The organism is Streptomyces deccanensis (assembly GCF_022385335.1).
Classification (GTDB): domain Bacteria; phylum Actinomycetota; class Actinomycetes; order Streptomycetales; family Streptomycetaceae; genus Streptomyces; species Streptomyces deccanensis.
Genome location: NZ_CP092431.1, coordinates 8,877,244 through 8,934,914, shown reverse-complemented (window position 1 = coordinate 8,934,914; position 57,671 = coordinate 8,877,244). Strand labels below are relative to the sequence as shown.

Here is a 57,671-nt window from a genome sequence, read left to right as displayed (position 1 = left end):
TCCCAGGCCGGCGATCTCCGCGAGGGCCCACCCGAGGTCCTCCACCGAGGCGGGATCGAGGGTGTGCGTGCATCCCAGGGCCTCCGCCGTCCGACGGCGATCGGGGTTGGGGTCGACGCCGACGAGGGGGTCGCAGCCGGTCACGGCAGCTGCCATGACAGCGCTCAGCCCGACCGTGCCGAGCCCGAAGACGACGATGCTCTGTCCGGCCTGTGGGCGCAGGACCCGGAAGACGGTCCCGGCGCCGGTCAGCAGCCCGCAGCCGAGCGGACCGAGCAGGTCGAGGGGCGGGCCGTCCGACCCGGCCGGGACTTTGACGGCGTTGCGGACGCTCGCGACGGCATGCGTGGCGAACGAGGACTGGCCGAACCAACTGCCGTGCACGGGCCGTCCCTTGAGCGTCATGGTCGTGGTGCCGTCCGGCCGGGTGCCGGTGTAGTTCAGGGCGGCGGACAGGACGCAGTAGGCGGGATGGCCCGCCCTGCACTGCGGGCAGGACCGGCACGCGTCGAAGCTCAGCACCACTTGGTCGCCGACGGCCAGAGTGCTCACCTGCGCGCCCACCGCTGCCACGGTCCCGGCGCCTTCGTGCCCGAGGACGTAGGGGGTCGGCAGCGGAACGGTGCCGGCGGCGGCCGTCCAGTCCGTGTGGCACACGCCCACCCCGGCCATCCGGACGAGGATCTCGTCCGCAGCCAACGGGCCGAGCTCCACCGACTCCAGCGAGAAGGGCGCACCGGGCGCGTGCTGCAGGGCGACTGTCGCCTCAACGGCGTCCTGGGACACGGGAGTTCACCGCCCCGTCTTCCGGTCCTTGGCGGCGACCATCTCCCGGTAGAGCGGGAAGACCGGCTTGGCCAGGGGCAGCAGACCTAGCAGCTTGCTCACCGGCCCCCGGGCACGGACCTCCCCCGTGGCGAGACCGACGGCCGCGTTGTACTCGCCGCGCCAGAAGCGGTCGCCGTTGTCGGCGGACATGGTCAGCCGTACGTCCGGGCGAACGTCCGTCGCCCCCTCGATGACGTCGATCCCCTCCGGCAGCATCCGGACCGTGAGGATGGCCGTCGGACGGAAGTAGTCGATGCGGAAGGTGAGATGGGAGGACCGCAGCCGGGGGCCCACGTCAGGGTGGGAGTCCGCCTCGCGGAAGACTCCACCGAGATACCGGTAGACGTCGGACGCGTCGTCGAAGTACGCCATCATTCACCCCTCGTGAGGTAGCGCTCGAATGCCTGGCCGGCGTCCGGCACGAGTGGCCAGTGGACCGCTGACCTGCGGTACTCGGCGAGCGTCAGCCAGCCGCTCCAGGAGATCTCCCGCGCGTCCGGCACCACGGCGCCGGTCAGCACCGCCTCGTGGATCCCGAACCAGTACGGGCCGACGGCGCCCGCGCAGATGAACTTGAACAGGTGCCGCACCGAGGCGTGGACACCGAGTTCCTCGCGCAGCTCACGGCTCGCGGCGTGCGCGTAGCTCTCCCCGGGCCTGACCGCTCCGGCGATCAGCGGCGCGTACTCGCCGGCGAACCACGGCGCGTGCGGCGACCGCCGGTTGACCAGGACCCGCCCCTGGTCGTCCCGGCACACCACACCGGCCACCCGGTGCAGCCAGCCCTCGCGCACGGCGTCGACACGCCGCACGACCCGCAGCACCCGGTCGTCGATGTCGACCTGCTCCACCTGCTCCACCTGCTCCACCTGCACCTGCTCGCACGCATCGGACACCAGCGACCTCACCACTGCCGGATCCCGGGCACGGCAAGGTCCGTCAGCCGCATGAGGGCTTCTCTGGCGACGGGATGGAACGGGGCGGCCGCCAGCACGGTCAGTGCTTCCCTGCGGCGCTCCAGCACCATCCGCCTGACCATGCCCGGCGCTCCCGTCGCGGCGATCAACGCCCGTGCCTCCGCGAGTCCCTGCTCGCTCAGGGAGGGGTCGCCGACCAGCGCGCGCAAGCGTTCCGCCGCCGCGGGCCGGGCATGGCGCAGGGCCAGCGCCAGCACCACCGTGTGCTTGCCCTCCCGCAGATCACACCCGTCCGTGCCCCGTCCGGTGCCGTCCACGACCACGTCCTCCAGGTCGTCGTACATCTGGAAGGCCTCGCCCAGCGGCCGCGCGTAGGCGGCACAGGCGTCGAGGTGCTTCTGATCCGCGCCCGCGAGGGCGGCGCCGATCTGCAGCGGGCGCTCCACGGTGTACTTGGTGGTCTTGTAGTGGATGACGCGCAGCGCGTTCTCCACGCTGCCGCAGTCGTCACCCGAGGCGAGCAGATCGAGGTACTGGCCCAGGACCAACTCGCCGCGCATGCGGTCCAGCAGGCCCCGTACGACCGCTTGTTCCGCCTCGCCGCCCAGGCCTCCCAGCAGTTCGGCCGACCAGACCTCGCACAGGTCGCCGAGCAGGACGGCCGCGCTGTCCCCGAACCAGGCGGCCCGCTCCCGGGGCGCGTGCGTCGCGAAGGCGCGGTGTGCGGTCGGGCGGTCGTGCCGGCGCTCCGACCCGTCGATCAGATCGTCGTGCACGAGGGCGAAGGTGTGGAACAACTCCAGCCCCGCGGCCGCCCGCAGCACCGTCGAGTCGATCGGGGCGTTCGCCACGGAACTCCAGCCGAGGCAGCAGTAGAGCGGTCGTACCCGCTTGCCGCCGCCCCCGAGAAAGTCCCGGAGCACGTCGAACATCTTGCCCAGCAGGGGGCCGTCCGGGCCGCTTTCTTTCTGCCGGAGGAATGCGAAGAGCGCGTCTTCCACGGTGAGTCGGAGTGCGGCCATGTCGAACTGATACGAAGCCGTTGCCGGCGCGACCATGTGACCTCCTGAGTCATCGCGGAATTGAATGTCCGCGGGGTGGTGGCGCAAAACGGGACGGGCCACGAATCGGATAATCGGCAGGCGCACGCCGGTGCGGCATTCCACGCCGCAGGCGGCCGGTGGGTCCATCGAGCGCCCCGTTGACTCGGGGCATGAATACGGGGAGAAACGAGGCATGGAGGGCGAGGGTGCTCGTGGGAGGCTTGTGGTGGAGGTCAGGGATGTGCGTCACTCGTATCGTCGGCGCACGGTCCTACGGGGCGTCGACCTCCACTTGCGCGGTGGAGTCCTCGCGGGAATCGTCGGGGAGAACGGCGCGGGAAAGACCACGTTGCTGAAGATTCTCGCCGGTGAGATTCGGCCCGAGTACGGCACTGTCCACCGCAGCGGCCGTTTCGGTTACTGCCCTCAGCACGCGGTCCTGAATGACGCGCTGACCGTCCGGCAACACCTGCGTCTCTTCGAAAAGGCATTTCGCCTCACCCATCTCCGCCATGCCGAAGAGATCATGAGTGTCCTGGGGTTGACGGCCCATGTCGACGAAAGGGCCGGCGAACTCAGCGGAGGAACCCGGCAGAAACTCAATCTCACCCTGGCCCTCATGCATGACCCCCGAGTGCTGCTGCTGGACGAGCCGTATCAGGGCTTCGACTGGGACACCTATCGCAGGTTCTGGGAGCTCGCCGCGCAGTTGCGGGACACCGGTCGTTCGATCCTCGTCGTCTCTCACCTCGCCTACGACACCGACCGCCTGGACGAGGTGTGGACGCTGAGCGACGGGCTACTGCGGCCGGGGCCGGTGAACGCCCCATGAGGGGACACGTGGCCCTGTTCTGCACCGTCACCCGCTACGCGCTGATCGAACACGCCCGCAACCGGTTCGCCTTGGTCCTGGTCGCCGTCTTCCTGCCGCTGTGGACGTCCCTGACGTATCTGGCGATGCCCGACACGCCCTCGCCGGTGCGGCTGCGGGCCACTGGGCAGTGGCTGACGCCTCCGGGCAACGAACTGACCGCGATCAGCGGGGCGCTCAACGCCGTCACCCTGATCGCCGGGTTCATGATGTTCGCGGCGACCTTCGAGCGCAGCGCTTTCGACCGGCGCCTGGCCTCAGCCGGCTACCCCTGGCCGCACCTCGTCCTCGCCAAGGTGGCCGCTCTCGCCCTGTCCGCGGTAATTGTCTCGGCCTATGCCACCGCGGTCACGTTCCTGCCCCTGTCGCCCAGGCAACCCCTGGCGCTCTTCACCGCACTGTTCTGCGCCGCCCTGACGTACGGCGCCCTGGGCGTGGGGTTCGGCTCCGTGCTCACCCGGGAGGTCGAGGGCATGTTCGCCATCGTGATGACCAGCATCATCGATCTCGCGCTGCAGAACCCCGTCATGAGTTCCGGGGCCGACAGTGGGCTGGTCCGCCTGCTGCCTTCGTACGGAGCCATGCAGACCGCCACCGCCGCGGGCTTCTCCACCACGTTTCCGCTCTGGGACCTGGGGGTTCAACTGACCTGGTTCGCGGGCGCGACCCTCGCCGTCCTGCTCGTCTTCCGCCACCGCGTCCGCGCCGTGCCCCCGGCCGACCCCGGTGGCGAGTTGTCGCCCCCATACCCGTCACGCCTATGACGGGTCACGACAAGGCGGAAGGCGAGTGAGGGCGCCAGGAACCCGTCGTAGGCGGCGGTGGCGTCGCCGGCCACCGCGACGTCGAAGCGGGGCCGTCGAACTTGCCCAGGGAATGACTGATCACGTGACCACGCGTTCCCGAAGGGCTCCGGCTGCGGTCGCCACCACCACGGAGGACGGGATCGACGCCCGCTTCACCGGCCGCTCGGTCACCTTCCGCCCGGGCTCGTCGTCCGCCCAGGTGTCGTCAGTCGAGGTCGGGGAGGGGGCGCCGGGCGACCTCGTGGGCGTCGTCCGCCGGTAGGCCCAGCATGCGCAGGACCATCTCGGCGAGGCTCACCGCGGCCTCGTCGCCGTCCACCTCGGGGCGGGCGAAACGCAGCTCCACCAGGGACAGCAGGGTTCCGCCCAGCGCGGACAGGGCGACCGTCGGGTCGAGGGTGGTGAAACGGCCGGAGGCCATGCCGACCTGGAGATCGCGCAGCGCCCGGCGGGCCAGTCCGTTGTCCGAGTAGATGTGCCCGAGGCCGCGGCGGCGCAGGACCTGCATCAGCTCCGGGTGGGAGTCGGCCATCCGGGCGCTGAGTCGGAAGCCGGCCGCGAGAAGCTCCGCCGGGTCGTCGATTCCGGCCAGGCGCTCGTCGAAGTTCTGGCCGAACTCCTCCAGGGCGTCCACCACAGCCGCCTCGAACAGCGCCGTTTTGGACTCGAAGTGGTTGTAGAAGGAGCCGAAGCCGACGTCGGCGCGCTCGGCGATCGCCTGGATGCTGGCGCTCGTGTCCCCGGTCTCGGCGAGTATCTGCCGGGCCGCTCGTACGAGAGCCCCGCGGGTCTCCGCGCGACGCCGCTCGAACCGGTTGCTGGGCGGGGCTGACGTAGGCATGCGCAGAGTCTAACCGCCGGGGCGATGACGGTCGCAGACCTGATGACTTCATCATTTCCAGCCGCGAACACCTTGACGACGAAACCATCACAGTTGATGATTTCCTCAATACGGCAATGTTGCTCGGAGGGCACCATGTCTGAAAACCGCGTCAACGAGGCCGACGTCATCACGGCCCACCAGGACCTCCACAGCGCGCAGGGCGCCCTGCGCGGCGAACACCCCGGCCGCTCCCGCAACCCGGTGATCAAGGTGGCGGACCTGGCCTGGCTGGAGTTCGAGAAGCCCGACCTGGACCGGGCGGAGGTCTTCGCCCGGGACTTCGGCTTCGGCGTCTCCGCCCGCACCGAGCGGGAGCTGTGGCTGCGCGGCACCTTCGCGGGCTCCCCCTGCATGGTGATCCGGCGCGGTCGTACGTCCCGCTTCATCGGTCCGGCCTTCCGCGCCGCCGAGCGGGCCGACCTGGACCGGCTGGCCCGCGCCACGGGCAGGGACATACGGGACGCCGACGTTCCCGGAGGCGGCAAGGGCGTCGACCTGCTCGACCCCTCCGGCTTCCCCGTGCGGGTCGTGCACTGCGGCGAGCAGCTCCCCGCCCTGCCGGAACAGCAGCCGCTGCTCCTCAACTTCGGCACGGATCACCGTCGTACGAACGCCACGCAGCGTCCGCCGCGCGAGCCCTCCCGCATCCAGAGGCTGGGCCATCTGGTTCTGGAGACCCGCGTGTTCGCCCGCGCCCTGGACTGGTACCTGGACACCCTCGGCATGATCGTGTCCGACTTCCTGTTCCTGGACGGACAGCGCGACCGGGGCCCGACGATGGCGTTCATCCGCTGCGACCTGGGCAGCGTACCGGCCGACCACCACACCCTCGCGATGCACCTGGGCCCGGGCACGGGATACGTCCACTCCGCCTACCAGGTCACCGACCTGGACTCCATCGCCGCCGGCGGCGAGTACCTCAAGGAGCGCGGATACAAGCGCAGTTGGGGCGTCGGCCGGCACATCCACGGCAGCCAGCTCTTCGACTACTGGCGCGACCCGGACCGCTTCATGCTGGAGCACTTCGCCGACGGCGACCTGTTCACCTGCGACGTCGAACCCGGCTGGGCCGCGATGTCCACCAGCGGCCTTGCCCAGCGGGGGCCGCCGGCCACCCGGGACTTCCTGGGCGCGAGCCCGTCCCCGCAGCGGGTCCGCGACGTCATCGAGGCCCTGCGCGGCGACAACGAGATGGACCCGGCACGACTGTTCGGCCTGCTCAAGGCCGCCAACTCCTGACCCCCACCCGCACATCCCCCTCACAAAGGCACTGACATGAGCACCAATGTCCTGCGCACCGCCGACGGCTGGTGGGTCGTCCTGGGCGACCGGGCCGTCCCGGTCGACACCAAGGCCGTGACCACCGCCGAGCTGCTGGCCGACCGGCCGGCTGTCCGCGAGGCCGCCGTCTCCGGTGAACCGGGCACGCCCGTGGCCGAACTGGTCGCGCTCTCGCCGGTCACCACGCCCTGCCGGGTGGTCGCCCAGATGGTCAACTACCGCAGCCACGCCCGGGATTCGGGCTTCACGGGCGACATCCCGCCCGCCTTCTTCCGCAAGGCGTCCGGCTCGGTCAGCGGCCCCGGCGACGCCGTCGTCCGCCCCGCGCACGTGAAGTTCCTCGACTACGAGATCGAGTTGGGCCTCGTCATGGGCGCGTCCCTGCCCGTCGGCACGGTCGTCGAGGAGCGGGACCTGCCGTCGTACGTCGCCGGGCTCGTGATCACCAACGACGTCAGCGCCCGGGAGGTGCAGCTGACCAAGACGCAGTTCTACGAGAGCAAGTCGTACCCCACCTTCACCCCGACCGGGCCGTACCTGGCCCTGCTGGAGCCGGAGGACTTCGCCCATCTCCTCGACCTGCGGCTGAAGCTGAGCGTCAACGGCGAGCTGCGCCAGGACCGCACCCTCGCCGACATGATCGTCCGCCCGGCGCAGGCCCTGACCCTGCTGGCCCGCTTCCAGACCCTCGACCCCGGCGACCTGCTGCTCACCGGAACCCCCGGCGGCACGGCCCTGAAGGCCCCGCCCAAGGCGGTGGAGAAGATCGGCGCGCTGCTGCCGCCCGCCGTGAAGTGGAAGGCGTTCTTCAAGAGCCAGGCGAAGAACCCGCGCTACCTGCATGCGGGTGACGTGATCAGGGCGACGATCGCGACCCCGGACGGCCGGATCGACCTCGGCGAGCAGCGCACGCCCGTCACGGACGCGAAGTAAAGCCCGAGGTGAGCCGCACATGACCATCGATGAAGCCGCACGTGTGCCCGTCGTGATCGTCGGCGCCGGACCGGTGGGCGTGACCGCCGCCCTCCTCCTGGCCCGACACGGAATCCGCAGTCTCGTCCTCGAACGCCACCAGGACGTCTACCCGCTCCCACGCGCCGTCGCCACCGACGACGAGGTGCGCCGGATCCTCCAGGCCGCGGGCGTCGGCGAGGAGTTCACCGCGATCGCCCGCCCGGCGAACGGCCTGCGGCTGCTGGACGCCCGGCACCGGGTGATGGCCGAGTTCCGCCGCACCGGGCACGGCCTGCACGGCTATCCGCAGACCAGCATGTTCGACCAGCCCGAGCTGGAACGCGTACTGCGCGACGCGCTGGCCCGGCGCCCCGAGTGCGAGCTCCGGGGTGGCGTCGAGGTCATCGGCATCGGCCCCGACACCACCGGCCCCGTACGGGTCACCTACCGCGACGGCGACGGTGAGCACGAGGTGTGGGCCGACGCGGTGCTCGGCTGCGACGGCGCGGGCAGCCTCACCCGCGAAGCCATCGGAGCCGTATGGGAAGACCTGCGCTTCGAGGAACACTGGACCGTCATCGACGTCCGCACGACGGCCGATGTCCGTTGCTGGGAGGGCGTCGACCAGGTCTGCGACCCTGACCGGCCGGCCACCTTCATGCGGGTGGGCGAGGACCGCTACCGCTGGGAGTTCCGGCTGCGCGAGGGGGCGGAGCAGCCGGTCCGCGAGCTGGTCGCCCCGTGGCTGCCACCCTCGTACGACGGGGACTTCGAGGTCGTTCGCGAGACGCAGTACACCTTCCGGGCGCGGGTCGCCGACCGATGGTGCCGCGGACGGGTCTTCCTGCTCGGCGACGCCGCCCACCTCACCCCGCCGTTCGTCGGGCAGGGCCTGTGCTCGGGCCTGCGCGACGCCTACAACCTCACCTGGAAGCTCGCCCGCGTCCTCCAACAGGGCGCTCCGGCAGGGCTGTTGGACACCTACGAGAGCGAACGCAAGCCACACGCCCGGCATGTCATCCGGCTCGCGGTCGCCATGGGCTGGGCCATGACCGGCGGCCAGGACGGCGCCGCCGCCCTCCGCCGCAGGGTGCTGGCCGCGGCCTGCCGTATACCTGGCCTGACCGAGCTGGCAGGCCGCGACCTCAGCCCGCCGCTGACCGCCGGACCGCTCGTGCGACGCGGGGTCCGCCGAGGCCTGGCGGCCACGCACTGTCCGCAGCCATGGGTGAACGTCGACGGACGGCGTACCCGTCTCGACGAGCTGCTCGGCGACTCCTTCACCGTCCTGACCGCCACCGAACCCAGCCCCTCACTGACCGCGCTCGCCCACAGCCTCGGCATACGCGCGCTCTGCGTGACCGACCTCGGCGACGACGGCACCCTCGTCGCCTGGCTGCGCGCCGGACGCGCGGACGCCGTACTGCTGCGGCCCGACCGTGTCGTCATGGACGTCGTCCCGGCGGGGGGACGCGGCTTCACGTCGACCGCCGACTGGGCGGCCCTGCTGCACACCACACGAAGCCCTGTTCCTGCCGAACGGCCGTCCCTGAAAAGCCTGTTGAGGAGTACGCCGCGATGAGCACGCCCTTCTTCACACCCGATCCGCAGACGGCGGCCGCCAGTCGCATCGCGGAGTTCGCCCGGCTCCAGGGCATCGACCCGGACGATTACGCCGCCCTGCACCAGTGGTCGGTCACCGACCTGGAGGGCTTCTGGGGCGCGGTGTGGGAGTACTTCGACATCGACGCCGACACCCCCTACGAGCAGGTGCTGGCCGAGGAGAGGATGCCGGGCGCCCGCTGGTTCCCCGGCGCCACCCTCAATTACGCCCACCACGCCCTGCGCAACCTGGCCGACGAGGACGTGGCGATCATCGCCCTCGACGAGACCGGCACCGGGTACGAGGTGACGGGGGAGCGGCTGCGCGCGCTGGTCGCCTCCGTCGCCGCCACCCTGCGCGAGCTGGGCGTCGTCAAGGGCGACCGGGTCGTGGGCTATCTGCCCAACACCCCCCACGCGATCGTCGCGTTCCTGGCCGCAGCGAGCCTGGGCGCCGTGTGGTCGGTGTGCGGGCAGGACTACGCCCCCGAGGCCGCCGCCGACCGGTTCGCCCAGCTCGAACCCACCGTGCTGATCGCCGCCGACGGCTACCTCTTCAACGGCACCACCCACGACCGCCGCGACGCCACCGTCGAACTCGGCCGCTCCCTGCCGACGCTGAAGGCCACCCTGCTGGTGGACCACGTGAGCCTGCCCTGGCCGTCGCAGGCGTACCCGTCGCTGGTCGTCCCATGGGAGGACGCCGCCAACCGCACCGAGGAACTCACCTGCACGCCCGTGCCGTTCGACCACGCGCTGTGGGTGGTGTTCTCCTCCGGCACCACCGGCCTGCCCAAGGGCATCGTCCACGGCCATGGGGGCGTCCTGCTGGAGCACCTCAAGACCCTCGGCCTGCACTCCGACCTCGGCCCCGGCGACCGCCTCCTGTGGTACACGACCACGCACTGGATGATGTGGAACCTGGTCGCCTCTACCCTGCTGACCGGCGCGACGACGTGCACGTACGACGGCAGCCCGGCGCCCTTCGCCACGCTCGACGTCCTGTGGGAACTGGCCGCCCGCCACCGGATCACCGTCTTCGGCACCAGCCCCCAATACCTGCTGGGCATGGCCAAGTTCGGCATCGACCCGTCCGGCCATGACCTGTCGTCGGTCCGCGTGGTCGGCTGCACGGGATCCGCCCTGCCGGCGTCCGCCTACCCGTGGGTCCGCGACCATGTGGGGGAACGGGTGCTGCTGGCCTCCATCAGCGGCGGCACGGACGTGGTGTCGGGCTTCGCGGGCAGCGCGCCCAACACCCCGGTCTGGGCCGGGGAGTTGTCGGCACCGCACCTGGGGGTGGCGCTGGCCGCCTACGACGCCGAGGGCCTGCCGGTGGTGGACCGGGTCGGCGAGCTGGTCGTCACCCGACCCATGCCGTCGATGCCGCTGTCCTTCTGGAACGACCCCGACGGCAGCCGCTACCGCGACGCCTACTTCTCTCACTGTCCCGGCGTCTGGCGGCACGGCGACTGGATCACCCTCACGGGCCACGGCTCGGTGATCGTCCACGGCCGCTCCGACAGCACGCTCAACCGCAACGGCGTCCGGCTCGGCAGCGCCGACATCCACGACGTCGTCGAACGCCTCCCCGAGATCACCGAGGCCCTGGTCATCGGCGCGGAGGAACCCGACGGCGGCTACTGGATGCCGCTGTTCGTGGCCCCCGCGGCAGGGGTGACGCTGGACGACGCCCTGCGCGAGAGGATCAAGGAGGCCATCCGCACCGGCGCCTCGCCCCGCCACGTCCCCGACGAGATCCTCGAAGTCCCCGGCATCCCGCACACCCGCACCGGCAAGAAACTGGAGGTCCCGGTCAAGCGCCTGCTCCAGGGCGCCCCGGTCGAGCAGGTCGTGAATCCGGCCGCTGTGGACGCCCCCGAACTCATCGCCTACTACGCCGACTTGGGCGAGGAGCGCCGCAAGGGCAGGAGCACCGCATGAGAACAGTGCTCGCCGTCGCCCTGTCCCTCGTCTTCCTTCCCCTGGGCCTGGCGAAGATCGCCGCGGTGCCGTCGATGCGCCAGGCGGCAGCCCACCTCGGCATGTCACCGGGCCTCTACCGCGTCGTCGGCGCACTGGAGGTGGCCGGGGCCGCCGGTCTGCTGCTGGGACGGGTGTCGCTCCCGCTCGGCGTGGCCGCCGCGACGGGACTGGCGTTGCTGATGGCCGCGGCGGCGGTGGTCCACCTGCGCCACGGCGACCCGCCGCCCCGGGCGCTCCCAGCGGCCGTACTGGCCCTGATCGCCGTGACGTACGCGGCAATGGCGGTGGCCGCCGGCTGACGTACGTCCTGTACGGGCCGGACAGGGCAGCCCTTTGTGAGGGTGGCGGCTGCCCTTCCCCGGCTCCCCGCGGGCCGCCGTCGCAGACCGGCCTCCCCTTCCCCTCGGGGCCGGTGTGGCCCGCGTCGGCGTCCGCCTGCGAGACGACCGGCTCGACAGGCCCCGGACGTAAGGCCGAGGGCGTCGAACCAGGCGTCGGGGTAGCGGGCGTGGTCGTCGATGGAGTGGGCGAGGTCGGGCTTGCCGGAGTCGCCCCTGCCGATGAGGTCCGGGGCCAGCAGGCGCCGGCCGGCGGGCGGCGCGGCCACACCCGCCAAGATGTTCCGCCCTACAGCGCCATGTGACATAGTACTGGCGTGACCGAGCGACTGACCTGCGACGTCGTGGTTGTCGGAGCGGGAATGGTGGGCGCGGCCTGCGCCCTGTACGCGGCCCGGGCGGGTCTGGACGTCGCCGTGGTGGACCGTGGCCCGGTGGCCGGCGGCACCACCGGTGCCGGTGAGGGGAACATCCTGGTCTCCGACAAGGAGCCCGGCCCCGAGCTCGAACTCGCCCTGCTGTCCGTCGCCTTGTGGGCGGAGCTGGCCGCCGAGCCGGGCCTGGGGACGGCGTTCGAGTACGAGCCCAAGGGTGGGGTCGTCGTGGCGTCCGCGCCGGAAGGTCTGGCCGCGCTGGAGCGGTTCGCCGCCGGGCAACGTGCCGCCGGCGTCGAGGCGATCACCGTCCCCGCCGGTCAACTCACCGACCTCGAACCGCACTTGGCCCCCGGCCTCGCGGGCGGCATCCACTACCCCCAGGACGCCCAGGTCATGCCCACCCTGGCCGCCGCCCATCTCGTACGGGCCTCCGGGGCCCGGCTGTTCACCGGCCGGACCGTGACGGAGGTGCTGCGCACCCGGACCGGTGCCGTACGCGGCGTGCGGACCGACCGGGGCGACGTCCACGCCCCGGCGGTGGTGAACGCCGCCGGGACCTGGGGCGGTCACCTGGCCGCGCTCGCCGGAGTCGGCCTCCCGGTCCTCCCCCGCCGCGGCTTCGTGCTCGTCACGGAACCACTGCCGCCGATGGTGCGGCACAAGGTGTACGCCGCCGACTACGTGGCCGACGTGGCCAGCGACTCGGCGGCGCTCCAGACCTCCCCCGTGGTCGAGGGCACGGCCGCGGGACCCGTGCTGATCGGCGCGAGCCGCGAACGGGTCGGCTTCGACCGGTCGTTCTCGCTCCCCGTCGTACGGGCGCTGGCGGCGGGCGCGACCCGGTTGTTCCCGTTCCTGGAGGAGGTGCGCGCGATGCGGACGTACGTCGGCTTCCGGCCGTACATGCCGGACCATCTGCCCGCGATCGGGCCGGACCCCCGGGTGCCGGGCCTGTTCCACGCCTGCGGGCACGAGGGCGCCGGGATCGGACTCGCCACCGGTACCGGACAGCTGATCGCCCAGGTGCTCGCCGGAGGGACGCCCGTTCTGGATCTCGCGCCGTTCCGCCCGGACCGGTTCGCGGAGTGCGAGGGGGACGCGGCATGAATCCGCTGGAGTTGGCGCGTGCGGAGCCGGGGCCGGCTTTCACCGTCACCCTCGACGGGCGTGAGCTGGAGGCGCTGCCGGGGCAGACGGTCGCGGCCACGCTCTGGGCCGCCGGGGTGACGTCCTGGCGCACCACCCGGGGCGCGGGGCGACCACGCGGGATCTTCTGCGGCATCGGTGTCTGCTTCGACTGCCTCGTCACCGTCAACGACCGCCCCAATCAACGGGCTTGCCTGGTCCCGGTCCGACCGGGCGACGCGATCCGCACCCAGGAGGGCACCGGCCATGAGCACTGAACCCGGGCCGCCCCGTCTGACGATCGTCGGCGCCGGCCCCGCGGGGCTCGCCGCCGCGCTGGCGGCGGCCCGACGAGGCGTACGGGTCACCGTGGTCGATGCCGCGCGGGCAGCGGGCGGCCAGTTCTACCGGCAGCCCTCGGCCGGGCTCGGCGCGCGGCGCCCGCAGGCCCTGCACCATCAGTGGCGCACCTGGCGGCGACTGCGCGACGGCCTCGCGCACGAGGTCGCCGCCGGACGCGTCACCCACCTCCCGGACCACCATGTGTGGTGCGTGGAGCGGCACGTGGACGGCCCCGCGCGCTTCACCGTCCACGCGCTGCTCGGGCCCGACCGGGAGAAGCCCGTCGAGGTGCGCGCGGACGCCGTCCTGCTCGCGACCGGCGGCTACGAGAAGGTGCTGCCCTTCCCCGGCTGGACCCTGCCGGGCGTGGTCACCGCCGGGGGCGCACAGGCCATGCTGAAGGGCACGCTCGCGGTGTCGGCCCGTACGGCGGTCGTCGCCGGGACCGGCCCGCTGCTGCTGCCGGTGGCGACGGGGCTCGCGGCGGCGGGCGTCACGGTCGCCGCGCTGGTGGAGTCCGCGCGTCCCGGGGCCCTGGTGCGGCGGGCCGGGGCGCTGACCCGCCGGGCGGACAAGCTCGCCGAAGGGGCCTGGTACGCGGCGGAGTTGCTGCGCCACCGGGTACGGACCCTCGTACGCCACACCGTCGTCGAGGCGCACGGAGAGGACCGGCTGGAGGCCGTGACCGTCGCCGAACTCGACACGGAGGGGCGGGTCCGGCCCGGCACCGGGCGGCGTATCCCCTGCGACACGCTCGCCGTCGGCCACGGCCTGCTGCCGCACACCGATCTCGCCGAGGCGCTCGGCTGCCGGATCGACTCCACCGGAGCGCGCGCGTGGGGGGACGAGAAGCAGCGCACCGATGTGGCGGGCGTATGGGTGGACGAGGAGCAGCGCACCGATGTGCCGGGCGTCTGGGCGGCGGGCGAGACCACCGGGGTCGGCGGCGCGGCCCTCTCCCTCGCCGAGGGCCACATCGCCGGCCGGTCCGTCGCCGCCCGTCTGCGCGGCCGGGTGCCGGACCCGGACGAGTGGGCGCGGGCCGCCAAGTCCCGTGCGGAACTGCGGCAGTTCTTCGGTGTCCTCGACGCCGTGTACGTCCCACCGGCGCACTGGACCGAGCAGGTCACGGACGACACGGTCGTCTGCCGGTGCGAGGAGGTCACCGCCGGAGCCGTCCGCGAGGCCGTCGGGGAGCTGGGCGCCGGGGACCTCCGGACCGTCAAGCTCCTCACCCGTGCCGGGATGGGCTGGTGCCAGGGCCGGATGTGCGGGCCGGCGGTCGCGGGCATCACCGGATGCGACCAGGCCGTGGCCCGGCGTCCGTTCGCCCAGCCGGTCCCCCTCGGCGTGCTGGCGCGGGCGGGCGGGACCGGAGAGGGCCCCGACATCGACGCCGACGCAGACGCCGACGCGCCACCCTGAGCCCCGCACCCACACATCCGGACCCACACCCACATCCACAACTCGCACCCAAACCACCAGTGATATGTCACACCTCATGGAGAGGGCGTCCCACACATGGCCACCACCGAGAACCGTCCCTGGCGCGGCGTCCTCGTCGCCACCGCGCTCCCCCTGCGCGACGATCTCTCCGTCGACCACGACGCGTACGCCGAGCACTGCGCCTGGCTCGTCGAGAACGGCTGCGACGGTGTCGTACCGAACGGCTCGCTCGGCGAGTACCAGGTGCTGACGCCCGAGGAGCGCGCCGCGGTCGTCGAGACCGCCGTGGCCGCGATCGGTGGCGCGCGGGTGATGCCGGGGGTCGCGGCCTACGGTTCGGCCGAGTCCCGGCGCTGGGCCGAGCAGGCGCGGGACGCGGGCTGTGCGGCGGTGATGCTGCTGCCGCCGAACGCGTACCGCGCCGACGAACGGTCCGTGCTGGCGCACTACGCCGAGGTGGCGAAGGCGGGCGTCCCGGTCGTGGCGTACAACAACCCGATCGACACCAAGGTAGACCTCGTCCCCGAACTGCTCGCCAAGCTGCACGGCGAGGGGTACATCCGGGCCGTGAAGGAGTTCTCCGGCGATGTCCGCCGGGCCTACCAGCTCGCCGAACTCGCCCCGGAGCTGGACCTGTTGATCGGCGCGGACGACGTCCTGCTGGAGCTGGCGCTGGCGGGCGCGAAGGGCTGGGTGGCGGGCTATCCGAACGCGCTGCCCGCCGCGACGGTGGAGCTGTACCACGCGGCGGTGGACGGTGACCTCACCACCGCCAAGCACCTCTACGCGCAACTGCACCCGCTGCTGCGCTGGGACTCCAAGGTCGAGTTCGTGCAGGCGATCAAGTTGTCGATGGACATCGTGGGCCGGCACGGAGGACGCTGCCGTCCGCCGCGTGTGGACCTGCTGCCGGAGCAGGAGGCCGTGATCCGGGCGGCCACCGAGAAGGCCGTCGCGGCGGGGCTCGCGTAACCCACAGCAGAGAGGTAGGGCCGGTCATGCGCAGCAAGCTCGTCCTGCACGCCGTCGACTCGCACACCGAGGGGATGCCCACCCGGGTGATCACCGGCGGGATCGGCACGATCCCGGGCGCGACGATGAACGAACGCCGGCTGTGGTTCCGTGAACACCGCGACGACGTCAAGCAGTTGCTGATGAACGAGCCGCGCGGGCACGCGGCGATGAGCGGCGCGATCCTCCAGCCGCCGACCCGCCCCGACTGCGACTGGGGCGTGGTCTACATCGAGGTCTCCGGCTATCTGCCGATGTGCGGCCACGGCACGATCGGGGTGGCGACCGTGCTCGTGGAGACCGGCATGGTCGAGGTGGTCGAACCGGTCACCACCATCCGCCTAGACACCCCGGCGGGCCTCGTCGTGGCCGAGGTGGCGGTGCAGGACGGCGCGGCGAAGGCCGTCACCCTGCGGAACGTGCCGTCGTTCTCCGTCGGCCTCGACCGCAAAGCCACGCTGGCCGACGGCCGGACGGTGACCTACGACCTCGCGTACGGCGGGAACTTCTACGCGATCCTGCCGCTGGAGCAGTTCGGGCTGCCCTTCGACCGCGACCGCAAGGACGACATCCTGCGGGCGGGCCTCGACCTGATGGAGGCCATCAACGCGGAGGGGGAGCCCGTGCATCCGGAGGACCCGTCGATCCACGGCGTCCACCACGTCCACCTTTACGCCCCCGGGGCCACCGCCCGGCACTCGCGGCACGCGATGGCCATCCACCCCGGCTGGTTCGACCGGTCCCCCTGCGGGACAGGCACCAGCGCGCGCATGGCCCAGCTCCACGCGCGCGGTGAACTCCCGCTGCACACCGAGTTCGTGAACGAGTCCTTCATCGGCACCCGCTTCACCGGCAGACTGCTCGGCGAGACCGAGGTGGCCGGCGTCCCGGCCGTGCTCCCCAGCTTCACCGGCCGCGCCTGGATCACCGGCACGGCACAGTACCTGCTCGACCCGTCCGACCCGTTTCCCTCCGGGTTCGTCCTCTAGGAGTGGCCCGATGGCCCTGTCAGCCCCTGCCGCCGGCCCCGCCCTGCCCGTGCTCGGCGGCAAGAAGAGCAGCTACCGCGAGCGGGTCGCCGACGCGTTGCGGGCCGCGCTGATCGCCGGTGAGCTGCGGCCGGGCGAGGTGTACTCCGCGCCCGCGCTCGCCGGCCGCTTCGGTGTCTCGGCGACGCCGGTGCGCGAGGCCATGCTGGATCTGGCCAAGGAGGGACTGGTCGACACCGTGCCCAACAAGGGGTTCCGGGTCACCGCCGTCACGGAGAAGCAGCTCGACGAGTACACCCATGTCCGCTCGCTCATCGAGATCCCGACCACGGTCGGCCTGGCCCGGTCCGCCGACCCGGTCTCCCTGGAGGCGCTGCGGCCCGCCGCCCGGGAGATCGTCGCCGCCGCGGCCGCCGGTGACCTCATCGCGTACGTCGAGGCCGACACCCGCTTCCATCTCGGTCTGCTCGCCCTCGCGGGCAATACGCACCTCGTGGAGGTCGTCGGTGACCTGCGCAAACGCGCCCGTCTCTACGGTCTGACCGCCCTCGCCGAGTCGGGCCGGCTGCCGGCCTCGGCACAGGAGCACCTGGAACTCCTGGACGCGCTGCTCGCCCGCGACGAGGAGGCCGTACGCGCGGTGATGACCCGCCACCTCGGTCATGTGCGCGGAATGTGGGCCGCGCACGACTGATCGTCCACGCCGCGCATGGGACGGAGCGACGGGGGCATCTCTGACAGGTGTGATCGGAGCGACGCGCGCTCCGCCTGACGTTGAAAGTATGATCGGCCAATGTCTGACATGACCGAAACCACGCCCGGCTGGCTGCCGTCCGACGAGCTCGAGTCGGCGCGCGCCCGGATGCCGATCCTGTACGTCGAGGCGGTGCCCGTGCGCGTCGACGACAGCGGCGAAGTCACCAGCATCGGGCTGCTGCTGCGCATCGGCCCGGACGGGACGGTCAGCCGCAATCTGGTCTCCGGCCGCGTGATGCACCACGAGCGGGTGCGCGACGCGCTTCTGCGGCACCTGGAGAAGGACCTCGGGCCGGTGGCGCTGCCCCGCGTCCCGTCCGCGCTCCAGCCCTTCACCGTCGCGGAGTACTTCCCGACCCAGGGCATCACCCCGTTCCACGACCCGCGTCAGCACGCGGTGTCCCTCGCCTACATCGTCCCCGTGGCCGGCGACTGCCGTCCCCGCCAGGACGCGCTCGACCTGGTGTGGTTCAGCCCCCAGGAAGCGGCGTCGGCCTCCGTGCAGAGCGAGATGCCGGGCGGCCAGGGAGTCCTGCTGAAGCAGGCCCTGGCGCATGTGGGCTGTCTGTCCTAGCGGGGCGGGACGGAGCGGCCGGGCTCAGGTTTTCCGGGTGAGGTACGTGTCGTGCGCGTTCCCGCTGAGCCTCGCCGCGGCGGGGGCCGCCAGTTCGGTCGCCGTGGCGCGGGCCACGGCCGCGCGGCCCGCTTCTCCGAGGGCGTCGGCAAGGCGGGCCTGCCCGAGCCAGTTGTAGGGGCTGTGGGGGCTCAGGCCGGCGCGTTCGCCGAGCAGGCGACGGGCCAGGCCGTCCCGGCGTGCGCGGAGGGCCGCCTCCAGCAGGGTCCGCTGGACCGCGTCCCGCTGGGCGTGGCTGCCACCGAAGGTGTGCAGCCGGCGGCGGATCGGCCACAGCAGGTCCACCACCGTCGCGTAGTCCGCACGGGCGAACGCCACCAGCGCCTCGCAGACGGGCAGTCCGATCTCGGCGGTCATCACGCGGTTGGTGTGGGGCCGCCCGCCTTCCCGGGCCGTCCGCAGCCAGCGCCGCCGGTCGGCCACGAACGCGTCCGCCGTGTCCAGCCGCCCCGCGCCCGCGAAGGCCATGACGGCGTGCACGTCGTTGAAGGCGTAGAACGGCGGGTCCTCGCGTGCGGCCCACGCGTCCGCCAGGGCCCGCCAACGGGCCTGCTGGTCCGAGCCGTCCAGGAGGAACCGCCACAACAGCGAGGCGGCGTCGAGGAGTTCCATGACGAACCCGGACGACTCCTCGTGGTGCAGTACGGCGTCGTAGATCCGCAGGGCCGTGGCGGTGTCGCCCGCCTCCAGCGCGTAGAGGGCGTAGTGCCACCAGCTGTGCACGGTCAGCAGGCTGCCGCTCGCCCAGTCGTCGAGGCGCGCGTCGAGGAAGCCGAGCCCCTCGGCGAACCGGCCCTGCATCTCGTGTACATGGACGACGGCGTGGATGGCCCAGATGTCACGGGGGTTCCGCTCGACGGCGGCGCGGGCCACCTCCTGGGCCCGGTCGTAGTGACCCGACTCCTCCAGGCCGAACGCGTACATGCCCAGCAGCGGCCCGCGGTGGGGGTCGTCCGGGTCCCACGCCGGGAGGGCTCCGCCGATGCGGTCCCGCAGCCGTGTGGCGTCCCCGGTGAAGAAGTCGAGCTGATGGCCCACCGCCAGGGCGAGCGGATCACGCGGGCACTCCACGACCAGATCCTCCAGGATCCGGCCGGCCCGCCCCAGATCGCCGCCGAGCCAGGCCTCCGCCGCCGCCATGTGCATGCGCTCCCGCCGGGGCAGCGCCGCATGGTCCAGCCCCGCGCTGAAGGCCAGGAACCCACGGCCCGCCTCCTCGGCGTCCCGCGCCTCGGTACCCAGCACCCCCAGATACGCCGCGAACGCCTGGGCCAGCGGCGACCGCGGACACGCGGCCACGGCGTCCGCGACGGCGGTCGGGAACTCCGGTCGGAAGAACAACAGCCCCTCCACGGCCCGGTCCAGGTGCGCCGCTCCCTCGGCGGTGCACTCGTACAGGCGGTTGCCGTACCGGTCGGTCACCATGGCAGCTCATCTCCGGCGCGTGTCGGGTGTCGTAGGCCGGCCCCGGGTCGTCGGCCATGACGCCGCGGACCGGCCCGAGTCCCCATCCAACCGACCGCCCCACGGCCAAGTCCACCGATCACCCCCGACGCGCCCCCCGGTCACCACCGCGCGCAGCAGCCACGTCCCGCGCGCCGGCGCCTCCCTCCGCCGACCGGGGTCCGGTACGTTTCCAGCAGTGCGCCGACCTCGGCGACGGGGCCACGGACCGGTGACCTGGCCCCCTGCTCTGCTCTGTTCTGCTCCATTCCGCTCCGCTCCGGAAGGACAGCCATGCATCCGAGACACTCGACTCCGTCCGACGCCTCCGACTCCTCCGACTTTTCAAGCGCCTCAAGCTTTTCGGATCCCTGCCACTCCCCTGATTCCGTCGGCGCATTACGTCGGCGGAGCCTGCTGGGGGCTCTCGGCGCCGTCGCCGTGACCGGGGCCCTTTCGCACCCGGCCGCGGCCGCCGGTTCCGCGCGCGCCGGCTCCGCCCGGTCCGCCGCCTACGTCCTGCGGTCGCGGCAGGCCTGGGGCGCGGACGAGAGCCTGCGCTTCGGTCCGGACGGCAGGGAGACCTGGCCTGCCGACTACCACCCGGTGCAGACGCTGTCCGTGCACCACACCGGCAGCGCGAACGGCGAGGCCGACCCCGCGGCCCGGGTCCGCGCGATCTACCGTGACCAGGCGGTCGGTCAGGGCTGGGGCGACATCGGCTACCACTATCTGATCGACGCGGCCGGACTGGTCTACGAGGGACGCTGGTCCGGCAGCGACGGGGACCCCGCACACGACGCGGCGGGACGGCTGGTCACCGCCGCTCACATCGTCACGTACAACACCGGGAACGTCGGGATCGCCCTGCTGGGGACGTTCACCACCAGCGCGCCCACGTCCGCCGCGCGTGGCGCGCTCGTCCAACTGCTGGCGGAACTCGCCACCCGGCACGCCATCGACCCCCTCCAGGGGAACGTGGCCTACGTCAACCCGGTCAACGGCGCCGTCTGGAACGGCCCCGCCATCTCCGGCCACCGCGACTGGGCGGCCACCGCCTGTCCCGGCGGCGTACTGCACGCCCAACTACCGGCGATCCGCGCGGACGTGGCGGCCCTGACGAGGTGACGCGGCGGGCCTGACGGGGTGACGCGGCCGTCGTGCTCGCACGAGCGCGTCGGCTCGACGGGGGACACGGCGGCCGCGCCCCACACGCACCGGTACGCCGTCGGCGCGCAACCGGTACGCCGTCGGCGCGCTGCCCATACGCCGTCGAGACGCCACCGGTACGCCTGTACGCCGTCGGCACGCCACCGGCGCCACGCCCCCGGGCAACGGTCGAAGAGACGCTCACCGCACGGTGATCACCGCCTTTCCCCGGGCGTGGCCCCGCTCCACGTGGCGTACGCCCTCGGCCGTGTCCGCCAGGGGGTAGGTCCGGTCGACGACCGGGGTGAGTGCGCCGGTGCCGATGAGCGCGGTGACGGCGAGCAGGTCGTCGTGGGTCGGTCCGGACGGGGGCGAGGGCAGGATGGGGCGGAGCCGCTGACGGGTGAACAGGTCGGCCGCGCCCAGTCGCGCCATGGAGCCCATCGCCCCGAACACCCGGCCGGGCGAGCCACCGCCGTTGGCCACCAGGGTCCCCGCCGGCGTGAGCGCCCGGCGCAGTCGCCCCAGCGGGTGGTTGCCCACGTTGTCCAGGATGACGTCGTACCGCGTGGGCCCGCCGGTGAAGTCCTCGCGGGCGTAGTCGACGGCGTGCGCGGCGCCCAGTGAGCGCACGAGATCGAGGTTGCGCGCGCTGCACACACCGGTCACCTCGGCCCCCAGGGCCACGGCGATCTGTACGGCGAACGTGCCGACGCCCCCGCCCGCGCCGTTGACCAGCACCCGCTGCCCGGCCCGCACCCGCCCGACGGTCCGGATGCCGCGCAGGGCGGTCACCGCCCCCAACGGCACGGCCGCGGCCTGCTCGAACGTGAGGTGCGCGGGCTTGCGCACCAGCAGATCCGCGGTGGTGCGCGCGAATTCGGCGAAGGAGCCCGAACAGAAGCCCATGACCTCGTCACCGGGCCGGAGCCCCCGCACCGTGGCGCCGACGGCCTCGACCTCGCCTGCCGCGTCGGTCCCGGCCACCCGGGCCTTCGGCCGGGTCAGCCCCACGACCCCCGACAGCCGCGCCACGTAGGGGTCGCCGCGCATCATGTGCCAGTCGTACGGGTTGAGCGCGGCGGCGCGGATCCGTACCAGCACGTCGTCGGCTCCGATCTCCGGACGGTCGATGTCCGCCAGCCGCAGGATGTCCGGCGGCCCGAACCGCTCCTGAACGATCGCCTTCATCGGTCTCCCCCTTGCTCCCCCGGGCAGGTGTACGGCGTACACCTTCTTCAAGGCAAGCTAGGTGTACGCCGTACACCCGTCAAGGGTTCAGGCGGTCGTACGACGGATCAGGGCGCGCCGAGGAGCCGTTCCAGGCCGTCCAGCGTCAGGTCCAGGGCGAACTCGAACTCGAACTGGTCGTCACAGCCGGAGCCCACGATCGAATCACGGTCGTGGGCGACCGCCATGGCCAGCGCGGTGATGTGGGGGTAGCGCGCGGCCATCTCCTCGGGCGACAGGGCGTCCGGGTCGGGCTCACGGCCGGAGGAGTCCTCGAACAGCTCCTGCGAGAAGCCCAGCAGACGGCTTCCCATGACATGCATCGCGTGATGCGTCAGGTCGAGCGAGAAGCCCCCGGCCCGGAAGATCCCGATCATCGAGTCCAGGTACTCCATGACCACGGGCGTCGGGGTGGTCCGTGCCTTGATCCGCGACTCGATGACCTCGGGCGCCCACGGGTGACGCAGGAGCATACGGCGGGCCGAGAGGACCCGTCCTCGAATGGCGGCCTTCCAGCCGACGCCGGCGACCGGCGGATCGATCTCGCCGACGAGGACGTCGATCATGCCGTCCAGCAACTCGCTCTTGTTCGCCACGTGTTTGTAGAGCGCCATGGGCACGACGCCGAGCGCCTGCGCGATCTTGCGCATGCTCAGCGCGTCGACTCCACCCTCGTCGGCCAGGGCGACGGCGGTGTCCAGAACACGCCCTCTACTCAAGGGTGTTCGCGGCTGCCCGGCGGAACCCGCCCGCTTACTCGTCTCCACGATCCCCTCTCGTACGGCCGAGGTCGCCACCCGAAGCGAACTGGCCGGCCGCCCGTCGCCGACGGTACAGCGTGCCGCGACGCCGACCGAAGTCGCACCGGAACGCACCGGCACGCACCCCACATGACATCAACGGATGATCGCACCATGGGATCCGGTGGCCGAATCTGCTCACTCTGCGGCGGGATTACTACCGACGCTTATCGGACGACTTCACCCATTTCCGATTCCTTCCGAGAACCCCTCGCATCCGAGCGGTGAACACCCTTAGTATCTGAACGAACACTGTCGGTGACTGTCCGGCGGCGGTCGCAGGGGGGCGGCATGCGCGGGCAGTGATCGAGGACGCCGGTCCCGTCGTGACCGCGCCTCACTTCCCGCCCTCGCGCACAGCCGCACACTCCGACAGCGCAAACCGACCCGGACCACTGTGCCCTCGCTCCTCCGCTTCGGCTGCCCCGGCTCCGCCCGCACGGATCCGGGAGCGCGGCCACCGTCCCCATGCCCGTGCGACTGAACGCCACCCGAGCCGCACGCGCGACGCAGCGTCTCAAGGACTCGCCCATGACGGACTCATGCATCGGTACCTTCTCGGAACCCTCGGGCTCCCCGGACCCTTCACACCCTCCTCTCCCCCGCTCCCGCCCACCGCACCCGGCCTCCGCACCCACGGGCCCGCCGCTCGCCGACGCCGTCGACACCGCGCGCGAGAAGATCGCGATCATCGGAATCGGCTGCCGGCTGCCCGGCGGGGCGTGCGACCACCGGGCGTTCTGGCAGAACCTGGTCGACGGCAAGGACTGCATCACGCCGACCCCGCCCAGCCGTTACGACGTGGCCACCCTGGGCAGCCGGGACCGGGGCAAGCCGGGCCGGCTGGTCGGCGGCCGGGGCGGATACATCGACGGCTTCGACGAGTTCGACCCGGCCTTCTTCGGCATCAGCGGCCGCGAGGCCGATCACATGGACCCGCAGCAGCGGAAACTGCTGGAGGTGTCCTGGGAGGCGCTGGAGGACGGCGGGCAGAAACCGGCCGAGCTGGCGGGCCGTGAAGTCGGCGTCTACATCGGCGCGTTCACCCTGGACTACAAGATCGTCCAGTTCTCCGACCTCTCCTTCGAGACCCTGGCCCCGCACACCGCCACCGGCACCATGATGACGATGGTGTCGAACCGCATCTCGCACTGCTTCGACTTCCGCGGCCCCAGCGTCTCCATCGACACCGCCTGCTCCTCCTCCCTGGTCGCCGTCCACCTGGCCGCGCAGGGCCTGCTGCGCGGCGAGACCGACCTCGCACTGGCCGGCGGCACCCTGCTGCACATCGCGCCGCAGTACACGATCGCCGAGACCAAGGGCGGTTTCCTCTCCCCACGGGGCCGCTCCCGCACCTTCGACGCGGACGCCGACGGCTACGTACGCGCCGAGGGCGTCGCGGTCGTCGCCCTCAAGCGGCTCTCCGACGCCGTCCGGGACGGCGACCCGATCCACGCCGTCGTCATCGGCAGCGGCGTCAACCAGGACGGCCGTACCAACGGCATCACCGTGCCCAACCCGGACGCCCAGGTCGCCCTGATCGAACGGGTCTGCGCCCAGGCCGGGATCGTCCCCGGCAGCCTGCAGTACGTCGAGGCGCACGGCACCTCCACCCCGGTCGGCGACCCGATCGAGGCGAACGCGCTGGCCCGTGCCCTGGCGGTCGGGCGGCGGGCCGGGGACAAGTGCTACGTCGGCTCGGTCAAGACCAACATCGGGCACACCGAGTCGGCGGCGGGCCTGGCCGGGCTGATCAAGTCGGCGCTGGCGCTGAAACACCGGCTGATCCCACCGCACATCAACCTGGAGCGGCTCAACCCCGCGATAGACCCGGCCACGCTCCCCTACGAGATCCCCACCGAGCCCACCCCCTGGCCCGCGCACCAGGGGCCGGCCAGGGCCGGGGTCAACTCCTTCGGCTTCGGCGGCACCAACGCGCACGTCCTGCTGGAGGCGGCGCCCACTTCCGAGCCGAAGTCGCAGCCGCAACCGCAACCGCACGCCGCGGTGGAGTCCGAGCGCGCCGGGGAGCCCGTCTGGACCGTGCTTCCGCTCAGTGCCCGGGAAGCCGCCGCCCTGCCGGAGCTGGCCGCCGGCATCCAGGCCGAGCTGGCCGGGGTGCGGGGCGGTACCCCGGCCCGGCCCGCCGACCTCGGTCACACCCTGGCCCATCGCCGCCAGCACCACGGCGCCCGGCTCTCGGTCGTCTACGACTCCCGCGACACCGCCGCCCGCACCTCGCTGGACGAAGCGTTCACCGCGTACCTGCGGGGAGAACCACACCCTCGCGTCCTGACCGACCACCGCCGGGATCCCGGACACCGGCGCCTGTGCTGGGTGTTCACCGGCATGGGCCCGCAGTGGTGGGCGATGGGCCGCCGGCTCTTCGCCACCGAGCCGGTCTACCGGGAGGCCGTCGAGCGCTGCGCCGAGCACATCGCCGAGCTGACCGGCTGGTCGCTGACCGGGGAACTCGCCGCCGACGAGGCGCACTCCCGGATGGCCGAGACCTGGCTCGCCCAGCCCGCCAACTTCGCCGTCCAGGTCGGGCTGGCCGCGCTCTGGCGCAGTCGCGGGGTGCGGCCGGACGCGATCGTCGGCCACTCCACCGGTGAGGTCGCCGCCTTCCACGAGGCCGGTGTCCACGACCTGGCCGACGCGGTCAAGGTGGTCGTCCACCGCAGCCGCCTCCAGCAACAACTGGCCGGTACCGGTGGCATGCTGGCCGTCGCGCTCACCGAGGCCGAGGCCCGCAGGAGGCTGCGCCCCTACGGCGACACGGTGTCGGTGGCCGCGGTCAACAGCCCCGGCTCGCTCACCCTCGCCGGGGACACGGCGGCCCTCGCCGAGTTGGCCGCCTCGCTCACCGCCGAGCAGGTCTTCACCCGTCAGCTGTCCGTGGAAGTGCCGTACCACAGCGCCAAGATGGAGCTGATCAAGGGCGAGCTGCTGGAGTCGCTCGCCGATCTCAAGGCCCGTCCCGCCGTGGTGCCGCTGTATCTCACGGGCCGCGAGGGCACCGCCCACGGCACCGAACTGGACGCCGGGTACTGGTGGCACAACGTCCGGGACACCGTCCGCTTCCGCCAGGCGGTCGAGCGGCTCACCGACGACGGATACCGCCTCTTCGTGGAGATCGGCCCGCACCCGGTGCTCAGCCGGTCGATCGTCGAGACGGTCGAGGCCCGGTCCGCCGGGACGGCAGGTGACGCCTGGGGCGGGGACACGACGTCCCCCGAGGTGCGCACCCTGCCCTCGATCCGGCGTCACGAGGACGAACAGGGCACGTTCACCGCGTCGTTGGCCGCCCTGCACAACCTCGGGGTCGAGGTCGACTGGTCGGTGCTGCAGCCCACCGGGCGCGTGGTCCCGCTGCCGCGTCACCCGTTCCGCCGGGACCGGCACTGGGTCGAGCCCCGACCCGTCGCACAGGTCAGGCGGGGCCGGCTGGACCACCCGCTGCTCGGTCGCCGGCTGCCCGGCGCCGAACCGGCCTGGGAGGCCCGGCTGGACGCCGAGGCACTGCCGTATCTGGAGGACCACCGGATCCAGGGCACCGTGGTCTTCCCCGCCGCCGGGTTCCTGGAGATGGCCGTCCAGGCGGTGCGGACCCTGACCGGCGGCACCGACGCCGCGCTCGCGGACGTCGAGCTGCGCAAGGCGCTCTTCCTGCCCGACGGCGAGAGCCGCGCCGTCCACCTCACCCTCTCCACCGAACAGGGCGGCTTCACCGTGGCCACCCCCGCCGGGGACGGGACGGAGCGGGCCGTGCACGTCGTCGGCACCGTCCGGCCCGGACAACGCCGTTGCCCCGTACGGATGTTGGACACCACGGCGATCCGTGCGCGAGCCGTTCGCCGGCTGACGGGGCCGGACTGCTACGCGGAACTGGCCGCGCTCGGCTACCACTACGGCCCGGCGTTCCAGGGCATCGAGGAGGTCTGGGTCGGCCCCGGCGAGGCGTTGGCCCGGGTCCGCCCGACAGTGGCGGCCGTGGGGCGGGGCGTGGACCACCAGGTGCACCCGGTGGTGATGGACGCCTTCTTCCAGACCCTGCTGACACCCCAGCTGTCGACGACGGGGCAGGTCGGCGCGGGCATCCGGCTGCCGGTCGCCCTCGAGGAGGTCCGGCTGGACGCGATCGGCGACCGGTCGCTCTGGGTGCACGCGACCGTCGTCCGGGACACCGGCACCGAACTCCTCGGCGACCTCGCGGTGTACGACGAGGAGGGCGTGTCGCTCGGCGGGATCAACGGCTTCCGGGCCGCCGACGTCGAGCAGGCCGCCACCGCCGTCGGACCGGCGACCATCGACGGCTGGCTCGCCGAGCCGGTCTGGACGGAGCTGCCGGACGCCCCGGTGGCCACCGACGGCGCCGAGTCGGCCGCCGGGGACCAGGGCAACTGGCTGCTGTTGGCCGACCGCCGGGGCGTCGCCGCCGCGCTGGCCGAGCGGATCTCCGCGCGTGGGGGCAGCTGTGCGCTGGTCGTGCCGGGCAGCGGCTACCGGCCCGCCGAGGACGGTCGCCCGGCCACCGTCGAGCCCGGCTCCCCCTCCGACCTCGCCCGGCTCCTGGCCGACCGACGCGCCCACGGCCTGCCCGACCCCACCACGGTCGTCCACCTCTGGAACCTCGACCACCCGACCCTGGCACCCACCGCCCACACCAGCACTGACTCCCACGCCACCGCCCGCCCGAACACCGGCCCCGCCGACAGCACCGGCACCGTCGCCTACAGCCTCGTCCCCCTCGCCGCCCTCCTGTCGGCCGAACTGCCCGGCTGTCGGCTGCACATCGTCACCCGGTCCGCGCAGGCCACGACGGTCGGCGAGCACGTCGAACCGCTGGGCGCCCCCGCCTGGGGCATCGGCCGGGTGCTGCGGCACCAGGAGTTGCCGGGGCACCCCGGGAAGCTGGTCGACCTCGGGCCGGACGGGGAGGCCGGAGCCGAGGCGACCGCGCTGCTGCGTGAGTTCGCGGTCGACGACGAGACCGAGATCGCGCTGCGCCCCGGCCGCAGGCTCACCTGCCGACTGCGCCCCGCCGAGGGACTGAGCCTGCCCCTGCCGCCCAGCCTCCGCCCGGACGCCGCGTATCTGGTGACCGGTGCCTTCGGCGCGCTCGGCAGGCTGCTCTGCCGCACCCTCGTACGGCGCGGCGCCCGCCGACTGGTCCTGGTCGGCCGGGGCCCCCTGCCACCACGTGAGCGGTGGCGCGACCTCGACCCAGAGGGGCCGCAGGGACAACGCGTCGCCTTCCTGCGCGAGCTGGAGGCGCTCGGCGCCGAACCGATCCCGGTGACACTGGACATCACCGACGAGTCCGCCCTCGCCGCCTGGCTGGCCGACCACCGGCGTCTGGAGCGGCCGCCGATCCGGGGGGTCTTCCATCTGGCCGGGCAGGTCCGGGACACCCTGGTGGGCGACCTCGACCGGGAGATGTTCGACGCGGTGTACGAGCCCAAGGTGCTCGGTGCCCTGGCCCTGCACCGGCAGCTGGCCGGCGAACCGCTCGACCACTTCGTGCTGTTCGCCTCGATCGCCTCGCTGCTGACCACCGCCGGACAGACCAACTACGCCGCGGGCAACGCGTTCCTGGACGCGCTGGCCCACCACCGCCGGGCGCTCGGTCTGCCCGCGCTGAGCCTCGACTGGGGCCCCTGGGCCACCGGCATGATCGAGGAACTCGGGCTGATCGACCACTACCGGAACAGCCGGGGCATGAGCTCACTGGCCCCACGCACCGGAATGGCCGTGCTGGAACGCGTACTCGGGCAGGACCGGGCCCAGTTGCTGGTCGCCACCGTGGTGGACTGGCCGGTCTTCCTCGCCTGGTACCCGGCCCCGCCACCGCTGGTCGCCGAACTGGCGGCCACCGCCCGGGAGTCCGCGCCGACGACCGAACGGACCGGCCCGTTGGAGATGCTGCGGGCGGCCGGTGAGGCGGAGCGCCCCGCGCTGCTCACCGAGTGGTTCACCGCGCTGGTCGCCGGAGTGCTCCGGGTACCCGCCGAGCAGATCGCGGCGGACAGCGGGCTCGGCGGCCTCGGCCTGGACTCCCTCCTCGCGATGGAGCTGCGGGCCCGCCTCACCACCGAACTCGGCACCACCCTCCCGTTGGTGGCACTGCTCAGCGACGCCCCCGTGGCCGAGCTGGTCGCCCAACTGCACGGCGCACTGGTCGAGTTGCTCGACGAGGAGCCGCCCGACACGGACAGCGCCGGCATCGAGCGGTACGAGGACGAGACGGCGTATCCGCTGACGCAGAACCAGAAGGCGCTCTGGTTCCTCAAACAGCTCGACCCGGACGGCTTCGCCTACAACATCGGTGGCGCGGTCGAGGTCCGGGTGGAGCTGGAACCCGAGCTGATGGCCGCCGCCTTCCGGGCCATGGTCGAGCGGCACCCCGGTCTCCGGGCGAACTTCGTACTCGACGGCGGCCGGGCGGTGCAGCGGATCTCCGCCTCGGTGGAGCCCGACTTCGGGGTCCTCGACGTCGAGCACCTGGACTGGGACGAGATCCACGCGATGATCGTCCGCGAGTACCGCCGACCGTACGACCTGGAGCGCGATCCGCTGGTGCGGTTCCGGCTGTTCCGGCGCGGCCCGGCCCGGTGGGTCATCATGAAGGCGGTCCACCACATCGTCTCGGACGCCATCTCCACCTTCACCTTCATCGAGGAACTCCTCGCGGTCTACGAGGGGTTGCGGCGGGGCAGGACGCCCGAGCTGCCCCCCGTCACCGCGCGCTACCTGGACTTCCTCAACCACCAGACCGAGTTCCTGGCCGGCCGCGAGGCGTCGCGGATGCTCGACTACTGGCGCGCGCACCTGCCGGCCGAGGTCCCGACCCTCAACCTGCCCGTCGACAAGCCGCGCCCGGCGGTGCAGACCCACAACGGCGCCTCCGAGTTCTTCGTCCTGAACGAGGAACTCAGCGCCCGCGTGCACGCCCTGGCCCGCGAGCACAACGTCACCGTCTTCATGGTGCTGCTCAGCGCCTACTACCTGCTGCTGCACGCCTACTCGGGGCAGGACGACATCATCGTCGGCAGTCCGGTGACCGGCCGTACGGACGAGAGGTTCGCCGGCGTCTACGGCTACTTCGTCAACCCGCTGCCGCTGCACGTGTCGCTGGCCGACGAGCCGACCGTGGCCGAGCTGCTGGACCGGGTGCGCACCACCGTGCTGGGCGGGCTGGACCACCAGGAGTACCCGTTCGTGCTGCTGGTGGAGAAGCTGGGGCTGCAGCACGACCCGAGCCGCTCGGCGGTATTCCAGGCGATGTTCATCCTGCTCCATCACAAGGTCGCCGCCGAGAAGTACGGCTACCGCCTGGAGTACATCGAACTCCCCGAGGAGGAGGGGCAGTTCGACCTCACCCTGTCCGCGTACGAGGACGAGGCGGAACACCGGTTCCACTGTGTCCTGAAGTACAACACCGACCTGTTCGAACCGGAGACCATGACCCGGCTGGCCGGGCACTACGTCAACCTGCTGGAGGGGCTGACCAGGGCCGTCCCGGAGCGCGCGGCGACCGGGCTGGAGCTGCTCGGCCGCGAGGAACGGGCGCTGGTCCTCGGCAGCTGGAGCGGCGCGGACCGCCGGGTGCCGTACGGGACGCCGGTGCACGAGCTGATCCTGCGCGCGGCGGCGGCCGACCCCGAGGCGCTCGCGGTGGTGATGCCGGACCGCTCCGGTGACTCCGACCGCCTCACCTATGGCGCACTGGCCGAGCGCTCGGCGCGGGCCGCCGCCCGGCTGCGGGCACTGGGCGCCGGCCCCGGCGCCGTGGTGGCCCTCTGCATGGAGAAGTCGCCCGAGCTGATCGTCGCCCTGCTCGCCGTGCTCCGCACCGGCGCCGCCTATCTGCCCCTCGACCCGGCCGACCCGCCCGACCGGCTGTCCCACCTGGTCCGCAACGCCGGAGCCGAACTCGTCGTCGGCGACGATCGGGACCGGCTCGGAGCACTACCGGCCCGCTCGGTGACCGCGCCCGAACTCCACGCGCCCCCGTCCCCCACAAGCACGGACGAGGTGAAGGAGGCGGCGGAGTACTCCGACGTCCCGGTGGTTCCGGACGACCCGGCCTACGTCATTCACACCTCCGGTTCCTCCGGCCGACCCAAGGCCGTGCGGGTCTCGCACGGCAATCTGGCCTCGGCGTACCAGGCCTGGCGGACGGAGTACCGGCTCGACACGGAGGCGCGGATCCACCTGCAGATGGCCGCCCCCTCCTTCGACGTCTTCACCGGTGACGTCGTACGCGCCCTCTGCTCGGGCGGCTCCCTGGTGCTGGTCGGCCGGGACGTCCTGTTCGACACCGCGCGGCTGCACGAGGTGATGCGCGCCGAGCGGGTGGACACGGCGGAGTTCGTCCCGGCGGTGGTCCGCCTCCTGGTCGAGCACTGCGAACGCTCCGGCCTGCGGCTGGACTTCATGCGGCTGCTGGTGGTCGGCTCGGACCTCTGGAAGGTCGAGGAGTACGAGCGGCTGCGCGCGCTGTGCGGGCCGGGGACCCGGCTCGTCAACTCCTACGGGCTCACCGAAACCACCGTCGACAGCGCGTACTTCGAGGGGCCGGTGGAGGGGCTGGAGCCCGGCGGGACGGTCCCGATCGGACGGCCGTTCCCCAACAGCGCCTGCTATCTGCTCGATCGGCACGGCCGTCCCGTTCCGCCGGGTGTGACCGGCGAACTGTGGATCGGCGGCTCGGGGGTCGCACTCGGCTACGCGGGCGACGAGGAGCGCACCGCCCGCCGGTTCACCACCCTGCCGCTGGGTGGCGCCGACGGCACCGAGCCTGTCCGGCTCTACCGCACGGGCGACCTGGCGCGCTGGGACACGGACGGCTGTCTGCATCTGCTCGGCCGGGCCGACGCGCAGATCAAGGTGCGCGGACACCGGATCGAGCCGGGCGAGATCGAGAGCCGGCTCGCCGAGTGGCCCGAGCTGAAGAACGCGGTGGTCACCGTCCGTGCCGATCGCAGCGGGGAGAAGGTGCTCTGCGCCTACTGCGTGCCGGCCCCCGGCCGGACCCTCGACCGGCGCGCGCTGCGTCGCCGACTGGCCGGCAGCCTGCCGACGTTCATGATCCCGACCCACATCACCGAACTGCCCGCGCTCCCCCTCACCGCCAACGGCAAGGTGGACCTGGCCGCGCTGCCCGCCCCGGCGGCCGAGACGGAGGACCGGGACGCCGAGCCGCCCGCCACCCTCTACGAGATCCGGATGGCCGCGCACTGGCAGGCGCTGCTGGGCATCGAGAAGCCCGGTCTGCGGCACGACTTCTTCGAGTCGGGCGGCTCCTCGATCAAGTTGATCGAGCTGATCCACGGCCTGCAGAGCGAGTTCAACATCGCCGTCCCGGTCAGCCGGCTGTTCGAGGTCACCACCCTGCACGGTATGGCGCGGACCGTCGAGCACATCATCACGGGCCGGATCGAAGGCGGTAGGCCCTACCTCTGGTTCAACGGGAAGCAGCCGAGCACCCTCTTCTGCTTCCCGCCGGCCGGCGGCCACGGTCTGGTGTACCGGCAGTTCGCGGCGCACCTGCCGGAGTACCGGCTGGTCGCGTTCAACTACGTGACGGGGGACGACAAGGTCGACCGGTACGCGGACCTCGTGGAGTCGCTCCAGCCGGAGGGGCCCTGTGCCCTGCTGGGGTACTCGCTCGGCGGCAATCTCGCCTTCGAGACGGCCAAGGAACTGGAGCGGCGCGGACGGACGGTGGCCCATGTGGTGATCGTGGACTCGCACCGGATCGCGGAACCCTTCGACCTCGCCGACGAGCACATCGAGGTGTTCGAGCGTGAGCTCGCGGAGCATCTGCGGCGGCACACCGGTTCGGCCGTGGTCGCCGAGGAGACCCGCGCACACGCCCGTGACTATCTCAGGTTCTGCGGCCGTACGCCCAACCTCGGGGTGGTCGCCGCCACGATCGCCGTGATCGCCGACGCCGAGAAGGCGGCGCTCCACGAGGCCGGGCACGACGGTGCCTGGCACGGCAGTTCGACCACCGGGACGACCGTCGTCCAGGGTCTCGGCACCCACGCCGAGATGCTCGACGGCGAGTTCGTCGCCCACAACGCCGGGCTCGCCCGGTCGATCCTCGACGCGGGAGCAACCCATGCGCCCTGAGACCGCCCTGCCCTACCCCTTCGAACCCCGTGGCCTCGAACTTCACCCCGCCTACGCCGAGTTGCGCGCCCAGCCGCTGGCCCGGATCAGGATGCCGTACGGCGACGGCGCCTGGCTGGTCACCCGGTACGAGGACGTACGGGCGGTACTGGCCGACCCCCGGTTCAGCCTGGCCGCGGCGATGGGCCGGGACCAGCCCCGGATGCGTCCGGTGGCCCGGACCGGCGCCGGTCTGTTCTCCACCGAGCCGCCCGAGCACACCCGGCTCCGGTCGCTGGTGGCCCGGGAGTTCGGTGTACGCCGGGTCGAGCGGCTGCGGGCCCGGGCCGTCGAGCTGGCCGACGAACTGCTCGACGGGATCGTCGCGGCGGGCCAACCGGCCGATCTGGTCGAGGACTTCGCGATCCCGATGCCGACCACCATCATCTGCGAGGTGCTCGGCCTGCCCGCCGAGGACCACCGGATGCTCTGGGCCTGGGCCGAGACGGTGCTCTCCGCCGTCACACCCGGCGAGGTGCTCGCCACCGAGGGCCGGGCGTTCATGGACTACATGACGGATGTGCTGGAGCTGCGGAGCCGTGAGCCCGGCGACGACCTGCTGACCACGCTGGTGCGGGCCTGCCGGGAGCAGAAGCTGATCGCCGAGGAGGAGTTGCTCTCGATCGCCTGCGACCTACTGATCGCCGGTTTCGTCTCCACGACCAACCAGATCGGCAACTTCTTCCACCAACTCCTTTTCAATCCGGCGGAGTTGGTCCGATTGCGGGAGCGGCCGGAGCTGATCCCCAGGGCGGTCGAGGAGCTGATGCGGTACGTGCCGCTGCTCACCGGCTTCAGCCTGCCCCGGTACGCGACCGCCGACGTCGAGCTGGGCGGGGTCACCGTGCGCGCCGGCGAGGCGGTGATGATCGCCACGGCGGCCGCCAACCGCGATCCGGAGGTCTTCCCGGAGCCGGAGCGCCTCGTCCTGGACCGCCCGGCCAATCCGCACATCGGCTTCGGCCACGGCGTGCACTACTGCGTCGGCGCGCACCTGGCCCGGCTGGAGCTCCAGGTGGCGATCGAACGGGTCCTGGCCCGGCTCCCCGGCCTGCGGCCGGCCGTCCCCGAGCACGCCCTGCGCTGGAAGCAGGACGCGATGGTGAACGGCCTCCAGTCACTTCCGGTCGCCTGGTGAGCGGGCGCCCGGACCACCACCCGTACGACCGGCCAGGACCACGAGAGACGGGAAGGGAGAGGCACTTGGCACGCCGACGCGAAACCATGATCATCATCGGCGGAGGTCTCGGCGGTCTGTCCACCGGGTGCTACGCCCGGATGAACGGCTACCGGACCCGGATCTTCGAGATGCACGAGATCCCCGGCGGCTCGTGCACCGGCTGGGAGCGTGGCGACTTCACCTTCGACTGGTGCGTCAGCTGGCTGCTCGGCAACGGACCGGGCAACGAGATGTACCAGATCTGGCTCGAACTGGGGGCGCTCCAGGGCAAGGAGATGCGGCACTTCGACGTGTTCAACATCGTCCGGGGCCGGGACGGCCGGGCGGTGCGGTTCTACTCCGACCCCGACCGGCTGGAGGCCCATCTCCTCGCCCTCTCGCCGAGGGACAGCGCGCCGATCCGTGAGTTCTGCGCCGGCGTCCGGACCTTCCGCAAGGCGCTCGCGGTCTACCCGTTCCTCAAGCCCGTGGGACTGATGAGCCGCAGGGAGCGATGGCGGATGATGGCCTCGTTCGCCCCGTACTTCGCCACCATCCGCAGGTCGATCACCGTACTGATGACCGACTACGCGCAGCGGTTCCACGATCCGCTGCTGCGCGAGGCGTTCGACTTCATCCTCTACGAGAGGCATCCGGCCTTCCCGGTGCTGCCGTTCTACTTCCAGCTGGCCTCGCACGCCAACCGGGCGGCCGGGGTGCCCGAGGGAGGCTCGCTGGGGCTCGCCCGGTCGGTCGAGGAGCGCTACCGGGGGCTCGGCGGCGAGATCACCTACAACGCCAAGGTCGAGGAGATCCTGGTGGAGCGGGACCGCGCGGTGGGCGTGCGACTCAGCGACGGGCGGGAGCATCGCGCGGACATCGTGGTCTCGGCGGCCGACGGTCACACCACGGTGATGAAGCTGCTCAAGGGCCAGTACCTGAACGACACCTACCGCAGGCTCTACACCTCGCTCATCGACCAGCCCGGCCAGCTCTCCCCCGGATACGTCTCCCTCTTCCTGGGGTTGCGCAGGCCGTTCCCGGACGGCGACCCCTGCACCACCTACCTGCTGACGGAGCGTCAGGCGAGCGGGCTGACCGGGATCCGCTGCCCCTCCATGAACGTGCAGTTCCGCACCCGGCACTATCCGGAGCTGGCCCCGCGCGGGTCCACCGTGGTGTTCGCTACGTACTTCTCGGACATCGCCCCCTGGCGTGCGCTGCACCGGGGCCCGGAGCAGTCCCCCCGGGTGCGGCGCGGGCAGGAGCTGCACACGCTGCCGGTCAGGCACGGCAAGGAGTATCTGACCGCCAAACGCCGGGTCCGGGCCGGCATCGTCTCCTTCCTCGACGAGCGGTTCCCCGGCTTCGCGGACGCGGTGGCCGTCGCCGACGTCTCGACCCCGCTCACCCAGGTCCGCTACACCGGCGTCTACGACGGCACCTTCCCCGGCTGGAACCCGTTCGTGGAGGGCGCGGAGACCCTGGAGGACGAGATCAGGCGGAGCGGCCCGGTGCTGCCGGGGCTGTCGAACTTCTACCTCTCCGGGGTCTGGGCGACGATCGGCGGCCTGATCCGCGCGGCGGCGGCCGGGCGGCACGTCATGCAGTTCGTCTGCCGGGACGACGGCCTGGCCTTCACGGCCGAGATCGACCGGAGCGCGCCACCACCCACCCATCTGGTCATTCCCGTGGGAGACGCGGAGGCCGTCGAGACAGGAGCCCGCACATGAGGATCGAGAAGTGGGTCGTCCGTGAGCACCTGGGCGGGGTGCCCGACGTCGACCGGATCTACGAGAAGGTGGTCGAGGAGGTCGAGATCGCCCTTCGCCCCGACGAGATGCTGCTGCGCACCCGGTACGTCTCGGTCGACCCGTACCAGAACGGGCTCGCGCTGGAGACGCCGCTCGGCCACCACATGGGCGGGGACTCGATCATGGAGGTGCTGGAGGCGGGCCCGGAGGCCCGGTTCCGGGTCGGCGACCTCGTGCAGGGCTTCGGCGGCTGGCGCAGCCACGTCGTCCACGACGGCGCCGAGGAGGTGTGGCGCACAGGTGTCTTCCCGATGGTCCTCCCGGCCTATCGCCGGCTCGACCCGGACGCGTACGACGAAGTGCTGCCCCTGTCCACGGCGCTCAGCGTCATGGGCGCGCCCGGGATGACCGCCTGGGGCACGTTCACCAGGTTCCTGGCCGTGCGCCCCGGCGACACCGTGGTGATCAGCGGGGCGTCCGGTTCGGTCGGTTCCCTGGTGGGCCAGTTGGCACGACGGGCGGGCGCCGGGCGGGTGGTGGGCACGACCTCCTCCCCGGGCAAGGCCGCGTACCTGCGCGAACTCGGTTTCGACGAGGTGGTGCTCTACGACCGGGCCGACGACGCGGAGAAGGTGCGCCAGGCGCTGCTGCTCGCCGCCCCCGACGGGGTGGACCGTTACTTCGACAACCTCGGCGGGACGATCACCGACGCCGTGTTCACCATGCTCAACGTGGACAGCCGGGTGGCCGTCTGCTGGCAGTGGGCCACCACGGTGAACGGCGAACTGACCGGACCGCGGCTGCTGCCGTACATCATGTTCCCGCGCACCACGATCCGGGGGATCTTCGCCCAGGAGTGGTTCACGGAACCGCTGTTGGCGGCCATGCACGGGGACCTGGGCGACCTGGTCCGCGGCGGCGCGATCCGCTACCACCAGACCGTCCACCACGGCTTCGACGCCATCCCGCACGCGTACCGGACCCTTTATTTGGACCGGGAGGGGACCCGGGGCAAGGTCTTGATCGAACTCTGACGGACCGAGGCCGACGCCGGCGTGATCGGTGTGTACGCGTCTCGATGGTGACGCCGTGCTCGAGAATGACCGAAGGCCGGTTTCGGATGCCCCCGAAACCGGCCCTGATCTGCGACTGTCTCCAGTCGGGACGACAGGATTTGAACCTGCGACCCCTTGACCCCCAGTCAAGTGCGCTACCAAGCTGCGCCACGTCCCGATGCCCGTCTGACCTGGGGTTTCCCCTGGCTGAACGTGCACCGAAACAATACCGCACTCGGGCCCGTGGTCGCGCACGCGTTTATCGGCGCGAGGGATGAAAAGGGGCGCCGCCAGGGGCGAGGCGGGGCGACCGAAGGGGCCTCCGACGCCGCCGCTTGACCTGAAGTTTGGTTGAGGTTGCAGGCTCTTCCGCATGACAACGACGACGTACGGGTTCACGGAGCTGCCCGAGCTGATGGGGCTGATGACGGGCGCGGAGAAGCACGGACCGGCGGCCACCTCGACGCTGGACGTGCTGTGGGTGCTCTACGACCGGGTGCTGCGGGTGGGGCCGGAGCGGATGGAGGACCCCGAGCGGGACCGGTTCCTGCTGTCGAAGGGCCACGGGCCGATGGCGTACTACGCGGTCCTCGCCGCGAAGGGCTTCCTGCCGGTCGAGTGGCTGCCCGGCTTCGGTTCGTACGACTCACCGCTCGGCCACCACCCGGACCGGGTGCTGGTGCCGGGCGCGGAGATCGGCAGCGGCTCGCTCGGGCACGGCCTGCCGATCGCGGTCGGGACGGCCCTCGGGCTGCGGGCCCAGGGACGGCTCGACCCGGCGGTGTGGGTGCTGGTCGGGGACGCGGAGCTGGACGAGGGCAGCAACCACGAGGCGATCGCGTACGCCGGTCCCGCCGGGCTCGACCGGCTGCACACCGTCGTGATCGACAACTCCTCCGCCAGCCATGCGCGGCCGGGCGGGATCGCCGCGCGGTTCGAGGTGGCGGGCTGGTCCGCCGAGACCGTGGACGGGCGCGACCACGACGCGCTGCACGCCGCCTTCACCACGCCGCACCCGGGACGGCCCCGGGTCGTGGTGGCCCGGGTCGAGCCGAAGAACGCCTGAACCCGCCCCCAGAAGCCACGCAACCACCCTGGAAGGACGAAGACTTCATGGACACCATGCGTGACCGTTTCGCGCCCGTCGTCACCGGCATGCTCGACGAGGATCCCCGCGTCGCGGTGGTCCTCGCCGAGATCGGCCGGGACGGCTTCGTGGAAGCGACGCGCCGCCATCCGGACCGGGTGATCAACGTCGGCATCCGGGAGCAACTGCTGATCGGCGCGGGTGCGGGCCTGGCGCTGGCCGGGATGCGGCCCGTGCTGCACACCTTCGCGAGCTTCCTCGTCGAACGGCCCTTCGAGCAGGTGAAGCTGGATCTGGGGCATCAGGACGTGGGCGCCGTGCTGGTCAGCGCCGCCGCGTCCTACGACTGGCCCGCCGGCGGCTTCACCCACATGGCACCCGGCGACGTGGCCGTCCTGGACACGCTCGACGGGTGGACCGTGCACGTGCCGGGACATCCCGACGAGGCCGAGACGCTGCTCCGGCACGCGGTCGGCGCGGGCGAGGGCAAGGACGACAAGGTGTACGTACGGCTGTCCGCGCACTCCAACGAGCAGGCGCTCCCGGTGGACGGAGAGCGGTTCCTCACCGTGCGGGAGGGGCGCCGCGGGGTCGTCGTCGCCGTCGGGCCCCTGCTCGACGCCGTCCTCGCGGCCACGGAGGGGCTCGATGTGACCGTGCTGTACGCATCGACCGTGCGCCCGTTCGACTCGGCCGCGTTGCGCGGGGCCACCGACGCGGCCGGCGCGGACGTGGTCCTCGTCGAGCCCTACCTGGCGGGCACGTCGACGGCTGCCGCCAACGACGCGCTCGCGCACGTCCCGCACCGCGTGCTCGGGCTGGGGGTGGGCCGACGCGAACTGCGGCGCTACGGGCAGCTCGGGGAGCACGTGGCCGCGCACGGGTTGGACGCGGCCTCGCTGCGCGAACGGATCACGGGGTTCCTGCGGTAGCGGTACGCACGGGCCGGGGCGACTCAGTCGGCGGCCGGCAGCCCCAACTCGGGGTAGGCGTCGAGGAGTTTCGTCGGTGCCGCCTGGCGCCAGGAGTCGGCGAGGACGTCGCGCAGCTCGGCCTCGTCCTCCAGGGCGGACAGCCGCACCCGCACCCAGGCGAACCCCGCCTCGTGGTCGGCGATCCAGAACTTGCCGGGCTCGGCGAGGACCAGTTCGTCGCGCTCCACCTTGGGACAGCGCACGGCCATGGACGTCTCGTCCTCCGGCAGGGTCGCGAACATCTTCCCCGCCACCCGGAAGGTGGGCATGCTCCAGGCGACCTTCTCCGTACTGTCGGGCAGGGAAAGGGCGACACGTCGTACGTCTTCTGCGTCGGGCATGCAACGCACGGTAGCGCCGACCACTGACAAGCACCTCACCCCGCCGCCTCCCCCAGCGCCTCCAGCACCTGTCGGATCAGCGGGTGCCCCTCCGCGCCACGGCGTACGGCGGCGAAGACGCGGCGCGTGGGGGCCACACCGTCGACGGGGCGTACGACCACGCCCGTGAGGTCCGTGCCGCGCAGCGCCGAGCGGGGTACGAGGGCGACTCCCGCGTCGGCGGCGGCCAGGGCGACCACGGCGCGGAAGTCGTCGGAGGAGTGTTCGAGACGCGGCTGGAAGCCGGCGTTCTCGCAGGCCAGGACGACGACGTCATGGCAGGGGTTGCCGGGATAGGGGCCGATCCAGGGGTCCTTGGCCAGTTCGGCGAGCGGCACCTCGGCCGCGTCGGCGAGGCGGTGGCTGACGGGCACGACCGCGTCGAACGGCTCGGCGTACAGCGCGACATGGGTGAGCCGGGGGTCGTCGGCGGCCGGCGCGCCCCGGTACTCGACAGCCACGGCGATGTCGACCTGCCGGTCCAGGACCATCGGCAGACTCGCGTCGCCCTCGGCGTCCTGGACGCGGAGGCGGATGCCGGGCGCGGACTCGGCGAGGCGGGCCAGCGCGGGTGCCACGACCTGGGCGATCCCGGTGGCGAAGGAGGCGACCGTGACGGTGCCGGCCTCGCCCGAGCTGTACGCGGCCAGTTCCGCCGCCGCCTGTTCCAGCTGGGCGAGGACCGCGTTGGTGTGGCCGAGCAGGATCTCGCCGGCCGGGGTCAGCCGTACGCCCTTCGCGCCCCGCTCGACCAGACGGTGACCCGTCTCCTGTTCCAGCGCGGTGAGCTGCTGGGAGACGGCGGAGGGGGTGAGGTACAGCGCGGCGGCAGCCGCCGTCACCGTGCGGTGGTCGGCCACCGCACGAAGGATGTGGAGCCGCCGCGCTTCGATCATGGGATCGATTCTCTCAAATGCCCGCTTTCCCCCTGAACCGGTCCGCCCGGAGGACCGCCCCGGGCTCCGGCTCAGGCCTCCAGCTCGGCCCGTGCCGCCACGAACGCGTCCACCGCCCGGTGCACGTCCGCCGTCGAGTGCGCGGCGGAGAGCTGGACGCGGATGCGGGCCTGGCCCTGCGGGACGACCGGGTAGGAGAAGCCGATCACATAGACGCCGCGCTCCAGGAGCAGCTCGGCCAGGCGGCCCGCCTTCGCCGCGTCGCCGATCATGACCGGGGCGATGGGGTGATCGCCGGGAAGGATGTCGAAGCCCTCCTCGGTCATACGGCGGCGGAACAGCGCCGTGTTCTCGGCGAGGCGGACGCGCAGGTCGTCGGCCGACTCCAGCAGGTCGAGCACCTTCAGGGAGGCCGCCGCGATCACCGGGGCGAGCGTGTTGGAGAAGAGGTACGGGCGGGAGCGCTGCCGCAGCAGGGCGACGATCTCGGCGCGGGCGGCGACGTAGCCGCCGGAGGCGCCGCCGAGGGCCTTGCCGAGGGTGCCGGTGATGATGTCGACGCGGTCCATGACGCCGTGCAGCTCGGGGGTGCCGCGGCCGCCGGGGCCGGTGAAGCCGACGGCGTGGGAGTCGTCGACCATGACCATGGCGTCGTGCCGGTCGGCGAGGTCGCAGATCTCGCGGAGGGGCGCCACATAGCCGTCCATCGAGAAGACGCCGTCGGTGACGATCAGCTTGCGGCGAGCGCCGCCCTCGGCCGCCTCCTTCAACTGCCGTTCCAGGTCGGCGAGATCGCGGTTGGCGTAGCGGAAGCGGCGGGCCTTGGAGAGCCGGATGCCGTCGATGATCGAGGCGTGGTTGAGGGCGTCGGAGATCACCGCGTCCTCGGGGCCGAGCAGGGTCTCGAAGACGCCGCCGTTGGCGTCGAAGCAGGAGGAGTAGAGGATCGTGTCCTCTTGGCCGAGGAACGCCGACAGCCGCGCCTCCAGTTCCTTGTGCACCTCCTGCGTACCGCAGATGAAGCGGACGGAGGCCATGCCGTAGCCCCAGCGGTCGAGCGCCTCGTGGGCGGCGGCGATCACCTCGGGGTGGTCGGCGAGGCCGAGGTAGTTGTTGGCGCAGAAGTTGAGGACCTCACCGGGCCGGCCGCCGGCGGTGACCGCGACGGTCGCCGACTGCGGACTGCCGATGACCCGCTCCGGCTTGTGCAGCCCGGCGGCACGGATCTCGTCGAGGGTGGTGCGCAGATCGTCGCGCACGGAGTCGAACATCGGGAAGCTCCTAGGGTGCGATGAAGAGCGAGTGAGCCGAAGGGGCGCGCCTGTGTCGAGAGGGCGAACGCGCGGAGGCCCGACGAAGGAGGGTCGAGCACGATCGGCCTCTCGACACAGGCTTTGGCGCCCCGGAGGCGAACCGAGCCAAAATTCAAACAGCCCAGTCGAGGATGACCTTGCCGCCGTTGCCGCTCGCCGCGTCCGCGAACGCGGCCTCGTGGTCGCGGTAGCCGTAGCGGCCGGTGATGACGGGGGCGAGGTCGAGGCCGCCCTCCAGGAGCACCGTCATCGCGTACCAGGTCTCGAACATCTCGCGGCCGTAGATCCCCTTGATGGTGATCATGGACGTGACGACGCGGGACCAGTCGACGGCGAACTCCTCGGACGGCAGGCCGAGCATGGCGATCCGGCCGCCGTGGGTCATGTTGGCGATCATGTCGCGCATCGCGGCGGGGTTGCCGGACATCTCCAGGCCTATGTCGAAGCCCTCGCGCAGGCCGAGGGTCCGCTGCCCGTCGGCGATGGTCGACTCCCGCACGTCGAGCGCGAGGCTGACCCCGATCTTGCGGGCGAGTTCCAGCCGGTCCTCGCTGACGTCCGTGACCACGACGTGCCGGGCGCCGGCGTGCCGGCCGACGGCGGCGGCCATCAGACCGATGGGGCCCGCCCCGGTGATCAGGACGTCCTCGCCGACCAGCGGGAAGGACAGCGCGGTGTGGACGGCGTTGCCGAACGGGTCGAAGATCGCGGCCACGTCGAGGTCGACGGGGACCCGGTGCACCCAGACGTTGGTCGCGGGCAGGGCCACGTACTCGGCGAAGGCGCCGTCGCGGCCGACGCCGAGGCCCACGGTGGCACGGCACAGGTGACGGCGGCCGGCGAGGCAGTTGCGGCACTTGCCGCACACGAGGTGGCCCTCGCCGCTGACCCGGTCGCCGACCCGGATGTCGGTGACGGCACGGCCGGTCTCGACGACCTCGCCGACGAACTCGTGGCCGGCCACGAGCGGGGTGCGGATGGCCTGCCGGGCCCAGCCGTCCCAGGCCCGGATGTGCAGGTCGGTGCCGCAGATCCCGGTCCGCAGGACCTTGATCAGTACGTCACCGGGGCCGATCTCGGGCTCCGGGACGTCGACGAGCCACAGCCCGGGCTCCGCCTTCTCCTTGACCAGCGCCTTCACGCTACGGCTCCTGTGGGGTGCGCCCCCGGCGCAGGACATGACGAACGGACCCGTACCGGGGAGAGGGGTGGGATCGCCGATCAATCTGCCGCACGCCGGCACCCCGGGTCCATCGAGGTTTTCTTAACCTCCGCCGCAGCTTTCCTTCACACCCGCGCCTACACCCGCACCTCGCCCGGCACCAGGAAGCGCGATCTGGATCGCCGACGGGTGGCCTCCCCTCGGCGATCCCCTCGGCGATCCGCCATGAAGTGCCGCGCGTTTCCCCGGTCAGGGGAACGCCTCCCGTCCCCCGATGCGGGCGGCGAGTTCCGCGGCCATCGACTTGATGGTCTCCAGGCCCGCCCGGCCCCAGGGGCGCGGCTGTACGTCCATGACGCAGACCGTGCCGAGGGCGATGCCCGTCCGGTCGAGGAGGGGCGCGCCGAGGTAGGAGCGGATGCCGTGGTCATCGACGACGGCGTTGCCGGCGAACTTCGGGTACTCGCGCACGTCTTCGAGGACGAGCCCTTTGCGGCGGACCACCACGTACGGGCAGAACCCGTGGTCACGGGCGAGGCGGCGATCGACGCCGAGCAGCGTGGTGTCCGCCGTGGGCTGTGCCGACACATGCAGGCCGGCGAAGAACTGCCGTTCCCCGTCGATGAAATTGACCGTCGCGTACGGCACCGCGGCGACCTCCGCGAGCCGGTCCGCGAAGGCGTCGAAGGCGGGTTCGGCGTACTCGCCGAGCCCCAACGACCGCAGCCGCGACACGCGTTCGGGGGCGTCCCGGTCCTCGGGGGTGAGCAGCAGCCGGCCGACCGGACGCGGCGGGTCGTACGTCACGTGTGGGCTCCGTGGCTCGGCAGCTGGGCCGGGGTGTGGGCGAGGAGGTGCCGTACGAGGGTGAGCAGGGTCTGCACGCCCGAGCTGGAGATACGGGCGTCGCAGCAGACGACGGGGATCTCCGGGTCGAGGTCGAGGGCCGCCCGCACCTCGTCGGCGTCGTAGCGGTAGGAGCCGTCGAACTCGTTGATGGCGACGATGAAGCCGAGGCCGCGTTGTTCGAAGAAGTCGACGGCGGCGAAACAGTCCTCCAGGCGGCGCGTGTCGGCGAGGATGACCGCGCCGAGGGCGCCTTCGGAGAGTTCGTCCCACATGAACCAGAACCGCTGCTGTCCGGGCGTGCCGAACAGGTAGAGCACATGGCGCGGGTCGAGGGTGATACGGCCGAAGTCCATCGCGACGGTCGTCTCGACCTTGTTCTCGATGCCGTCGAGATTGTCGGTGGCGGCGCTCACGGTGGTGAGCAGTTCCTCCGTGCTCAGCGGCGCGATCTCGCTCACCGCGCCGACGAAGGTCGTCTTGCCGACCCCGAACCCTCCCGCCACCAGGATCTTGAGTGCGGTGGGGAAGGGGTCAGAGCTGTCGTCGTAGTCCATCGAGCACTGCCTCCAGAAGAGACCGGTCTGTCGGGTTGTGGTGGAAAACCGGGGGCTTGGTGGTGAGGGCTCCGCAGTCGACGAGGTCGGACAGCAGCACCTTGGTGACCGTCGCCGGCAACTTCAGGTGTGCGGCGATCTCGGCGACCGAGACGGGTGCCCGGCACAGGTCGAGTGCGGTCGCGTGCTCGGGGCCCAGATAGCCGAGGGGGGTCGCCCCGGTGGCCATCACCTGTGAGAGGAGATCGAGCGCGGTGGTCGGCCGGGTCCGGCCGTTGATGACGGTGTAGGGGCGCACCAGGCGCCCGGCGGCGTCGTCGTACAGGGGTCCGTCGCCGGCCGCGGGCACGGTCAAGGCCTCATCGCGGAGGGTTCGACGGCTTGCCGGGGCTGGGTGACCAGGTACGGGCGGACGCTCTTGACCAGCATCGCCATCTCGTAGCCGAGGACGGCGGCGTCGGCCTCGCGCCCGGCGAGCACGGCGAGGCAGGTGCCGGAGCCGGCGGTGGAGACGAACAGCAGGGTCGAGTCGAGTTCGACGACGACCTGGCGGACGTCGCCGCCGTCGCCGAAGCGGACGCCCGCGCTGCGTCCCAGGGAGTACAGGCCGGAGGCCAGGGCGGCCATGTGGTCGGCGCTGTCCGGGTCGAGGCCGTGGACCGACTTCACCAGCCCGTCGCAGGAGAGCAGCACCGCGCTCGTGGTGTGCGGTACGCGCTGGACGAGGCCGCTCATCAGCCAGTCGAGGTCGGATACATGGCCGGTCGGCGCTTCGCTCGCCATGGTGGATCGACTCCTTGGGGTGCGTTGGTCTGCGGGAGCGCAGGGGGTGGGGGCCGTGGTGGGGGTGGTGAGGGGCGTGGTCATCCGGCCGGTGTGCTCCCGTCCTGCCGGGGCGTGAGGTCGTGGGCCGCGTCGCGGGCCGACGGGGGTACGGCTATGGGGGCGCCGCCCCTGGGGTGTCCGCCCAGGGGCTGTGCGGCGTCCTTGTGGGGTGCGTCCATGTGGGCCAGCTCCATGTGGAGTGCGTCGGCGGCGTCGGCGCCACCGTGGGGTGCCGGGCGCGGGTGGCCCGTGTTCGGGCTCGTGCGCGGCTGTCCCGTGTCGATGCGGGACGCGGCGTCGGGGGCGGGGGGTGGGAAGTCGGCCGGGGATGCGAGGTCCGCGGAGGAGGCGCGGTCCGTGCGGGAACCGAAGTCCGCGGACGGTTTGCGGTCCGTGCGGGAACCGAAGTCCCCGGAGGATGCGCGGGAACCGAGGTCCGTCGGGGACGCGAGGTCCGCGCCGGACGTGAAGTCCGTCGAGGCCGTGTCCAGGGTGGAGGTGTCCCAGTCGGAGTTCTCCATCTGGCGTGCCTCGGCGAGTCCGATGCCGCGCTGGAAGGCGGCCATCAGCCCGGGGTCGTGCCCGATGTAGTGGTCCGGGTCCTGGCGGGGCGTGGGCGCGGGGCCGCCGCGGAGCTGGGGCACGATGTGCTGCTGGGCGCGGCGGCGGGGCAGTTGCGGCTTGCCCATGGTGCCGCGGACGGCGCCGCCGACCCGGGGGGTCGGGGGCGTCCCGGCGTTCTCCGCGACGGTCCGCCGGTCGTCGGGGCGGATGCCGGGCACGGCCTCGGCCGGGTTGGGCCGCTCCGCCCGGGCGCCGCGCACCGGCAGGGGGGTCGGGCCGGTGCCGCCCCTGCCCGAGCCCTGCTGGCCGCTGCCCCGGCCGGGGCCCTGCTGCCGGGGCACGGTGGCGCGCGGGGGGTTGGGGGCGCCGCGGTGGCCGGGCTCGGGACGCGTGGGCTGCGCGGGGGCCGGACGGCCGGGCCGGTCGTCCGGGTGCGCGGCGCGGGCGGATCCGCCCGTGGTCGGGCGGTCGGTGGAGCCGGGGGCGGACGCCCTCGGGGGCGTGGCGGACGACGTGTGGTGCGGCCCGGCGGCCCGGCGTGCGCCGGTGTGCTGCTCGGGGACGGCGTGGGTCTGCGGCAGGGTCTGCGGCAGGTCGCCGGGCTCGCCGCCGAGGAGCCCCTGGGGGACGACGAACGCGGCCTGGACCCCGCCGTAGATGTTGCTCTGGAGGCGGACCTGGATGCCGTGGCGGCGGGCGAGCTGGGAGACGACGAAGAGGCCGATGCGGCCGTCCTGGAGGAGGCTGGCGACGTTGACCTGGTCGGGGTCGGCGAGCAGGGCGTTCATCTTGTTCTGCTCGGTGACGGGCATGCCGAGGCCGCGGTCCTCGACCTCGACGGCGAGGCCGGAGGTGACGAGGTTGGCGCGGAGCAGGACCTGGGTGTGCGGGGCGGAGAACACCGTGGCGTTCTCGACGAGTTCGGCGAGGAGGTGGATGACGTCGGCGACGGCGTGCCCGCGCAGGGTGCCGTCGACCGGGGGCACCAGCTTGACCCGGGAGTACTGCTCGACCTCGGCGATCGCGGAGCGCAGCACCTCGGTCATGGAGACGGGGTTGCTCCACTGGCGGCGGGAGACGGCGCCGCCGAGGACGGCCAGGTTCTCGGCGTGGCGGCGGATGCGGGTGGCGAGGTGGTCGACGTGGAAGAGGCCCTTGAGCAGGTCCGGGTCCTCGATCTCGTTCTCCAGGTCGTCGAGGATCGAGATCTCGCGCTGGACGAGGGACTGGAGTCGGCGGGCCAGGTTCACGAAGACTTCGAGCTTCTGCTCGCTGCCGGCGTGGCTGGAGAGCTGAGAGGCCTGGACGACGGCGGTGACGGCGCTGTCGTGCGCGCGGGCGAGGTCGGCGGCGAGCGGCTCGAAGTCGTCGGCGCCGGCGGTGTTTCTGACGCGGGGCCCGCGCGCGGGCGGCTGCTCTCCGCGCCGGAGCGCGTCGACCAGGGAGCGCAGGTCGTCCTCGCTCTTGCTGCTGGCCTGACGCAGGCTGCCCAGCCGTTCGCGCACGGACTTGGCGGTGCGCCCGGCGGCCACGGCACCGATCGCGATGCCGGCGAGGGCCACGGCGGCGGCTCCGGCGAGGACGGCCCACAGGGTGAGGCTGGGCCGGGCGCCGCCGGCGCGGAAGGTGAAGAGGACGGCCGCGCAGGCGCTGAGGGCGACCGCGGTGGGGGGCAGGACCGCGAGGCGCACCAGCTGTGGCCGTATGTGGATCTCGGGCAGCGAGGGGACGGCGGCGCGGGCGGCCGATCGCCCGTGCCGCCCGCCCTCACGGCGGTCTGCGCGGGCGGCCGGTGCGCGAAGGTGAGACATCAGCGTCCTCGTACTGGTCCGTCTGGGGTGTGGGGGGTGCCGCGTCTGGGCGACTTGGGCATGCGCCATCGCGTGTCGGTCGCGAGAGTCGAAGAATTCGGCACAGCGTCGCCCGACGGCAACTCACAGTAGTCGCCAACGCGTCATGTGCGGTGCGCAGTTGACAAAGACTGCCGCAATGCTTCCCGCTCTGGTATGAGGCTTCGTGCGACAGTCCGATAATTCTTCGGACGCTTGTTCTTAACGGATTCTTTTTACGCCCGAATTTCGATCAGATTTGCGCAGAACGGGTCGGCAAAAGACGTCGAGGGTCGGGGAGCACGGTGCTCCCCGACCCTCGACGTCCATCGAAAAATCACCCTGTCGGGAGAATTCCCGACCGGTTTCTCAGCCTTCCGCCACCAGGTCCAGCCGCTCCCCCACCGGGGGCCAGGCGGCCCAGCCGCCGACCGGCTGCTGCGAGACCGCGCGCCACCACGGATCCACCGGCGGGGTGTTCTTCGGCTCGAACGGCTCCCCCGGCCGCGGCGCGGCCATCGTGACCCCCGCGCCGTGGGTGGCCCACATCATGCGCTCGCCCGGCTCCGCCCAGGCGTGCAGGGCCAGGTTGAACGTCGCCCAGTGGATAGGCATCATCACGCCGCCGGGTTCGCCGCCCTGGAGATCGAGGTGGGTCCGCAGCCCCTCGTCGGGCGTCATGTGGATGTCGGGCCAGTACTCCGAATACGCGCCCACCTGGATCATGGTCAGGTCGAACGGGCCGTGCGCGGCGCCGATGTCCTTGAAGCCCTCGAAGTACCCGGTGTCGCCGCTGTGGTAGATCCGGTGCTCGTCACCGGCGACCACCCAGGAGGCCCAGAGCGTGTGCTGGGTGTTGCGCAGGCCCCGGCCGCAGAAGTGCCGGGCGGGGGTCGCGGTCAGGGTGAGGCCGCCGACCTTGGTGGCCTCGTGCCAGTCCAGCTCGCGGATCCGGTCCGCGGAGACACCCCAGTGCTCCAGATGGGCGCCGACGCCGAGGGGCACCGCGAAGAGCGTGTCCGTGCCCGCCAGCTCCTTGATCGAGGGCATGTCGAGGTGGTCGTAGTGGTCGTGCGAGATGACGACGACGTCCACCGGGCCGAGCGAGGCCAGGGGCAGCGGTACGGGGTGCAGCCGCTTGGGCCCGGCGAAGGCGAACGGGGAGCAGCGCTCGCCCCAGACGGGGTCGAAGAGCACCCGGTGGCCGTCGATCTCGGCGAGCACGCTGGAATGTCCCATCCAGGTGGTGCGCAACCCGCTCGCCGGGGGCCGGGCCAGGTCGGCGAGGGTCGTGGAGTGCACGGGGATCAGCCCCGCCGGGGCCCGCCGGACCCGCTCGTCCTTGCGGAAGTAGCTCTTCGCCATCTCCACGGCGGCGCCCCCGGAGGGGCGCACCTGGGCACTCTCGGGGTTCACGAAGACCCCGTTCGCGAAATGCGGGGATCTGCGGATCCGCTCCAAACGGGCACCGCTCGGATCCGCGCCGAAGGCGGCGGGCCGCGCCGCGCGCAGCGCCGAGCTCAGAGAACGGGATCCGGAACCGGACACGGCACCTCCAGGTGGATTCGCTCAGGCATCCCATTATGGGCCGCCCCTCCGACAACGCCGGGTCCGACTGTCCCCGCACGGTGCAATACTGACCAACTATTCAGTAGATCCTTTTGTTCCCGGGGAGCCCTATGACCTTCGCCCCTTTCATGTCGCTCAGCTGGACCGACCACCTCACCGGCCGCCGGGGCTTTCTCGTCGTCGACCGGTTGGTGCGCGGCGTCTGCAGCGGCGGCCTGCGGATGCGTCCGGGCTGCACCCTGGACGAGGTCGCCGGGCTCGCGCGCGGCATGACCATGAAGGAGGCGCTGCACTACGCCCCCGAGGGGCGGTACGTCCCGCTCGGCGGCGCCAAGGGCGGCATCGACTGCGACCCCCGGGATCCGGAGGCCTACGGCGTCCTGGTGCGCTACCTGCGCGCGATGCGCCCGTACATCGAGAGCTTCTGGACCACCGGCGAGGACCTCGGCCTCGCCCAGGACCTGGTGGACCGCGCGGCCGCCGAGGCGGGCCTGGTGTCGACGATCCAGGCGGTGTACCCGCTCCTGGACGACGAGGGATCGGCCCGCCGACGCCTCGCGGACGCCTTCGCCGTCGAGGTGGACGGCATCGGCCTCGACGAACTGGTCGGTGGCTGCGGTGTCGCCGAGTCCGTGCTCACCGCCCTGGACCGGGCCGGTACGCCGTACGCCGGGACCCGGGTCGCCGTGCAGGGCCTGGGCACCATGGGCGGCGCCACCGCCCGCTTCCTCGCCCGCGCCGGCCTCACGGTCGTCGCCGTCGCCGACATCAAGGGCACCGTCACCAACCCGGCGGGGCTGGACGTCGAGGCCCTGCTCGCCGCGCGCGACGCGCACGGCACGATCGACCGCGCCGCGCTGCGGCCCACCGACCGCGAGGGTCCTGCCGACGCCTGGCTGGCCACCGAGGCCGAGGTGCTGGTCCCCGCGGCCGTCTCCTACGCGATCGACACCACCAACCACCATCTCGTCACCGCCCGGCTGATCGTCGAGGCGGCCAACATGCCGGTGCTCCCGGAGGCGGAGGAGCGGCTCACCGCCCGCGGCGTCACCGTCCTGCCGGACGTCGTGGTCAACTCCGGTACGAACGCCTGGTGGTGGTGGACCCTGTTCGGTGACATCGGCCCCACCGCCGACGAGGCGTTCACCCACACCCGCCGCTCCATGCGCGCCCTCGTCGACCTGATGCTCACCCGGGCCGCGACCGACGGCACCACGCCCCGCGCCGCCGCGCACGCCATCGCCGCCGACCGCCTCCCGGCGATCACGGACCGCTTCGGCTGGCACCGCTGACGGGCCGGCCCGCCGCCGGGTGGCTCGAAGCCTGCGGCGCCCCGCGGGGGCCTGGGTAGGGTTGCCGGGTGGGCAGGGTGCGGTTGAGCGTGGCCGAGCGGCGGGCGGAGCTGCTCCGGGCCGCCATCGAACAGATCGAGGAGCGGGGCGTCGCGGCGGTACGGATCGCCGACGTGGCCGCCGTCCTCGGTGTGAGCAACGCCTTGGTGCTCTACCACTTCTCCACCAAGGAGAGGCTGGTGGCCGAGGCCTTCCGCCATGCCGCCGAGGACGACCTGGCCCATCTCCGCAAGCTCCTGGGCCGCCGCACCACGGCCCTGCGCCGGCTCCGGGCGGCCGTCCGCTGGTACGCCCCCACCGGCCAGGCCAAGGGCTGGCGCCTCTGGATCGAGGGCTGGGCCGCGTCCCTCCGCGACCCCGCCCTGCGCGAGGTCACCCGTGATCTGGACCGGCAGTGGAAGGCCGCCCTCACCGAGGTCATCGAAGCCGGCGTGGCCGCCGGGGAGTTCCCCTGCCCGGACCCCACGGCGACGGCCCTGCGCCTCACCGCCCTGCTGGACGGCCTGGCGGTACAGCTCACGGCCTACGACGGAGCCGTATCCCGCACCCGCGCCCAGGAGTGGGCCGACCGTGCCCTGGCCCACGAACTGGGCCTGGATCCCGCGTCATGGACGACGGCACCTCGCTGAGAACGGCGAATCCCCGCGCCCCGAAAGGGGCGCGGGGAACTGCGCGAGCAACCACGACATACGGAACGCCGCCGCCGAAGCGGCGTTGCCACGGCGAGGAAGCGCCCTTCCCCGATCTCAGGCCACGGTCGCGATCCGCAGCCTGATGTCGTCCGGCGACAGGTGCCCCTTCGCCGACACATGGTCCCCGGAGGACTCCCCGCGCAGCCGCCGGCCGATCCACGGCACCAGGTACTCCCGCGCCCACTGGATGTTGTCCCGCCGCATCTCCAGCGTCCCGCGCGGCGGCAACGGCGGCCACGGCTGGTCGGGATCGGCCGGGACGTCGACCCCCAGCACCTGCCCGGCCCGCAGCGCGACCCGTGTGTGCCCCTCCGGGGACAGATGCAGCCGGTCCAGGTCCCAGGCACGCCGGTCCTGCACCGTCTTCAGCGACCACAGGTCCAGTACGGGACAGCCGTACCGGTCGGCGATGGCCCGCACATGCAGGTTGTACGTGGCGATCTTGCCCCGCAGGTGCTTCAGCACCGGCACGTCACGGGTGTCGAACCCGGTGGTCACCATGACCGTGCCGACGGCCGAGGTGAGCCGGACCACCGCCCGCTCGAACCGCTCCGCGACCTCGTCGGGATCGGTGCCCGGCCGGATGATGTCGTTGCCGCCCGCGCAGAAGGAGATCAGATCGGGGGCGAGCTCCAGTGCCCTCGGTACCTGGTCCTCCACGATCTGGTCGAGGAGCTTCCCCCGCACGGCCAGGTTGGTGTAATCGAAGTCGCCCTCGGGCAACCGGTCCGCGAGAAGCACCGCGAACCGGTCGGCCCAGCCGACGAACCGCCCATCGGGCCCGGGGTCGCCGACACCCTCGGTGAAGCTGTCCCCCAGCGCCACGTACGACCCGATCATTGCTCTGCTGCCATTCGAATCGTCTGCCACATCGGCACATGATTCACCTTCGCCTGTGACCTACGCGACCGTAATAAGGGCTTGACGGACGGTGAGATAGACCACGTGTCAAGTGTGGGTCAACCCGGAATACACCAGGTCGGGTCAGTGGAGACCCCACACACGGAAGTCCTCGATCCGGAAGTGGCTCCAAGTGGTCCGGAAGGCGAAATGCCCACCCGTGTACGGCTCGGGGTCGCGGTAGTCGAACACGAGCCGCCCGTTGTTCCACCACTGCACCTTCGACCCGTCCGAGACGACGCGCACGCGATGCGGCTCGTTCGCGACGAGCAACGGCTCGGTGTAGTCGTAGACCAGCGGCCGCACCCCCGCCTCCCCCACATAGCGCCGCAACCGCGTCGTCGTGTTGGTGTTGGCCCCGTAGCCCACGTAGTACGTCTTCAGAAGGTCGTACTCGGCGAGCGCGCCCCCGCGCGGGGTGGCGAACAGATCGTCGGGCGAGCGCACGTCGACGGCGTTCCAGAAGTTGTTCAGGTCGGACACCCGGTCGTTGACGCCGCCCGCGGAGACCGGCGTGGCCGTGTACTCGATGACGTACGGTCCTTCCAACCGCCGCCTGAACCAGAGGGTGGCCCCGGCCGGTACGTCGACCTCCAGCACACCGCGCGAGGCCGTGACCGTGCCGCCCCGCTCCAACTCCACGGCCCACTGCCGGAGTCCGCGGCGGAAGCCGTCGGCGGCGATCAGGCGGCCGCGGCGCCGGGAGGTGCGGGCGGACGCGGTCCCCGCCGGGGCGACGGCCGCGAGGGCGGCACCGGCGGCGAGCGCTCCGAAAGCTCTACGGGTGGCCATACGACGCTCCTTCTGTCCTTCTCTCGACGGGTGACGTTCGGGGATGTTCAACGGGACCGGGCCTCGATCTCGGGCCTCGGCACCCGACGGGTCTCGGTGCCGAGGTAGTAGTCCGTGTACGTCGACTGGAGGTAGCCCCGGACGGTCCATCCCAGCCGGTACGCGGGGTTGTGGGCGAGCGTGTAGAGACGGGTTCCGGTCGGCTCGGTGGTGGTGTGGAGGCGGAGGGCGGTGTGGTCGGCGGTCTCGGCGAGGATCTCCTCGCGCCAGTCGCCGAGGATGTCGCCGTAGAAGGGGGTCGCGTTGCGGGCTCCGGAGACGACGCCGGCCGGATCGAAGATCCGCGTACTGGTCTCGGTCGCCGGGTCCCAGTCGGAGACGTGGGTGAAGTCCAGCAGCTCCGAGCCCTTGTCGCCGTCCCACCAGATACGGAAGTTGACGCTGGGCGTGGTCGTGGCGACCTTGCCGTCCCGGACGTTGCGGACTCCGGCGCCGGGCGCCGTGACGTCGGCGGTGGACGTCCAGTACTCGTAGCCGCGATGGCCCGGGTCGATGTCGCCGGTGCTGCCCCGGCCGACGTCGATCTCGGTGTCGTTCTCCCAGTCGGCCGGGTGCTGCCCGGTCACCAGGCGCTCGCCGGTGTCGGCGTCGTAGTAGTACCAGGGGAATTTCGGTACGACGCCGAGCTCCGCCTGCTGGATGGCGAATCCCTCCAGGCCGGGGCGGCCGGGGTCGAGGTCGGCGATGTGGAAGCGGTCACCGTGTCCGGCGCCGTCGACGACGTACCGGAGGGTGCCGTCGCCGTTCACCACGTAGTTGCCGTCGGCGATCTCGTCCTTGCCGTCGCGGTCGACGTCGACGGTGCGGATCTGGTGGAAGCCGGTCGCGCCGCTGTCGGCGGGCACCACGTACTTCCAACGGCGGGTCAGGTCCGTGCCGTCGAAGTCCCAGGTCTGGAAGAGGACGCGGAAGGCGCCGCGCCGGGCGCCGACGCGGGTGACGAGCTTGGTGACGAGGCTCGGGTGGACCCCGTCGAGGTAGGCGATGCCGAAGTGGCCGCCGGACGGGCCGTCGGCGGCGAAGTCGTCGGGCACGGGCTGCCGGTCGCGCTCGGTGCCGGTCGCGCCGTCGACGACGGAGACGAACTGCCGGGCGGGCGAGTCGGCGGTGACCCGCGTGCCGTCCGCGAAGGTCGTGCCGGCGGCCGTGTGCGCCAGCACCTCGGCCCGGCCGTCGCCGTCCAGGTCGAACACGGTCACGTTGTCGTCGTTGCGGTACCCGCCGATCGGCGTGGATCCGCTGATCGCGGCCGGTGCCGGGTCGTTGGCGCCGTTCCCGCCGACCTGGGTGTACGAGCCGGGTCCGAGGTCGACACGCCACAGCCGCTCGCCGGTCAGCGTGTACGCCTCCAGCAGGTCGGGCCGGTCCCTGGTCTGCGAGAGCCGGCTCACCACCAGCTCGTACCGCCCGTCCCCGTCGAGGTCGCCGGGCCAGGCGTGCTGCACGGTGTAGCCCTCCGCCGCGGCGAGCGGGATCTCGGCGTACCCCTGATCGAGCGGCAGCGCCGAACTCGGCTTTCCCTCCCGCCCGTCGACGACGGCCCGCACGCTGTACGCGCCCGTGCCCGGGCTGGTGTCCCGGTAGGTCGTCGAGCGGGTGATCGGCGCCCGGTTCAGCCGCTTGCCGCCCTTGTAGACGTTGAAGCCGATCGCGTCGCCGCGGCGCGCGTACTCCGTGCCGAGCAGCCGCCAGCTGAGGAAGGTCCCGCCGTCGAACGGTACGGCGACCAGGCCCCGGTCCAGGTTCTCCACGACCCGGCGAGGTTTCTCCGCGGCATGGCCGCCGGGGGCGGAGAAGAGACCGGCGAACAGGGCGGCGGCGGTCAGGAAGACGGTTCTCCGACGTCGGGCAGTGCGCACCGACACTCCTTCACAGAGGCAGAAAGCGCTTACGCGGATCACTGTCCCCGCCCCTCGCGGCACTGTCGAGGGTTCGATCGGCCATGCCACACGACCGCAACACGGCGATCATGAAACGCCGAAGACCGGCCCCTGATCACAGGGACCGGCCTTCGGCATGCGGGCGCCGGGTGGAGGTGGCGTCAGCCGCTTGGGGACGGTGACGTCAGACGCCGGTGGAGGTGATGTCAGACGCTCGGGGGCCGGTGTCGTCAGACGCCGACGCCCTTCGAGCGGAGGTAGGCCAGCGGGTCGATGTCCGCGCCGTAGTTGGGGCTGGTGCGGATCTCGAAGTGGAGGTGCGGGCCGGTGACGTTGCCGGTCGCGCCCGAGAGGCCGATCTGCTGGCCGCCGCTCACGGACTGACCCGCGGAGACGGAGATCGAGGACAGGTGGGCGTACTGGGCGTAGTAGCCGTCGGCGAGCTTGATGACGACCTGGTTGCCGTACGCGCCGCCCCAGCCGGCGGAGACGACGGTGCCCGCGCCCACGGCCTTGAGGCTGGTCCCGGTCGGGGCCACGAAGTCGACGCCCGTGTGGTAGCCGCTGGACCACATGCTGCCGGCGGTCTTGTACGCGGTACCGACGGTCCCGCTCAGGATCGGCCTGCTGAAGCCCGAGGCGTTGGACGACGAGGACTGGCCGCTCGCCGTCGAGGTCGACGCCTTGGTGTCCTTCGACTCCTGCTTCGCGGGAGCGGAGGGCTTCGACGTCTGGGACGACGCGGGCGACTCGGCGGGCTTCGAGGACTGCGACAGCTGCGGCTTGGACGAGGAGCGCGACGTCTCGCTCGACGCGGCCCGCTCACCGATCGACAGCTTCAGCCCCGGGTGGATGAGCGAGGGGTCGGAGCCGATCGCCTCCCGGTTGTCCGAGTACAGCTTCTTCCAGCCGCCCTCGACGTCCTGCTCGTCCGCGATCTTCGCGAGGTAGTCGCCGACCTTCACCGAGTAGGTCTTGGCCGCCGCCTTCTTGGTGGCGGTCTTCTCCGCCTGCGCGGCCTTCTCGGCCTGCTCGATCCGTGCGCTCGCCTCGGCCGCGGACTTCTCGGCGGCGATCGTGGTCGGCTTCTCGGAGACACCGGAGACGGTGGCGCTCGGGGTCGCGGCGTGGGCGCCGGCGGCTCCGATCAGCGGCAGCGCGAGCGCCGCGCCACCGGTGCCGGCGGCGGCGATCGAGCGGGTGAAGCGCTGGGACTTCGGACGGCGGTGCTTACCCTTCGCGGGCATGACGAATTCCTCTCCGGCGCCTGCGAGGTGAGCTGTCGGGTGCGGACTGGAGATGTCCGGCCGTGCTTGCGCACGGCTTTACCCCTAGCCGTTCCGGAGACCGGAACAGGCGGTGATTCCTGTGGGTCCCCCGCTCCTGCCGTGGATCGGGTCGGTACGCGGCTCCGGTCGGCGGCAGGATTGGGCGTCCGTCCGGATTGACGCCGAACGTAAGCGACTTGTGCCCACAGGGACAACCTTTGGGACTTCCTGTGCGTCTTCCGCACTGATCCTTACATCAATTCACCATCACGCTCCGTAATAGACCGGTCTAGGGTGCATTCCAACCTCCCTGGAAATCTGCGCGAATTACGTGGACATGACGGCAACGGAACGTCACGAATATGACGCTGCTCACGCACCTACGGCCCAGTAGGCTTTATTCCAGGGCTTGTTGGATTTACAGCTACATTTCAGACAGAAGGCTCAAGTCCGACGGAGACGGACAACCGTCGCATCGAAGTCGCCGCGCAGACCGGTCCGCAGTCCGTGATGCACCAGCACGGCACCTCGGTGCGTCTCGCCCGTTTCGCGGCACTCGTACGTCGCCGTCGGGTCCAGCCCGCGCAGTCGCAGCGGGGCGAGCGGCTCGCCGTAGTGCTGGGCCTGGAGCCAGGCGAGGACGACGACCTCGTCACCGTGCACGTACTGCACGGCGCTCAGCCCGCCCGTCGGCGGCCGCAGCCGGTACAGGTCGCCGCGCTGCACGACCGGCCGGATCCCCTTGTACAGCTCCACCCACTCCCGGGCCTCGGCCAGCTCCTCCTCGCTCCACTCGGTGAGGTCGCCGCCCACGCCGAGCACGCCCGCCATGGCGCTGACGAACCGGAACCGCAGCGAGCTGACCCGCCCGTTCAGCTGGTTGTTCGGGCTGTCGGTGACCCACGCGGCCATGGCCCGGGCCGGATGGATCTGACTGAAGCCGTGCTGGATGGCGAGCCGGTCGAGCGGGTCGGTGTTGTCGGAGGTCCACACCTGGTCCGTCCGCGCCATGACCCCGAGGTCGATCCGGCCGCCGCCGCCCGAGCACGACTCGAACGCGACCCCCGGGTGCGCGGCCCGCAGCCGGTCCAGCAGGGCGTAGAAGGCGTGCACGTGCTCGACCCACAGCTTCTGCGGATAGGGCTCACCGGGCCAGCCCGCGTCGGTGAAGCAGCGGTTGAAGTCCCACTTCACATAGTCGATCGGCGCGCTGGACAGGAGCGTGTCGAGCCGTTCCCAGAGGTATTCCTGGACGTCTTCCCGGGCGAGATTGAGGACGAGCTGATTGCGCAGTTCCGTCCGCTTTCGGCCCGGTTGGAACTGCGCCCATTCGGGATGCGCCCGATACAGCTCACTGTCCGGATTGACCATTTCCGGCTCGACCCAGATGCCGAACTGCATCCCGAGGGAGTGCACACGCTCGGCGAGCGGACGCAGCCCCTTCGGGAAGCGGTCGGGATTGGGCGTCCAGTCGCCGAGGCCGGCCCGGTCGCTGGTGCGCGCCCCGAACCAGCCGTCGTCCACCACGAACAGCTCGACCCCGATGGCGGCCGCCCGGCGCGCCAGGGCCTCCTGCTGTTCCTCGGAGATGTCGAACTCGGTGGCCTCCCAGGAGTTGAAGAGGACCGGCCGGTCCTGGTCCGCGTCCGGGATGACGTACGTCCGCTGGTAGGCGTGCCAGGCGCGGCTCGCCCCGCCGAAGCCGCCGTCGCTCCACAGGCCGGCGAAGACGGGTGTGGTGAAGGTCCCGCCCGTCTCCAGCCGCAG

At 72.0% G+C, this 57,671-nt stretch carries 46 protein-coding genes, 1 tRNA gene and 1 riboswitch (2 of these 48 only partly in view); of the genes, 23 read left to right on the top strand and 24 right to left on the bottom strand.

Annotation, left to right across the window (positions count from 1 at the left end; genetic code table 11):
• The 4 genes in view from L3078_RS39310 to L3078_RS39295 are tightly spaced (at most 8 nt apart) and all read right to left on the bottom strand, a layout consistent with a single transcriptional unit that may run on beyond the window.
• Window positions 1-786, bottom strand: partial view of an NAD(P)-dependent alcohol dehydrogenase gene (locus tag L3078_RS39310; protein WP_239758995.1) — the 5' portion only. Its footprint begins 339 nt before the window's first position; only the first 786 of its 1,125 coding nucleotides appear in the window; its start codon is at window positions 784-786; its stop codon lies off the left edge, out of view.
• Between the two features lie 6 nt (window positions 787-792).
• The gene (locus L3078_RS39305) at window positions 793-1,203 is read right to left on the bottom strand and encodes a hypothetical protein (RefSeq protein ID WP_239758994.1); all 411 of its coding nucleotides are present in this window, start codon (window positions 1,201-1,203) and stop codon (window positions 793-795) included.
• Entirely contained in the window at window positions 1,200-1,724 is a 525-nt protein-coding gene (locus L3078_RS39300; RefSeq protein WP_239758993.1) for an NUDIX domain-containing protein, read from the bottom strand. The genes L3078_RS39305 and L3078_RS39300 overlap by 4 nt, the downstream gene beginning before the upstream one ends.
• 8 nt (window positions 1,725-1,732) lie before the next feature.
• Window positions 1,733-2,767, bottom strand: coding sequence for a polyprenyl synthetase family protein (locus L3078_RS39295; RefSeq protein ID WP_239758992.1), 1,035 nt, complete (start codon window positions 2,765-2,767; stop codon window positions 1,733-1,735).
• Between the two features lie 247 nt (window positions 2,768-3,014).
• On the opposite strand from L3078_RS39295, the gene L3078_RS39290 reads away from it, so the two are divergent.
• Together L3078_RS39290 and L3078_RS39285 are read left to right on the top strand one after the other, a co-directional pair.
• A complete protein-coding gene (locus L3078_RS39290; protein ID WP_239760664.1) occupies window positions 3,015-3,620 on the top strand; it encodes an ATP-binding cassette domain-containing protein in 606 nt (201 codons plus the stop codon).
• On the top strand, window positions 3,617-4,423 hold the full coding sequence (locus L3078_RS39285) for an ABC transporter permease (protein ID WP_239758991.1): 807 nt from the start codon (window positions 3,617-3,619) through the stop codon (window positions 4,421-4,423). Before L3078_RS39290 ends, L3078_RS39285 begins: the two co-directional genes overlap by 4 nt.
• A 247-nt stretch (window positions 4,424-4,670) precedes the next feature.
• Here the strand turns inward: L3078_RS39285 and L3078_RS39280 are convergent, their stop codons facing one another.
• Window positions 4,671-5,306, bottom strand: a complete 636-nt coding sequence (locus L3078_RS39280) for a TetR/AcrR family transcriptional regulator (RefSeq protein WP_239758990.1) — start codon at window positions 5,304-5,306, stop codon at window positions 4,671-4,673.
• A 135-nt stretch (window positions 5,307-5,441) separates the two neighbouring features.
• Here L3078_RS39280 and L3078_RS39275 point away from each other — a divergent pair, with 135 nt between their 5' ends.
• The 12 genes from L3078_RS39275 (at window position 5,442) to L3078_RS39215 (ending at window position 18,129) form a co-directional block, all read left to right on the top strand.
• A complete protein-coding gene (locus L3078_RS39275) occupies window positions 5,442-6,587 on the top strand; it encodes a VOC family protein (protein ID WP_239758989.1) in 1,146 nt (381 codons plus the stop codon).
• A gap of 36 nt (window positions 6,588-6,623) precedes the next feature.
• The gene (locus tag L3078_RS39270; RefSeq protein WP_239758987.1) at window positions 6,624-7,562 is read left to right on the top strand and encodes a fumarylacetoacetate hydrolase family protein; all 939 of its coding nucleotides are present in this window, start codon (window positions 6,624-6,626) and stop codon (window positions 7,560-7,562) included.
• Between the two features lie 19 nt (window positions 7,563-7,581).
• On the top strand, window positions 7,582-9,165 hold the full coding sequence (gene mhpA / locus L3078_RS39265) for a bifunctional 3-(3-hydroxy-phenyl)propionate/3-hydroxycinnamic acid hydroxylase MhpA (RefSeq protein WP_239758985.1): 1,584 nt from the start codon (window positions 7,582-7,584) through the stop codon (window positions 9,163-9,165).
• The gene (locus L3078_RS39260; RefSeq protein ID WP_239758984.1) at window positions 9,162-11,129 is read left to right on the top strand and encodes an acetoacetate--CoA ligase; all 1,968 of its coding nucleotides are present in this window, start codon (window positions 9,162-9,164) and stop codon (window positions 11,127-11,129) included. Before mhpA ends, L3078_RS39260 begins: the two co-directional genes overlap by 4 nt.
• Window positions 11,126-11,470, top strand: a complete 345-nt coding sequence (locus L3078_RS39255) for a DoxX family protein (protein WP_239758982.1) — start codon at window positions 11,126-11,128, stop codon at window positions 11,468-11,470. Before L3078_RS39260 ends, L3078_RS39255 begins: the two co-directional genes overlap by 4 nt.
• A gap of 356 nt (window positions 11,471-11,826) precedes the next feature.
• Window positions 11,827-12,993 carry an NAD(P)/FAD-dependent oxidoreductase gene (locus L3078_RS39245; RefSeq protein ID WP_239758980.1) on the top strand — a complete coding sequence of 389 codons (1,167 nt, stop codon included), beginning with the start codon at window positions 11,827-11,829 and terminating at the stop codon, window positions 12,991-12,993.
• Window positions 12,990-13,289 (top strand): (2Fe-2S)-binding protein, encoded by a 300-nt coding sequence (locus L3078_RS39240; RefSeq protein ID WP_239758978.1) that lies wholly within the window; start codon window positions 12,990-12,992, stop codon window positions 13,287-13,289. Before L3078_RS39245 ends, L3078_RS39240 begins: the two co-directional genes overlap by 4 nt.
• Entirely contained in the window at window positions 13,279-14,778 is a 1,500-nt protein-coding gene (locus tag L3078_RS39235) for an FAD/NAD(P)-dependent oxidoreductase (protein ID WP_239758976.1), read from the top strand. Before L3078_RS39240 ends, L3078_RS39235 begins: the two co-directional genes overlap by 11 nt.
• 96 nt (window positions 14,779-14,874) lie before the next feature.
• A complete protein-coding gene (locus tag L3078_RS39230) occupies window positions 14,875-15,771 on the top strand; it encodes a dihydrodipicolinate synthase family protein (protein WP_239758975.1) in 897 nt (298 codons plus the stop codon).
• A 26-nt stretch (window positions 15,772-15,797) separates the two neighbouring features.
• The gene (locus L3078_RS39225) at window positions 15,798-16,799 is read left to right on the top strand and encodes a proline racemase family protein (RefSeq protein ID WP_239758973.1); all 1,002 of its coding nucleotides are present in this window, start codon (window positions 15,798-15,800) and stop codon (window positions 16,797-16,799) included.
• Window positions 16,800-16,809: 10 nt separating this feature from the next.
• Complete coding sequence (locus L3078_RS39220; protein ID WP_239758971.1) at window positions 16,810-17,493, top strand: GntR family transcriptional regulator; 684 nt, start codon at window positions 16,810-16,812, stop codon at window positions 17,491-17,493.
• A 108-nt stretch (window positions 17,494-17,601) separates the two neighbouring features.
• On the top strand, window positions 17,602-18,129 hold the full coding sequence (locus L3078_RS39215; protein WP_239760663.1) for an NUDIX hydrolase family protein: 528 nt from the start codon (window positions 17,602-17,604) through the stop codon (window positions 18,127-18,129).
• A gap of 24 nt (window positions 18,130-18,153) precedes the next feature.
• On the opposite strand, the gene L3078_RS39210 is transcribed toward L3078_RS39215, so the two are convergent.
• Entirely contained in the window at window positions 18,154-19,614 is a 1,461-nt protein-coding gene (locus L3078_RS39210) for a tetratricopeptide repeat protein (protein ID WP_239758969.1), read from the bottom strand.
• A gap of 459 nt (window positions 19,615-20,073) precedes the next feature.
• On the opposite strand from L3078_RS39210, the gene L3078_RS39205 reads away from it, so the two are divergent.
• Entirely contained in the window at window positions 20,074-20,760 is a 687-nt protein-coding gene (locus tag L3078_RS39205; RefSeq protein ID WP_239758968.1) for a peptidoglycan recognition protein family protein, read from the top strand.
• A 222-nt stretch (window positions 20,761-20,982) separates the two neighbouring features.
• On the opposite strand, the gene L3078_RS39200 is transcribed toward L3078_RS39205, so the two are convergent.
• Complete coding sequence (locus L3078_RS39200) at window positions 20,983-21,972, bottom strand: NAD(P)-dependent alcohol dehydrogenase (RefSeq protein ID WP_239758966.1); 990 nt, start codon at window positions 21,970-21,972, stop codon at window positions 20,983-20,985.
• Between the two features lie 107 nt (window positions 21,973-22,079).
• Window positions 22,080-22,730: a TetR/AcrR family transcriptional regulator C-terminal domain-containing protein gene (locus tag L3078_RS39195; RefSeq protein ID WP_275593204.1), complete on the bottom strand. Its 651-nt coding sequence runs from the start codon at window positions 22,728-22,730 to the stop codon at window positions 22,080-22,082.
• 612 nt (window positions 22,731-23,342) lie between these two features.
• Here L3078_RS39195 and L3078_RS39190 point away from each other — a divergent pair.
• From L3078_RS39190 to L3078_RS39175, 4 genes are all read left to right on the top strand, one after another.
• Complete coding sequence (locus L3078_RS39190) at window positions 23,343-32,951, top strand: non-ribosomal peptide synthetase/type I polyketide synthase (protein WP_239758964.1); 9,609 nt, start codon at window positions 23,343-23,345, stop codon at window positions 32,949-32,951.
• Complete coding sequence (locus L3078_RS39185) at window positions 32,941-34,128, top strand: cytochrome P450 (RefSeq protein ID WP_239758962.1); 1,188 nt, start codon at window positions 32,941-32,943, stop codon at window positions 34,126-34,128. Before L3078_RS39190 ends, L3078_RS39185 begins: the two co-directional genes overlap by 11 nt.
• Window positions 34,129-34,214: 86 nt before the next feature.
• Window positions 34,215-35,882, top strand: coding sequence for a phytoene desaturase family protein (locus tag L3078_RS39180; protein ID WP_239760659.1), 1,668 nt, complete (start codon window positions 34,215-34,217; stop codon window positions 35,880-35,882).
• Window positions 35,879-36,937, top strand: coding sequence for an MDR family NADP-dependent oxidoreductase (locus tag L3078_RS39175; RefSeq protein WP_239758960.1), 1,059 nt, complete (start codon window positions 35,879-35,881; stop codon window positions 36,935-36,937). Before L3078_RS39180 ends, L3078_RS39175 begins: the two co-directional genes overlap by 4 nt.
• 125 nt (window positions 36,938-37,062) lie before the next feature.
• Here the strand turns inward: L3078_RS39175 and L3078_RS39170 are convergent.
• Window positions 37,063-37,136: transfer RNA gene (locus tag L3078_RS39170), tRNA-Pro, on the bottom strand.
• Between the two features lie 195 nt (window positions 37,137-37,331).
• On the opposite strand from L3078_RS39170, the gene L3078_RS39165 reads away from it, so the two are divergent.
• Window positions 37,332-38,024 carry a thiamine pyrophosphate-dependent enzyme gene (locus L3078_RS39165; RefSeq protein WP_239758958.1) on the top strand — a complete coding sequence of 231 codons (693 nt, stop codon included), beginning with the start codon at window positions 37,332-37,334 and terminating at the stop codon, window positions 38,022-38,024.
• Window positions 38,025-38,071: 47 nt separating this feature from the next.
• The gene (locus tag L3078_RS39160; RefSeq protein ID WP_239758957.1) at window positions 38,072-38,977 is read left to right on the top strand and encodes a transketolase family protein; all 906 of its coding nucleotides are present in this window, start codon (window positions 38,072-38,074) and stop codon (window positions 38,975-38,977) included.
• 23 nt (window positions 38,978-39,000) lie between these two features.
• Here the strand turns inward: L3078_RS39160 and L3078_RS39155 are convergent, their stop codons facing one another.
• From L3078_RS39155 to L3078_RS39110, 10 genes are all read right to left on the bottom strand, one after another.
• Window positions 39,001-39,360 (bottom strand): MmcQ/YjbR family DNA-binding protein, encoded by a 360-nt coding sequence (locus L3078_RS39155; protein WP_239758955.1) that lies wholly within the window; start codon window positions 39,358-39,360, stop codon window positions 39,001-39,003.
• 35 nt (window positions 39,361-39,395) lie between these two features.
• Window positions 39,396-40,295: a LysR family transcriptional regulator gene (locus L3078_RS39150; RefSeq protein ID WP_239758953.1), complete on the bottom strand. Its 900-nt coding sequence runs from the start codon at window positions 40,293-40,295 to the stop codon at window positions 39,396-39,398.
• Between the two features lie 71 nt (window positions 40,296-40,366).
• Window positions 40,367-41,566: a glycine C-acetyltransferase gene (locus tag L3078_RS39145; RefSeq protein ID WP_239758952.1), complete on the bottom strand. Its 1,200-nt coding sequence runs from the start codon at window positions 41,564-41,566 to the stop codon at window positions 40,367-40,369.
• A gap of 154 nt (window positions 41,567-41,720) precedes the next feature.
• Window positions 41,721-42,749 (bottom strand): L-threonine 3-dehydrogenase, encoded by a 1,029-nt coding sequence (gene tdh / locus L3078_RS39140; RefSeq protein WP_239758950.1) that lies wholly within the window; start codon window positions 42,747-42,749, stop codon window positions 41,721-41,723.
• A gap of 270 nt (window positions 42,750-43,019) precedes the next feature.
• Window positions 43,020-43,577 carry a GAF domain-containing protein gene (locus L3078_RS39135; RefSeq protein WP_239758949.1) on the bottom strand — a complete coding sequence of 186 codons (558 nt, stop codon included), beginning with the start codon at window positions 43,575-43,577 and terminating at the stop codon, window positions 43,020-43,022.
• Complete coding sequence (locus L3078_RS39130; protein ID WP_045556838.1) at window positions 43,574-44,173, bottom strand: GTP-binding protein; 600 nt, start codon at window positions 44,171-44,173, stop codon at window positions 43,574-43,576. The genes L3078_RS39135 and L3078_RS39130 overlap by 4 nt, the downstream gene beginning before the upstream one ends.
• A complete protein-coding gene (locus L3078_RS39125; protein WP_239760658.1) occupies window positions 44,151-44,522 on the bottom strand; it encodes a DUF742 domain-containing protein in 372 nt (123 codons plus the stop codon). The genes L3078_RS39130 and L3078_RS39125 overlap by 23 nt, the downstream gene beginning before the upstream one ends.
• 2 nt (window positions 44,523-44,524) lie before the next feature.
• Window positions 44,525-44,956, bottom strand: a complete 432-nt coding sequence (locus tag L3078_RS39120) for a roadblock/LC7 domain-containing protein (protein WP_239758947.1) — start codon at window positions 44,954-44,956, stop codon at window positions 44,525-44,527.
• An 80-nt stretch (window positions 44,957-45,036) separates the two neighbouring features.
• Window positions 45,037-47,373: an ATP-binding protein gene (locus L3078_RS39115; RefSeq protein WP_239758945.1), complete on the bottom strand. Its 2,337-nt coding sequence runs from the start codon at window positions 47,371-47,373 to the stop codon at window positions 45,037-45,039.
• Window positions 47,374-47,760: 387 nt separating this feature from the next.
• Window positions 47,761-48,939 (bottom strand): MBL fold metallo-hydrolase, encoded by a 1,179-nt coding sequence (locus tag L3078_RS39110; protein ID WP_239758943.1) that lies wholly within the window; start codon window positions 48,937-48,939, stop codon window positions 47,761-47,763.
• 131 nt (window positions 48,940-49,070) lie between these two features.
• Here L3078_RS39110 and L3078_RS39105 point away from each other — a divergent pair, with 131 nt between their 5' ends.
• Together L3078_RS39105 and L3078_RS39100 are read left to right on the top strand one after the other, a co-directional pair.
• Window positions 49,071-50,252, top strand: coding sequence for a Glu/Leu/Phe/Val dehydrogenase dimerization domain-containing protein (locus L3078_RS39105; RefSeq protein WP_239758941.1), 1,182 nt, complete (start codon window positions 49,071-49,073; stop codon window positions 50,250-50,252).
• Between the two features lie 68 nt (window positions 50,253-50,320).
• The gene (locus tag L3078_RS39100) at window positions 50,321-50,941 is read left to right on the top strand and encodes a TetR/AcrR family transcriptional regulator (protein WP_239758940.1); all 621 of its coding nucleotides are present in this window, start codon (window positions 50,321-50,323) and stop codon (window positions 50,939-50,941) included.
• 117 nt (window positions 50,942-51,058) lie between these two features.
• Here the strand turns inward: L3078_RS39100 and L3078_RS39095 are convergent, their stop codons facing one another.
• From L3078_RS39095 to L3078_RS39075, 5 genes are all read right to left on the bottom strand, one after another.
• Window positions 51,059-51,844, bottom strand: a complete 786-nt coding sequence (locus L3078_RS39095) for an SGNH/GDSL hydrolase family protein (RefSeq protein ID WP_239760657.1) — start codon at window positions 51,842-51,844, stop codon at window positions 51,059-51,061.
• Window positions 51,845-51,988: 144 nt separating this feature from the next.
• A complete protein-coding gene (locus tag L3078_RS39090; protein ID WP_239758938.1) occupies window positions 51,989-52,696 on the bottom strand; it encodes a DUF6250 domain-containing protein in 708 nt (235 codons plus the stop codon).
• 47 nt (window positions 52,697-52,743) lie between these two features.
• Complete coding sequence (locus L3078_RS39085; protein WP_239758936.1) at window positions 52,744-54,615, bottom strand: rhamnogalacturonan lyase family protein; 1,872 nt, start codon at window positions 54,613-54,615, stop codon at window positions 52,744-52,746.
• A gap of 251 nt (window positions 54,616-54,866) precedes the next feature.
• Window positions 54,867-55,883, bottom strand: a complete 1,017-nt coding sequence (locus L3078_RS39080) for a M23 family metallopeptidase (RefSeq protein WP_239758935.1) — start codon at window positions 55,881-55,883, stop codon at window positions 54,867-54,869.
• A 4-nt stretch (window positions 55,884-55,887) separates the two neighbouring features.
• A riboswitch (cyclic di-AMP (ydaO/yuaA leader) is annotated at window positions 55,888-56,046 on the bottom strand.
• 302 nt (window positions 56,047-56,348) lie between these two features.
• On the bottom strand, window positions 56,349-57,671 hold the 3' portion of the coding sequence (locus L3078_RS39075) for an alpha-galactosidase (protein ID WP_239758933.1). 750 nt of this gene lie beyond the right edge of the window; 1,323 of the gene's 2,073 nt are visible here — the last part of the coding sequence; the start codon falls outside the window, past its right edge — the gene reads right to left on this strand; its stop codon occupies window positions 56,349-56,351.

Excerpts from the sequence above, each read along its gene's own strand:
- L3078_RS39280 (WP_239758990.1), bottom strand. The coding sequence starts at position 5,306 with ATGCCTACGTCAGCCCCGCCCAGCAACCGGTTCGAGCGGCGTCGCGCG.
- L3078_RS39295 (WP_239758992.1), bottom strand. The coding sequence starts at position 2,767 with ATGGCCGCACTCCGACTCACCGTGGAAGACGCGCTCTTCGCATTCCTC.
- L3078_RS39240 (WP_239758978.1), top strand. The coding sequence starts at position 12,990 with ATGAATCCGCTGGAGTTGGCGCGTGCGGAGCCGGGGCCGGCTTTCACC.
- L3078_RS39220 (WP_239758971.1), top strand. The coding sequence starts at position 16,810 with ATGGCCCTGTCAGCCCCTGCCGCCGGCCCCGCCCTGCCCGTGCTCGGC.
- L3078_RS39130 (WP_045556838.1), bottom strand. The coding sequence starts at position 44,173 with ATGGACTACGACGACAGCTCTGACCCCTTCCCCACCGCACTCAAGATC.
- L3078_RS39145 (WP_239758952.1), bottom strand. The coding sequence starts at position 41,566 with ATGTTCGACTCCGTGCGCGACGATCTGCGCACCACCCTCGACGAGATC.
- L3078_RS39235 (WP_239758976.1), top strand. The coding sequence starts at position 13,279 with ATGAGCACTGAACCCGGGCCGCCCCGTCTGACGATCGTCGGCGCCGGC.
- L3078_RS39165 (WP_239758958.1), top strand. The coding sequence starts at position 37,332 with ATGACAACGACGACGTACGGGTTCACGGAGCTGCCCGAGCTGATGGGG.
- L3078_RS39215 (WP_239760663.1), top strand. The coding sequence starts at position 17,602 with ATGACCGAAACCACGCCCGGCTGGCTGCCGTCCGACGAGCTCGAGTCG.
- L3078_RS39185 (WP_239758962.1), top strand. The coding sequence starts at position 32,941 with ATGCGCCCTGAGACCGCCCTGCCCTACCCCTTCGAACCCCGTGGCCTC.
- L3078_RS39160 (WP_239758957.1), top strand. The coding sequence starts at position 38,072 with ATGGACACCATGCGTGACCGTTTCGCGCCCGTCGTCACCGGCATGCTC.
- L3078_RS39305 (WP_239758994.1), bottom strand. The coding sequence starts at position 1,203 with ATGATGGCGTACTTCGACGACGCGTCCGACGTCTACCGGTATCTCGGT.
- mhpA (WP_239758985.1), top strand. The coding sequence starts at position 7,582 with ATGACCATCGATGAAGCCGCACGTGTGCCCGTCGTGATCGTCGGCGCC.
- L3078_RS39175 (WP_239758960.1), top strand. The coding sequence starts at position 35,879 with ATGAGGATCGAGAAGTGGGTCGTCCGTGAGCACCTGGGCGGGGTGCCC.
- L3078_RS39105 (WP_239758941.1), top strand. The coding sequence starts at position 49,071 with ATGACCTTCGCCCCTTTCATGTCGCTCAGCTGGACCGACCACCTCACC.
- L3078_RS39120 (WP_239758947.1), bottom strand. The coding sequence starts at position 44,956 with ATGGCGAGCGAAGCGCCGACCGGCCATGTATCCGACCTCGACTGGCTG.
- L3078_RS39090 (WP_239758938.1), bottom strand. The coding sequence starts at position 52,696 with ATGGCCACCCGTAGAGCTTTCGGAGCGCTCGCCGCCGGTGCCGCCCTC.
- L3078_RS39275 (WP_239758989.1), top strand. The coding sequence starts at position 5,442 with ATGTCTGAAAACCGCGTCAACGAGGCCGACGTCATCACGGCCCACCAG.
- L3078_RS39270 (WP_239758987.1), top strand. The coding sequence starts at position 6,624 with ATGAGCACCAATGTCCTGCGCACCGCCGACGGCTGGTGGGTCGTCCTG.
- L3078_RS39225 (WP_239758973.1), top strand. The coding sequence starts at position 15,798 with ATGCGCAGCAAGCTCGTCCTGCACGCCGTCGACTCGCACACCGAGGGG.
- L3078_RS39200 (WP_239758966.1), bottom strand. The coding sequence starts at position 21,972 with ATGAAGGCGATCGTTCAGGAGCGGTTCGGGCCGCCGGACATCCTGCGG.
- L3078_RS39095 (WP_239760657.1), bottom strand. The coding sequence starts at position 51,844 with ATGATCGGGTCGTACGTGGCGCTGGGGGACAGCTTCACCGAGGGTGTC.
- L3078_RS39230 (WP_239758975.1), top strand. The coding sequence starts at position 14,875 with ATGGCCACCACCGAGAACCGTCCCTGGCGCGGCGTCCTCGTCGCCACC.
- L3078_RS39260 (WP_239758984.1), top strand. The coding sequence starts at position 9,162 with ATGAGCACGCCCTTCTTCACACCCGATCCGCAGACGGCGGCCGCCAGT.
- L3078_RS39150 (WP_239758953.1), bottom strand. The coding sequence starts at position 40,295 with ATGATCGAAGCGCGGCGGCTCCACATCCTTCGTGCGGTGGCCGACCAC.
- L3078_RS39080 (WP_239758935.1), bottom strand. The coding sequence starts at position 55,883 with ATGCCCGCGAAGGGTAAGCACCGCCGTCCGAAGTCCCAGCGCTTCACC.
- L3078_RS39155 (WP_239758955.1), bottom strand. The coding sequence starts at position 39,360 with ATGCCCGACGCAGAAGACGTACGACGTGTCGCCCTTTCCCTGCCCGAC.
- L3078_RS39285 (WP_239758991.1), top strand. The coding sequence starts at position 3,617 with ATGAGGGGACACGTGGCCCTGTTCTGCACCGTCACCCGCTACGCGCTG.
- L3078_RS39180 (WP_239760659.1), top strand. The coding sequence starts at position 34,215 with ATGATCATCATCGGCGGAGGTCTCGGCGGTCTGTCCACCGGGTGCTAC.
- L3078_RS39255 (WP_239758982.1), top strand. The coding sequence starts at position 11,126 with ATGAGAACAGTGCTCGCCGTCGCCCTGTCCCTCGTCTTCCTTCCCCTG.
- L3078_RS39190 (WP_239758964.1), top strand. The coding sequence starts at position 23,343 with ATGACGGACTCATGCATCGGTACCTTCTCGGAACCCTCGGGCTCCCCG.
- L3078_RS39115 (WP_239758945.1), bottom strand. The coding sequence starts at position 47,373 with ATGTCTCACCTTCGCGCACCGGCCGCCCGCGCAGACCGCCGTGAGGGC.
- L3078_RS39210 (WP_239758969.1), bottom strand. The coding sequence starts at position 19,614 with ATGGTGACCGACCGGTACGGCAACCGCCTGTACGAGTGCACCGCCGAG.